The organism is Kitasatospora sp. NPDC002040, assembly GCF_040296785.1.
In the GTDB taxonomy this organism is placed as follows: domain Bacteria; phylum Actinomycetota; class Actinomycetes; order Streptomycetales; family Streptomycetaceae; genus Kitasatospora.
This window is the reverse complement of record NZ_JBEOXV010000022.1, coordinates 1-56521: the sequence shown is the minus strand read 5'-3', so window position 1 is coordinate 56521 and position 56521 is coordinate 1. Positions and strand designations below refer to the sequence as shown.

52 protein-coding genes (1 of these 52 cut by a window edge) are annotated in these 56521 nt (G+C 73.0%); 29 read left to right on the top strand and 23 right to left on the bottom strand.

All coding sequences use genetic code 11. The features are described from left to right. The 4 genes in view from ABT118_RS29710 to ABT118_RS29695 are tightly spaced (at most 14 nt apart) and all read left to right on the top strand, a layout consistent with a single transcriptional unit that may run on beyond the window. On the top strand, positions 1-733 hold the 3' portion of the coding sequence (locus tag ABT118_RS29710; RefSeq protein ID WP_350675560.1) for a fatty acid desaturase family protein. It extends 347 nt beyond the left edge of the window; only the last 733 of its 1080 coding nucleotides appear in the window; its start codon lies beyond the left edge, outside the window; it ends in the stop codon at positions 731-733. Beyond that, positions 730-2589 (top strand): peroxidase family protein, encoded by a 1860-nt coding sequence (locus ABT118_RS29705; protein WP_350675557.1) that lies wholly within the window; start codon positions 730-732, stop codon positions 2587-2589. The genes ABT118_RS29710 and ABT118_RS29705 overlap by 4 nt, the downstream gene beginning before the upstream one ends. Beyond that, positions 2586-3950 carry an alpha/beta hydrolase family protein gene (locus tag ABT118_RS29700; protein WP_350675554.1) on the top strand — a complete coding sequence of 455 codons (1365 nt, stop codon included), beginning with the start codon at positions 2586-2588 and terminating at the stop codon, positions 3948-3950. The genes ABT118_RS29705 and ABT118_RS29700 overlap by 4 nt, the downstream gene beginning before the upstream one ends. Before the next feature lie 14 nt (positions 3951-3964). After that, the gene (locus ABT118_RS29695) at positions 3965-4294 is read left to right on the top strand and encodes a hypothetical protein (protein WP_350675552.1); all 330 of its coding nucleotides are present in this window, start codon (positions 3965-3967) and stop codon (positions 4292-4294) included. A 61-nt stretch (positions 4295-4355) separates the two neighbouring features. Here ABT118_RS29695 and ABT118_RS29690 read toward each other — a convergent pair whose 3' ends face one another. Beyond that, positions 4356-5036, bottom strand: coding sequence for a response regulator (locus ABT118_RS29690; protein WP_350675549.1), 681 nt, complete (start codon positions 5034-5036; stop codon positions 4356-4358). After that, positions 5033-6229, bottom strand: coding sequence for a sensor histidine kinase (locus tag ABT118_RS29685; protein ID WP_350675547.1), 1197 nt, complete (start codon positions 6227-6229; stop codon positions 5033-5035). Before ABT118_RS29685 ends, ABT118_RS29690 begins: the two co-directional genes overlap by 4 nt. A gap of 243 nt (positions 6230-6472) precedes the next feature. Here ABT118_RS29685 and ABT118_RS29680 point away from each other — a divergent pair, with 243 nt between their 5' ends. Then, a complete protein-coding gene (locus ABT118_RS29680) occupies positions 6473-7930 on the top strand; it encodes an alpha/beta hydrolase family protein (RefSeq protein WP_502884717.1) in 1458 nt (485 codons plus the stop codon). Between the two features lie 48 nt (positions 7931-7978). On the opposite strand, the gene ABT118_RS29675 is transcribed toward ABT118_RS29680, so the two are convergent. Further along, entirely contained in the window at positions 7979-8305 is a 327-nt protein-coding gene (locus ABT118_RS29675; RefSeq protein ID WP_350675545.1) for a hypothetical protein, read from the bottom strand. Positions 8306-8459: 154 nt separating this feature from the next. Here ABT118_RS29675 and ABT118_RS29670 point away from each other — a divergent pair, with 154 nt between their 5' ends. Further along, positions 8460-8885, top strand: coding sequence for a hypothetical protein (locus ABT118_RS29670; RefSeq protein WP_350675543.1), 426 nt, complete (start codon positions 8460-8462; stop codon positions 8883-8885). A gap of 164 nt (positions 8886-9049) precedes the next feature. After that, positions 9050-9814: an alpha/beta hydrolase family protein gene (locus ABT118_RS29665; protein WP_350675541.1), complete on the top strand. Its 765-nt coding sequence runs from the start codon at positions 9050-9052 to the stop codon at positions 9812-9814. 83 nt (positions 9815-9897) lie between these two features. On the opposite strand, the gene ABT118_RS29660 is transcribed toward ABT118_RS29665, so the two are convergent. Then, the gene (locus ABT118_RS29660; protein WP_350675539.1) at positions 9898-10281 is read right to left on the bottom strand and encodes a VOC family protein; all 384 of its coding nucleotides are present in this window, start codon (positions 10279-10281) and stop codon (positions 9898-9900) included. A gap of 287 nt (positions 10282-10568) precedes the next feature. Between ABT118_RS29660 and ABT118_RS29655 the strand changes: the two genes are divergently transcribed. Further along, entirely contained in the window at positions 10569-11090 is a 522-nt protein-coding gene (locus ABT118_RS29655) for a hypothetical protein (RefSeq protein ID WP_350675537.1), read from the top strand. Between the two features lie 46 nt (positions 11091-11136). On the opposite strand, the gene ABT118_RS29650 is transcribed toward ABT118_RS29655, so the two are convergent. After that, the gene (locus tag ABT118_RS29650; RefSeq protein WP_350675535.1) at positions 11137-11475 is read right to left on the bottom strand and encodes an RNA polymerase-binding protein RbpA; all 339 of its coding nucleotides are present in this window, start codon (positions 11473-11475) and stop codon (positions 11137-11139) included. A gap of 240 nt (positions 11476-11715) precedes the next feature. Next, positions 11716-12084 carry a hypothetical protein gene (locus ABT118_RS29645; protein WP_350675533.1) on the bottom strand — a complete coding sequence of 123 codons (369 nt, stop codon included), beginning with the start codon at positions 12082-12084 and terminating at the stop codon, positions 11716-11718. A 292-nt stretch (positions 12085-12376) separates the two neighbouring features. On the opposite strand from ABT118_RS29645, the gene ABT118_RS29640 reads away from it, so the two are divergent. Further along, complete coding sequence (locus ABT118_RS29640) at positions 12377-12739, top strand: hypothetical protein (RefSeq protein ID WP_350675531.1); 363 nt, start codon at positions 12377-12379, stop codon at positions 12737-12739. Positions 12740-12844: 105 nt separating this feature from the next. Here ABT118_RS29640 and ABT118_RS29635 read toward each other — a convergent pair whose 3' ends face one another. The 5 genes from ABT118_RS29635 to ABT118_RS29615 form a co-directional block, all read right to left on the bottom strand. Further along, on the bottom strand, positions 12845-13339 hold the full coding sequence (locus ABT118_RS29635) for a peptidylprolyl isomerase (RefSeq protein ID WP_350675529.1): 495 nt from the start codon (positions 13337-13339) through the stop codon (positions 12845-12847). A 144-nt stretch (positions 13340-13483) separates the two neighbouring features. After that, positions 13484-14575, bottom strand: a complete 1092-nt coding sequence (locus ABT118_RS29630) for a vWA domain-containing protein (RefSeq protein ID WP_350675527.1) — start codon at positions 14573-14575, stop codon at positions 13484-13486. 177 nt (positions 14576-14752) lie between these two features. Then, positions 14753-15973, bottom strand: coding sequence for an aminotransferase class V-fold PLP-dependent enzyme (locus tag ABT118_RS29625; protein ID WP_350675525.1), 1221 nt, complete (start codon positions 15971-15973; stop codon positions 14753-14755). A 186-nt stretch (positions 15974-16159) separates the two neighbouring features. Then, positions 16160-18709, bottom strand: coding sequence for a phosphocholine-specific phospholipase C (locus tag ABT118_RS29620; RefSeq protein WP_350675523.1), 2550 nt, complete (start codon positions 18707-18709; stop codon positions 16160-16162). Positions 18710-18933: 224 nt separating this feature from the next. Further along, complete coding sequence (locus ABT118_RS29615) at positions 18934-20739, bottom strand: ricin-type beta-trefoil lectin domain protein (RefSeq protein WP_350675520.1); 1806 nt, start codon at positions 20737-20739, stop codon at positions 18934-18936. A gap of 218 nt (positions 20740-20957) precedes the next feature. Between ABT118_RS29615 and ABT118_RS29610 the strand changes: the two genes are divergently transcribed. From ABT118_RS29610 to ABT118_RS29580, 7 genes are all read left to right on the top strand, one after another. Then, positions 20958-21743 carry a DeoR/GlpR family DNA-binding transcription regulator gene (locus ABT118_RS29610; protein ID WP_350675518.1) on the top strand — a complete coding sequence of 262 codons (786 nt, stop codon included), beginning with the start codon at positions 20958-20960 and terminating at the stop codon, positions 21741-21743. Positions 21744-21925: 182 nt separating this feature from the next. Continuing rightward, a complete protein-coding gene (locus ABT118_RS29605; RefSeq protein ID WP_350675516.1) occupies positions 21926-22813 on the top strand; it encodes an SIS domain-containing protein in 888 nt (295 codons plus the stop codon). Positions 22814-22844: 31 nt separating this feature from the next. Next, on the top strand, positions 22845-23765 hold the full coding sequence (locus tag ABT118_RS29600; RefSeq protein WP_350675514.1) for a 1-phosphofructokinase family hexose kinase: 921 nt from the start codon (positions 22845-22847) through the stop codon (positions 23763-23765). Positions 23766-23791: 26 nt separating this feature from the next. Next, positions 23792-24661, top strand: a complete 870-nt coding sequence (locus ABT118_RS29595; RefSeq protein ID WP_350675512.1) for a class II fructose-bisphosphate aldolase — start codon at positions 23792-23794, stop codon at positions 24659-24661. Between the two features lie 131 nt (positions 24662-24792). Continuing rightward, positions 24793-25779, top strand: a complete 987-nt coding sequence (locus ABT118_RS29590; protein WP_350675510.1) for an ROK family protein — start codon at positions 24793-24795, stop codon at positions 25777-25779. 130 nt (positions 25780-25909) lie between these two features. Then, entirely contained in the window at positions 25910-26878 is a 969-nt protein-coding gene (locus ABT118_RS29585) for an ROK family protein (RefSeq protein WP_350675508.1), read from the top strand. 161 nt (positions 26879-27039) lie between these two features. Beyond that, positions 27040-29484 (top strand): RICIN domain-containing protein, encoded by a 2445-nt coding sequence (locus ABT118_RS29580; RefSeq protein WP_502884715.1) that lies wholly within the window; start codon positions 27040-27042, stop codon positions 29482-29484. A gap of 196 nt (positions 29485-29680) precedes the next feature. Here the strand turns inward: ABT118_RS29580 and ABT118_RS29575 are convergent, their stop codons facing one another. Next, entirely contained in the window at positions 29681-32800 is a 3120-nt protein-coding gene (locus tag ABT118_RS29575) for a TIM-barrel domain-containing protein (protein WP_350675503.1), read from the bottom strand. A 325-nt stretch (positions 32801-33125) separates the two neighbouring features. Here ABT118_RS29575 and ABT118_RS29570 point away from each other — a divergent pair, with 325 nt between their 5' ends. Continuing rightward, on the top strand, positions 33126-34484 hold the full coding sequence (locus ABT118_RS29570) for a hypothetical protein (RefSeq protein ID WP_350675501.1): 1359 nt from the start codon (positions 33126-33128) through the stop codon (positions 34482-34484). A gap of 48 nt (positions 34485-34532) precedes the next feature. Here ABT118_RS29570 and ABT118_RS29565 read toward each other — a convergent pair whose 3' ends face one another. After that, a complete protein-coding gene (locus ABT118_RS29565; protein ID WP_350675499.1) occupies positions 34533-35387 on the bottom strand; it encodes a D-hexose-6-phosphate mutarotase in 855 nt (284 codons plus the stop codon). Between the two features lie 78 nt (positions 35388-35465). On the opposite strand from ABT118_RS29565, the gene ABT118_RS29560 reads away from it, so the two are divergent. The 5 genes from ABT118_RS29560 (at position 35466) to ABT118_RS29540 (ending at position 39881) form a co-directional block, all read left to right on the top strand. Then, positions 35466-36212 (top strand): hypothetical protein, encoded by a 747-nt coding sequence (locus ABT118_RS29560; RefSeq protein ID WP_350675496.1) that lies wholly within the window; start codon positions 35466-35468, stop codon positions 36210-36212. Next, entirely contained in the window at positions 36209-36547 is a 339-nt protein-coding gene (locus ABT118_RS29555) for a transcriptional regulator (protein WP_350675494.1), read from the top strand. The genes ABT118_RS29560 and ABT118_RS29555 overlap by 4 nt, the downstream gene beginning before the upstream one ends. After that, positions 36544-37746, top strand: a complete 1203-nt coding sequence (locus tag ABT118_RS29550) for an alpha/beta hydrolase family protein (protein WP_350675492.1) — start codon at positions 36544-36546, stop codon at positions 37744-37746. Before ABT118_RS29555 ends, ABT118_RS29550 begins: the two co-directional genes overlap by 4 nt. A gap of 89 nt (positions 37747-37835) precedes the next feature. Further along, entirely contained in the window at positions 37836-39044 is a 1209-nt protein-coding gene (locus ABT118_RS29545; protein WP_350675490.1) for a cytochrome P450 family protein, read from the top strand. 66 nt (positions 39045-39110) lie between these two features. Beyond that, positions 39111-39881 carry a crotonase/enoyl-CoA hydratase family protein gene (locus tag ABT118_RS29540; RefSeq protein WP_350675488.1) on the top strand — a complete coding sequence of 257 codons (771 nt, stop codon included), beginning with the start codon at positions 39111-39113 and terminating at the stop codon, positions 39879-39881. Positions 39882-39965: 84 nt separating this feature from the next. Here the strand turns inward: ABT118_RS29540 and ABT118_RS29535 are convergent, their stop codons facing one another. Then, on the bottom strand, positions 39966-40550 hold the full coding sequence (locus ABT118_RS29535; RefSeq protein ID WP_350675486.1) for an RICIN domain-containing protein: 585 nt from the start codon (positions 40548-40550) through the stop codon (positions 39966-39968). A gap of 240 nt (positions 40551-40790) precedes the next feature. Between ABT118_RS29535 and ABT118_RS29530 the strand changes: the two genes are divergently transcribed. Next, positions 40791-41672 (top strand): hypothetical protein, encoded by an 882-nt coding sequence (locus ABT118_RS29530; protein WP_350675484.1) that lies wholly within the window; start codon positions 40791-40793, stop codon positions 41670-41672. 52 nt (positions 41673-41724) lie between these two features. On the opposite strand, the gene ABT118_RS29525 is transcribed toward ABT118_RS29530, so the two are convergent. Together ABT118_RS29525 and ABT118_RS29520 are read right to left on the bottom strand one after the other, a co-directional pair. Beyond that, positions 41725-42783 (bottom strand): CU044_5270 family protein, encoded by a 1059-nt coding sequence (locus tag ABT118_RS29525; protein WP_350675482.1) that lies wholly within the window; start codon positions 42781-42783, stop codon positions 41725-41727. After that, a complete protein-coding gene (locus ABT118_RS29520) occupies positions 42780-43409 on the bottom strand; it encodes an RNA polymerase sigma factor (RefSeq protein WP_350675480.1) in 630 nt (209 codons plus the stop codon). Before ABT118_RS29520 ends, ABT118_RS29525 begins: the two co-directional genes overlap by 4 nt. Before the next feature lie 255 nt (positions 43410-43664). Between ABT118_RS29520 and ABT118_RS29515 the strand changes: the two genes are divergently transcribed. After that, positions 43665-45473: a DUF8189 domain-containing protein gene (locus ABT118_RS29515; protein ID WP_350675477.1), complete on the top strand. Its 1809-nt coding sequence runs from the start codon at positions 43665-43667 to the stop codon at positions 45471-45473. A 12-nt stretch (positions 45474-45485) separates the two neighbouring features. On the opposite strand, the gene ABT118_RS29510 is transcribed toward ABT118_RS29515, so the two are convergent. The 4 genes from ABT118_RS29510 to ABT118_RS29495 all read right to left on the bottom strand — a co-directional run bounded on the left by ABT118_RS29510 (position 45486) and on the right by ABT118_RS29495 (position 49551). Next, positions 45486-47801, bottom strand: a complete 2316-nt coding sequence (locus tag ABT118_RS29510) for a protein kinase domain-containing protein (RefSeq protein ID WP_350675474.1) — start codon at positions 47799-47801, stop codon at positions 45486-45488. Beyond that, positions 47801-48496, bottom strand: coding sequence for a hypothetical protein (locus ABT118_RS29505; RefSeq protein ID WP_350675472.1), 696 nt, complete (start codon positions 48494-48496; stop codon positions 47801-47803). The genes ABT118_RS29510 and ABT118_RS29505 overlap by 1 nt, the downstream gene beginning before the upstream one ends. A gap of 93 nt (positions 48497-48589) precedes the next feature. Beyond that, entirely contained in the window at positions 48590-48916 is a 327-nt protein-coding gene (locus tag ABT118_RS29500) for a nuclear transport factor 2 family protein (RefSeq protein ID WP_350675470.1), read from the bottom strand. A 56-nt stretch (positions 48917-48972) separates the two neighbouring features. Beyond that, positions 48973-49551, bottom strand: a complete 579-nt coding sequence (locus tag ABT118_RS29495) for a TetR/AcrR family transcriptional regulator (RefSeq protein WP_350675468.1) — start codon at positions 49549-49551, stop codon at positions 48973-48975. A 76-nt stretch (positions 49552-49627) separates the two neighbouring features. On the opposite strand from ABT118_RS29495, the gene ABT118_RS29490 reads away from it, so the two are divergent. Then, on the top strand, positions 49628-49972 hold the full coding sequence (locus ABT118_RS29490; protein ID WP_350675466.1) for a rhodanese-like domain-containing protein: 345 nt from the start codon (positions 49628-49630) through the stop codon (positions 49970-49972). A gap of 11 nt (positions 49973-49983) precedes the next feature. On the opposite strand, the gene ABT118_RS29485 is transcribed toward ABT118_RS29490, so the two are convergent. Next, positions 49984-50832 carry a helix-turn-helix transcriptional regulator gene (locus ABT118_RS29485; RefSeq protein WP_350675464.1) on the bottom strand — a complete coding sequence of 283 codons (849 nt, stop codon included), beginning with the start codon at positions 50830-50832 and terminating at the stop codon, positions 49984-49986. 140 nt (positions 50833-50972) lie between these two features. Here ABT118_RS29485 and ABT118_RS29480 point away from each other — a divergent pair, with 140 nt between their 5' ends. Then, positions 50973-51752, top strand: a complete 780-nt coding sequence (locus tag ABT118_RS29480) for an NAD(P)H-dependent oxidoreductase (RefSeq protein ID WP_350675461.1) — start codon at positions 50973-50975, stop codon at positions 51750-51752. A gap of 137 nt (positions 51753-51889) precedes the next feature. Next, complete coding sequence (locus ABT118_RS29475) at positions 51890-52234, top strand: RidA family protein (RefSeq protein ID WP_350675458.1); 345 nt, start codon at positions 51890-51892, stop codon at positions 52232-52234. 63 nt (positions 52235-52297) lie between these two features. Here ABT118_RS29475 and ABT118_RS29470 read toward each other — a convergent pair whose 3' ends face one another. Further along, positions 52298-53023, bottom strand: a complete 726-nt coding sequence (locus ABT118_RS29470) for a Mut7-C RNAse domain-containing protein (RefSeq protein WP_350675456.1) — start codon at positions 53021-53023, stop codon at positions 52298-52300. Between the two features lie 211 nt (positions 53024-53234). Between ABT118_RS29470 and ABT118_RS29465 the strand changes: the two genes are divergently transcribed. Beyond that, the gene (locus ABT118_RS29465; protein ID WP_350675453.1) at positions 53235-54164 is read left to right on the top strand and encodes an ADP-ribosylglycohydrolase family protein; all 930 of its coding nucleotides are present in this window, start codon (positions 53235-53237) and stop codon (positions 54162-54164) included. 65 nt (positions 54165-54229) lie between these two features. On the opposite strand, the gene ABT118_RS29460 is transcribed toward ABT118_RS29465, so the two are convergent. Then, entirely contained in the window at positions 54230-55816 is a 1587-nt protein-coding gene (locus ABT118_RS29460) for an FAD-dependent monooxygenase (RefSeq protein WP_350675451.1), read from the bottom strand. A 55-nt stretch (positions 55817-55871) separates the two neighbouring features. Here ABT118_RS29460 and ABT118_RS29455 point away from each other — a divergent pair. Then, positions 55872-56521, top strand: a 650-nt coding sequence (locus ABT118_RS29455) for a TetR/AcrR family transcriptional regulator C-terminal domain-containing protein (protein ID WP_350675449.1), incomplete at its 3' end; no start/stop codon positions are given.

Here is a 56521-nt window from a genome sequence, read left to right as displayed (position 1 = left end):
CACCAGCTACGGGTGGTGGACCGACGAGCACAACCGCCACCACCGGTACCCGAACGACCCCGAGCGGGACCCCAACGTCGCCGACATCGTGCTGAGCCTGAGCCCGGAGCGCGCGCTCGGGCGCCACGGCGCCCGACGGTTCCTCGCCGCCCACCAGGCCTGGCTGTACTTCCCGCTGACCCTCCTCCAGGGGTTCAACCTGCACCACGTCAGCCTCCGGGCGCTGCGCCGCCCCGAGCTGTTCCGCACCGTCCCGCGCCGGGCCGAGGTGCTCGGTCTCGCCGCCCACGCGCTCGCCTACACCGGCCTGTTGCTGGTGGCGGCGGGGCCGCTCACGGCCGTGCTGTTCGCCCTGGTCCACCACGCGCTCTGGGGCCTCTACCTGGGCGCCGTCTTCGCCCCCAACCACAAGGGGATGCCCGCCCTCACCCCCGAGGACGCCCGCGACCCGGTGCGCCGACAGGTCGTCACCGCCTGCAACATCCGGGGCGGCCGCCTGGTCGGCTTCTGGTACGGCGGGCTCAACCACCAGATCGAGCACCACCTGTTCCCCACCATGCCCCGGCCGGCCCTCCGTCAGGCGGCGCCCCTGGTCGAGGAGTTCTGCCGCCTGCGCGGCATCCCCTACGCCACCGAGACGGTGAGCGAGACCTACCTGCGGGTGCTCCGGCACCTGCACGCGGCGGGCGCGCCCCTGCGCGCCCGGCCCCACCGAGCGGAGGAGCGCGCATGACCACCACGCCCACCAACCCCGGTCCGCCCAACCCCGGTCCGCCGAGCGCGGCAGCCACCCGCCCTGACGCGGGCCCGCCGCCGTCCCCGGCCGTCGGAGCGCCGGGCGGCCGGCGGCGCCGGGCCTGGTACGACCGGTCCGCCGTGGTCGGCCTGGCCGAGCTGACCCTGCTGCGGTCCCAGATGGTCCGTCACAACCTGTTCGACGCCTACAGCGCCGCCGAGCGGGCGTGGCAGCGGACCACCGACCTGGCCCCGCACCGCAGCTACGACGGCTCCGGCTGCGACCCGGAGGACCGGACCATGGGCCGGGCCGGCACCCGCTTCGGCCGCAACATGCCGCCCTCGCACGCCGTCCTCGAGACCGGGGCCCAGCTCCTCACCCCCAGCCCCCGCGAGGTCAGCCGGCACCTGCTGACCCGTCAGGCCTTCCGGCCCAGCGACCGGCTGAACATGCTGGCCGCCGCCTGGTTGCAGTTCCAGGTGCACGGCTGGGTCAGCCACGGCGACGCCGTCACGCAGGACCCGATCGAACTCGGGCTCGCCGACGGCGACCCCTGGCCGTCCTGTCCGATGCGCATCCGCCGCACCCCTCAGGACCCGGCCCCGTCCCTGGAGCCCGGCGCCCCGGCGGGCTTCGCCAACCACGTCAGCCACTGGTGGGACGGCTCACAGATCTACGGCGCCGACGAGGCCCGCTGCCGCGAGCTGCGCTCGGGCGAGAACGGCAAGCTCAGCACGGAGCGGGGCCGGCTCCCCGACGAGACGGCGCCCGGCCTGGCGGGCATCGACCGCACCGGCTTCAGCGACAACTACTGGCTCGGGCTCTCCCTGCTGCACACGCTCTTCGTCAAGGAGCACAACAGCGTCTGCGACCGCCTCAAGGCCTCGTACCCGACCTGGGACGACGAACGGACCTTCCACACCGCCCGGCTGGTCACCACCGCGGTGATGGCCCGGATCCACCTGACCGAGTGGACCCCCGGGATCATCGACTGCCCCGCCCAGCACCTCGCCTCCTCGGTGGTGGCCCGCGGCGGCCTGCCGCGCTGGCTCTCCTCCCGGGCCCGGCACGGCGGCTTCGTGGCCCGCAGCGTCGAACTCACCGGGGCGCTCGGCTCGGCCATCGACCACGAGGGCGTCCCGTTCTCGCTCACCGAGGAGTTCGCCTACTGCTACCGCCTGCACCCGATGCTGCGCGACGACTACCCGCTCCGCTCGCACCGCGACGGCCGCGCCATCGAGACCCTCTCCTTCGACGCGCTCCAGGGCCTGCGCACCCGGGAGGTCACCGACGCGTTCGGGACGACCGACCTGCTGTACTCCTTCGGCACCATGCCCTGCGGCGACAACTCCCTCCACAACCACCCGAGTTCACTGGCCCACCTGACCCGGCTGGACGGCGAGACGGTCGACGTCGGCACCCTCGACATCCTGCGCGGACGCGAGCGCGGCATCCCGCGCTACAACGACTTCCGCGAGCAGGTCCGCAAGCCCCGGCTCACCTCCTTCGAGCAGCTCACCACCGACCCCGCCTCCGCCCGCCTCATCCGCGAGGTCTACGAAGGCGACCTCGACCAGGTCGACGCCATGGTCGGCATGCTCGCCGAACCCCGGAAGGCCGGCTTCGGCTTCAGCGAGACCGCCTACCGGATCTTCGTCCTGATGGCGGTCCGCCGAATGACCAGCGACCGGTTCTTCACCGACGACTACCGGCCCGAGGTCTACACCCCCGAGGGCCTGGAGTGGATCGAACGCACCGGGATGCACCAACTGCTGCTCCGTCACCACCCCGAGCTCGCCGCCGGGCTGGACGGCTCCCGCAACGCGTTCCACACCTGGCGGGCCGGCCGATGACCACCGCACCCTCACCGGAGACCGTGCCCGGCACCGAGGACCTGCACGCCGCCTCCCGCCTGCTCGGCGCCGCAGCGGCCGACGCCCGGCGCGCCGGGCGCCACGCCACCGCCGCCCTGTGCTCGTCGGCGCTGCTGCGCACCGCGCTCCGCGACCCCGCCCGCGCGACTGCCACGGCCCGCGCTCTCCTGCGCACCCTGACCCGGCACGACGGCCTGCGTCACGGGTTCACCGGTGGCCGTCTCGGCACCCTCGCCGAGTACGCCGGACTGCTGCTCAACCGCCCCGGCCTGGCGACCGAACTGGCCGTCACCGGGCTGAGCCTGCGGGTACGCGCGGCGGCCGTGCGCCACCCCGAACTCGCCCAGGGCGAGCTCGCCCGGCTGACCGAGGCCATCGACGCCGACCGCCAGGCCGAGGCCGTCCGGATCTTCCGCGCGCTCTGCTCGGCGAACGGCTCCGCCCACACCCTCTCCTCCGTCGCCCCGGTCTTCGCCGACCTGCTCGCCTGGAACGCCCTGACCGACGAGAACCCCTTCAACGACCGCAGCGCCTGGGCCATCGCCACCGGCGAAGTCCCGGACGCCGAACCGCTGTTGGGCATCCCCATCGCCTTCTGGGCGCTCTGGGACCGAGGTCCCGGCCGGGCCGAGATCCTCGATCCGGAGCCCGAACTGCTGGCCCGGTTGGCCACCACCGGCTCCGTCGCCGCCTGGGTCCGCAACATCGCCGCCCTGGGCAACGTCGGCCGCATCATGGTCCAGGCCGTCACCGGCCCGGACGGCACCCGGCGCTACGTCCTGCAGATGTCCGGCATGGGCGGCGGCGCCCCGCGCAACGACAGCCCGATGGACCTGGTCGGCGGCTTCACCAACGTCGGCCGCACCGACACCCCCTACACCCGGGCGGCCCGCAAAGCCGTCGCCGCCTGCGTCCCCCTCGGTGCACCGCTGGCGATCGTCGGGCACAGCCAGGGCGGAGCGGCCGCGATGAACCTGGCCGCCACCCCCGCATTCGTCCGGGACTACTCCGTCACCCACGTCGTCGCGGTCGGCTCCCCCATCGACTACAAGCGCCCCGCCGACCCGCTGACCCAGGTGATCAGCCTGGTGAACGAGCACGACATCGTGCCCGCGCTCGACGGACGCAGCGCCGTCTCGCCTTACCAACTCCCCGACGGCTGGACCGAGATCACCTGGCTCGACACCAGCCACGCCTTCCCGCTCTGCCACGCCGCCGAGCGCTACGCCGACAACCTCGACCACCTCGTCCCGGACGCCCGCGACCGGATCGACACCATGCTCGCCGCCTACCGGGGACCCGTCGCCTCCACCCACGTCTTCCGCCTCTACGACCGCTGACCGGAGCACCCGCCATGCGCCCCCACCCCACCTCGGCCGCCCACACCGACCGGCTCCGCACCGACGCAGCCAACCTCGGCACCCGGTCGACCGAACTGGCGGAACTCGCCGACTCCCTCAGCGGCACCGGCCCGTCCGACGACCACCTCCGGGCCCGCCTGCGCGAACAGGCCCACCGCTCCCGCCGGGCCGCCGAGGACCTCGAGCAGGCAGCCGCCCTCCTGGGCCCCGCGCCGACCCACCACCGAACGGGGCCGGCCATGGCCGCCCTGCTGTCCGGCGCCCTGCTCGCGACGGCAGTGCTGATCACGGTGGCACGGCGGTCAAGACCCGCCGCACGGTAGCCACTGAGTGACTGCTGGACCCCGCTGTGCCGGTCGCCCGGCGCGGCGTGGGGCGGCGGGGTCAGGCCGGGCGGACCAGGCGGCTCTCGTAGGCGAGGATCACTGCCTGGACCCGGTCGCGGAGTTCGAGCTTGTGCAGGATCCGCCCCAGGTGGGACTTCACGGTGCCCTCGGCAAGGTGCAGGGTGGCCGCGATCTCGGTGTTGGACAGGCCGCGGCCGACCTGGACCAGCACCTCGTGCTCACGGGCGCTGAGCCGCCCCAGCCGTTCCTCGTATCCGGAGTGCCCGGCGTGCCCGGCGCCGCTGCCGTCGGGCAGGTGCGGGCGGACGGTCTCCAGCAGGCGGCGGGTGATCCGCGGCGAGACCACCGCGTCGCCCGCGGCCACGCTGCGGATCGCGGTGAGCAGTTCCTCGGGCCGGGTGTTCTTCAGCAGGAAGCCGGAGGCTCCGGCCTTGAGTCCGGCGAAGGCGTACGCGTCCAGGTCGAAGGTGGTGAGGATCAGCACCTTGCTCCGCGGGGAGATCTCGACCAGCTGCCGGGTCGCCTCGATCCCGTCCGTCCCGGGCATCCGGACGTCCATCAGGACGACGTCGGGGCGCAGCTCCCCCGCCAGGCGTACGGCCTCGCTGCCGTCGGCGGCTTCGCCGACCGGCTCCAGGTCGGGCTCGGCCTCCAGCACCATGCCGAAGGCCATCCGGAGCAGCGCTTCGTCGTCGGCGATCAGGACCCGGATCGTCATGCGGACGCCGCCCCACCGCTGTCGAGGAGCAGGCGGGTCCGGACTCCCCAGCCGCCGCCCGGGAGTGGACCGGCCTGCACCGTGCCCCCGTAGGCGGCCGCGCGTTCGCGCATGCCGGCCAGGCCGTGCCCGGGTGGTGCGGTGGCGGGCCGGGGCGGGCGGGGGCCGCTGTCGGTGACGTCCACGGTGACGGCGCCGGTCGAGCACCCGATCCGGACGGTCGCCCGGGTGCCGGCGGGTGTGTGCTTGAGGGTGTTGGTCAGGGCTTCCTGCACCAGGCGGTAGACGGTGAGCTGTGCGGTGGCGGGGAGGTGGCCGTGACTGCCGCGGATCTCCAGCCGGGTCGGCAGCCCGGCGGCGCCCATCTGCTCGGCGAGGGACTCCAGTTGGGCGATCCCGGGCAGCGGGTGACGCTGGGCGTCGGGTTCGTCGGTCCGCAGGATGCCCAGCGAGCGCCGCATGTCGGTCAGGGCCTGTCGGCCGGTCTCGGCGGTCTGGAGCATCGCGGCGGTGGCCCGGTCGGGCGACCGGTGCTGCGCGTGCACGGCGGCGTCGGTGAGCGCGACCATGACGGACAGGTTGTGGGTGACGATGTCGTGCAACTCCCGGGTGATCCGGGCCCGTTCCTCGGCGACGGCCAGCCGTGCCTGCTGTTCCTGCTGCTGCTCCAGGCGGACGGCCCGTTCCTCCAGGGTCGCGAGGTGGGCCCGGGTGGTCCGCCGGTTCACACCGAGGACGGCGGCGGCGACCACCAGCGCGGTGACCGCGACGAAGGGGGTCGGGAAGGCGCCGTCCGGGGCCCAGCGCAGGCAGGCCAGCAGGGCGCCGGCCTCGACCACGGCACCGGCGAGGAGGGTGCGGCGCCGGCCCGAGCACGCCGCCACCGTGTACAGCGCAACCAACAGCGCGACATCTGCCGGCAGTTGAACGTCCATCAGCCACTGGACGAAGGCCGCGGCCGCCACCGCACCGAACACCGTGAGCGGGGCCCGGCGGCGCCACAGCAGCGGCAGGGCGAGCGCGGCGGTGAGGGCCAGGGCCACCGGGAGCTCGTGCGGCGCCCACGTGGTCACGACGTTGAGCAGCAGGAGCGCGGGCAGCAGCGAGTCCCACACCAGCGGCGGTACCCGTACCGCCTCCCGCACCCACCACACCGGGCGGGCACCGGCCGGTCCTGCGACAGCCTCGGTCATCACACATCCCTGTCGACTCGTCACCGGTGCGGCCCTGCCACGCTAGGCCACCGGCCCGGTCCGGCACATGAGTCCACCGGCCGATGGCGGCGGGCCCGGGTACGACCTCAGGAGGAGGCGCACCACCTCCCCCGGTCGCAGCCCGGCCCCCGGCCCGGGCCGCCCGACTGCCACTCCGGTGGCACCCGCAACGGCGACCCGGGACGGATGTGGCCGCACCGGTCCGCCGCCGACCATGGGCGGGTGACCGAGATCATCACGGGGCTGTCCATGTCGCCCCTCGAAGTACTGGCCCTGCTGGGCGCCGTCGCCCTGGTACTGGCCCGCTGGCTTCCGCCTGCCGCCCGCCCGCCCGTCACGGTCGTTGCGGGAGCGGTCCTCGCGCTGTCCGCGGTCCTGCTGGCCGCGACGGGCCTCCGCTGGCAGCTGCTGCCGGTCCTGTCCGGCGCCGCGCTCGCGCTCCCGTTCGCCGCCCTCCCCCTGCTGCGCCGCCGCACCGGCCGCCCGGCGTGGCGCGCCCGCTGGTGGCTGGCGCTGCCCGGATCGGCGGTCTGCGCCGGCCTGATCGCCACCGGCCCGGCAGCTGCCTGGGCCTTTCCCGTCCCCGTGTTCCCCGAGCCGTCGGGCGGCCTCGCGGTCGGCACCCGGGTGCTGCAGTGGACCGACCCGCTTCGCCCCGAGACCTTCACCGCCGATCCGGACGACCGGCGCACGGTCGTGGTCCAACTCTGGTACCCCGCGCAGCAGATCCCCCCGGACGCACAGCGGGCCCAGTACCTCGGACGCACCGAGCAGGAGGCGCGTACCGTCTCCGCCGCCCTCGCCCGTGGGGTCGGGCTGCCGGACTTCCTGTTCGACGGCGTTCCGCGGGCCCGCAGCCGCTCGGTCTTCGACGCCCCGGTGGCGGACGGCGGGGAACGCTTCCCGGTGGTGCTGTTCTCCCCCGGGTCGGGCGGGGTGCGCACCCAGAACACCGCCTGGGCCGAGGAGTTGGCCAGCCACGGCTACGTGGTGGCGGCCCTCGACCACCCGTACGACTCCGCCGCCGTCGTCCTCGCGGACGGCCGGACCGTCACCACCGCGACCAGCTCCAGCGGCGACCCTGACCAGGACGAGAAGCTGGCGGCCGGCTGGACCGCGATCCGGGCCGCCGACCTCGGCTTCGCCCTCACCCGGCTGGAAGCCCTGGACCGGGGCGAGACCGCCGACCCGCTGACCGGCCGCCTGGACAGCGGCCGGGTCGCGGTCACCGGTCACTCCATGGGCGGTGCCGCCGCACTCCAGGCAGCCCGGCAGGACCACCGGTTCGCCGCCGTCATCGACCTGGACGGCTTCCCCCACGGCCCCGCCTCCCCCGCCCTCGACCGCCCGGCGCTCGCCCTCACCCAGGCCGTCACCCCGGCCACCGACCCGCGCTACCTGCCCCGCCTCACCGAGGCCCTCAACTCCAGTACCGAGACCGGCTATCGGCTCACCGTCCCCGGCGCCGCACACCTCACCTTCATGGACGGCCCCCTCTACCTCCCGCCCGTACCCTCGATCGTCGGCACCCTCGGCCGCAGCGCGAGCCCACGCCTCGTCGCCGCAGCCACCCTCACCTTCCTGGACGCCGTCCTGCGGAACGAACCCGGCAACCTGACCGCCCGCCTGTCGGGCTACGGCAGCCTCGACGTCCTCCACCCCGACGGCAACAACCGTTGAGCGCCCCGGTCCGGGGCCGCCGGTGCGGTCCCGGACCGGGGGCGACCGCTACTCCACCGTCCAGCCGATGTGGCCGATCCCGGTGCTGTAGAAGGCGCAGTGGCCGGTGGACTGGTCGACCCGTCCGGGTGCCACCGTCACCGAGTTGCCGGTCACGTCGAGGGCCCGGCCGCAGACGATGTCGGCGTGGAAGGTGATCGTCCCGCCGGTGTTGTTGGCGCAGGTGACCCCGCCGTACAGCGGGTCGTTGTTGTGGACCCAGGTGGTGCAGTCCAGGCCGCTCAGCCTCGGGGCGGCGGTGGCCGGGCCGACCGGGACGACGATGGCGAGGGTCACGACGGCGGCGAGGGCCAGCGCGGCCTTGGCGATCTTCAAAGGGGCTCCTGCAGAACGGAACTGACGGGACACCGGCTCCCTGCCCCGTCCGGTCGGACGCACACGGACCCATCGGGGTGAACCGAGCTGCTTCGCGGGCCGGGCGCGGACAAACCCGGTGCGCCGAGTGCGGCGAACGGTCCAGGATGCCCGGATGACCGAAGAACAGGAACAGGAACCCGACCCGGCGCCCCTCGGCATCGGCATCGCGGCCAACATCGTCCAGCACACCACTCAGGGCCACGGCGGGTCCGAAGTCCGGCGCGGGACCAAGCACTTCGCCCCGGGCACCAAGGTCTGGGTACTGCCCCAGCGCTGGGACTGGAGCGACCGCCTGTACGTGGTCGGGCGCCACCGCGGCCGCTTCAACCGCTACATCGCGATCGTCATGCGGACCGACCGCCTGGAGAACCTCCGGGTCCGCGGCGTCTACAGCCCGGCCCTGCACCGCGCCCTCGCCGACGCCACGGACCGGCCGTTCTGGGACACCGTCGACGATGCCCGGACGATGATCGACAGGTTCGACCGCCTCGTACCCCGAACCGCTGACAGCCACCTCGGAAAAGGGGTGGAGGGATGACGACCGGGGCTGGTAGCTTGCACTCGACCGTGACCCGCCCGAGGAGGTGAGACCCATGAACGCAGTACCGATGTGGGTGCTCCCCCTTGCCGTCACGGCCGGGCGACTGACGTAGCCGTCGCCGGGAGCGCCCCACCACGAGGCCCTCCCGAAAGGCAACACCTGTGTCCTCTCTCCAGTTCACCACCGAGTCCTCGTCCGACGGCGTGCGCGAGCGCGACTTCACCGTGGGCGACGTCCCCGGCGTCCTCTGGTCGCCGGCCTCCGGCCCCGCCCTCGCGCCCCTGGTCCTGCTGGGCCACGGCGGCGGAAGGCACAAGAAGCACGGCGAGATGGCGGGCCGGGCCCAGCTGCTGGTGAACGGCGGCGGTTTCCACGTCGCCGCCATCGACGCGCCCGGCCACGGCGACCGCCCGCGCACCGCGTTCGACGAGCGGGCGAGCGCCGAGCTGGCCGCGGCCCGGGCGGCGGGCGAGCCGGTCGGCCCGATCGTCCAGCGGCACAACGCGCACGTGGCGCAGCTCGTCCTGCCCGAGTGGCGGGCGGTGCTGGACGCGCTCCAGCAGCTCCCGGAGATCGGCACCGACGGCCCGGTCGGCTACCTGGGCGTCCGGATGGGCACCGCCATCGGCGTACCGCTGGTGGCCGCCGAGCCCCGGATCACGGCGGCGGTCTTCGGGCTGCACTGGCCCGACGACCTGGCCGAGCACGCGAAGCGGATCACCGTCCCGGTCGAGTTCGACCTCCAGTGGGACGACGAGCACATCCCGCGCGAGGCCGGTCTCGCGCTGTTCGACGCCTTCGCCTCGAAGGAGAAGACACTGCACGCGAACGCGGGCAGGCAGGGCGAGTTGCCCAGGTTCGAGGTCGAGAGCGCGGTCCGGTTCTTCGCCCGGCACCTCGGCCGGACGGCCGCACCGCAGGTCTGATCCGAACGGCAGCGGCGTCCGGTCCTGCGACCGGGCGCCGCTGCGCTCCCACTGGCCCGTGGCCCAGCGCCCGTACCCGGGTGTCAGCCGCCAAGGAGCTGGATCAGGTTGCCGCAGGTGTCGTCCAGCACCGCCGTGGTGACCGGACCAGTCCGCACCGGCTCCTGGGTGAAGCGCACCCCGAGCCCGCGCAGCCGGTCGAACTCCGCCGCCACGTCGTCCACGGCGAAGGCGGCGAGCGGGATGCCCTCCTGCGCCAGACCGTCCCGGTAAGCCTTCACCACGGGATGGCGGGCGGGCTCCAGCAGCAGCTCGGTCCCGTCGGCCGCCTCCGGCGACACCAGGGTGAGCCAGCGGTCGTCCCCCAGCGGGACGTCGTGCTTCTTCACGAAGCCGAGCACCTCGGTGTAGAAGCGCAGGGCCTTCTCCTGGTCGTCGACGAAGACGCTGGTCCGATGGATCCTCATGGCCCCATCCTCACGCATCCGCCCCGTCGCCACGGCCGGACTCGCCGGTCCCTCCGGTGGTCCGCGTGCACTCCGGCTGACGGGCCGTCCGCCGGGCCGGCCCGGCCGGTTCCGGCGCCGGCCGCGTGTGCGCCGCTGCGGTGGGTAGGTTGTGGGCGCGGCTTGCGCGAGCCGCTCGGCGGGGGTGGACGGGGATGGCTGCCAGAGCGCTTCTGATCGGTTGGTGGGCCCTGGTGCTGACGGGCCCTCCGCTGGCCGCGTACGGGTCCGCTTGGGCGGTGTGGACCGTGTCGCAGGGACCGGGCGGCTGGAGCGCGCCGGTGATCCTGATCGGCACGGTGCTGGCCATGTGGGTCGGTATCTACTGGATGAGCAGGAACGACGTACCCGTCGCCGCCTGGGCCCTGTTCGTCCTCAACGCGGCGTGGCTGGCCCTGGTCCTGCTCCGGGGCGGCATGCAGGAGCAGCAGACCCTGCACGACCGGGGCGTGACCGCACCGGCCGTGGTCACCCGGTGGATCAGCACGTCCGATCCCATGGGCGGCGTCGACCACCGGGTCACAGCCGTCGAGGTGGAGCTCCCCTCCGGTGCCGGGGTCGCGCGCCTCGAACTGAAGGGCGCGGCGGCACCGGAGGTGGGCACGTCGGTGCAGGTGACCCGCGACCCGGGCGGCCGGGTGCCGATCCGCCTGGGTCCGCGCCCGGCGGAGCCCGGCAGCGCCCTCGCCACGATCGCGCTGACCGTCGTGCTCGGCAGCTCGCTGGTCGGGTCCGTCACGGCCGCCAAGGCCCTCGGGCCGGACCTGTGAGCGCACCGGGCCACCGGAGGCCGGGCGCCGGTGCCGCTGCGAGGCCTCAGATGGTGCCGCGCAGCTTGGCAAGCGCCTCGTTGAGCAGGATCTCGCCGTCCTCCTGGGTCCGGCGCTGCCGGACGTAGCCCAGGTGCGTCTTGTAGGGGGTGTTGCCTGCGGCGACCGGCGTCTGGTCCTGGTCGGGGCCGGCCGGCAGGCCGCACTTGGGGCAGTCCCAGGTCTCCGGCGGCACCGCCTCGAGCGCGAAGCTCGGCTGGGTGTGGTGGCCGTTCCCGCACCAGAACGACACCGTCCGGCGAGGAGCGAGGTCACCCCGCTCGGACTCGCCCATCGGCCCCGACCCGATCCGCGCGCCCCGGATGCCGCTACGTCCCTGTGCCACGATCGCTCTCCTCAGCCATGTTGTCCACGCCTCGGATGTGCATGGGAACGCCCAGCGTACGTCCCTCCCCCGGGGGCTCCGCCACCGCCTCCGCAAAGTCGCCCCGCCCGGGGCCTCCCGCTCGGGCTCGCCCCGGGTGCGACGCCGATCCCGGACGGCGGCGATCCGCTGCCTGCCTACAGACAAGAACCTTGCTGGACAAGGCATCTGACGCAGCGTCAGGTACGGGCACCGCCCGGCTCAGGCCGTCGGTGCGGCCCCGAGTTCGCGGTAGATATCCTCCGGATCCCGCTGGGCCAGGTAACGGAAGTGCCAGTGGACGGCCCCGTCGTCGGAGCTGACGGGGGCGAGGTCCGCCGGAACGAGGAACCGGGGCTCGTCCCACTGCTGCGCCACCACAGCGATCGCGGCACCAGCACCGACGCCGGCCCCGGTCAGGATCCAGCTCGCCCTGCCCCCTGCGATCAAGGCGAGGTACCGGCCCTCGACAACGACGGCGGCGACCGCTTCGCGGAGCGGGGTCCCGTCGGGCAGTTCCATGCTCGCCTCGTGCGGAGCGTCGACGTCGTCGCCCATCGCGACACTGTCGCGGGTCAGCTGCAGCCTCATGGACGGATCCTAGAGGGCTTGCCATCAGGTGCAACTGTGGACGGAGCTGACGCGTGTTCAGATCCGTTGGATTCGAACTGCCAGGGGGATTTCACCGATGTCGACCGCCGTTCTCCGTACCTCACTGACGACCGCAGCCGCCGTGCTGCTCCTGGCCGGCCTGACGGCCTGTGACCAGGGAAGCCCGCAATCCGCCGGAACGCGTGCCCCGAGCGCCTCAAGCGCTTCAAGCGCCCGCCCGTCCGCGACGCCCGGCGCCCAGACCTGCGGGGCACCGGCAGGCGCCCAGTGGGTGTACGTCTCGTCCGCCTCCCAGGCCGGCAACGGCATCACCGCACTCGCCGTCTCGGCCACCAAGGTGACGTGCAGCCAGGACGGGCTGGACCCCCTGGTCGAGGGCACCGGCGCCGAGGCGCGGACCGTGCAGGTCGTCGCCGACGCCGAGGTGCACCTCCTCACGCCGGAGAAGCAGCTCAAGGCCGGCACCGCAGCCGACCTGCCGAAGCTGTTCGCCGCCCACGCCGCGTCGCAGAACAGCTCGGGCGCCTTCGGCTGGCACGGGAACATCTTCACCGTCCGACTGAACCCGGCGGGCCGGGTCAACTTCATCGGCCAGGGCCCCTGGTCCTCCCTCAACGCCACCCCGTCGAACTGACCGGACCCGTACGGGACGGATATGGGGGCCGGAACGACCCGGGCCCGCCCCTGGTGACGTGATGTCACCGGGGGCGGGCCCGACGCCGTACGGCGGGGTGAAGGACTACTTCACGATGCCGCTGCTCTTGATCACGATCTTGGCGCTGGTGCGGCCGCTCTGGCTGCCCAGGCTCTCGATCTTCCGGACCAGGTCCTGGCCCTCGACGACCTCGCCGAAGACGACGTGCTTGCCGTCGAGCCAGCTGGTCACGATCGTGGTGATGAAGAACTGCGAGCCGTTGGTGTTGCGGCCGGCGTTGGCCATGCTCAGCAGGAACGGGCGGTCGTGCTTGAGGTTGAAGTTCTCGTCCGCGAACTTCTCGCCGTAGATGCTCTTGCCGCCGGTGCCGTCACCGCGGGTGAAGTCACCGCCCTGGAGCATGAAGTCCGGGATGACACGGTGGAAGCCGGACTCCGCGTAGCCGAAGCCGTGCACGCCGGTGGCCAGCTCGCGGAAGTTCGTCGCGGTCTTCGGCACGACGTCGTCGAAGAGCTTGAAGACGATGTTGCCCTCGTCCTTGCCGTCGATCTCGATCGTGAAGTAGACGTTCTCGCTCATCTCGCTGTTCCTTCTAATTCATGAGGCGACCTCGGTCACCTTTAGTGGTTGCACCGTCGCCCGAGGGGACGTCGTCCGCAACGATACGACCCGCCCGGCCCGAGCCGCGCCAAGGGGCTCCGCCTACCACTAACCTGCCGCCGGTCACAGCAGCACCAGCAGCTTGGTACCCGGCACCAACTTCCGGTTGACGGAGGTCGACTGGACGAACACGGTGTACGACGGGTTGTCGCCCGGCTTCACCGTGGCCTCGGCCTTCGGCAGGCCGAGCAGCTGGCGCGCCTCCGGGCCGGAGAACACCCTGCCGGTCATCCGGCCGGTGGCCGGGTCCTTCTCGGCCACGGCGAGCTGCTTGTTGCCCTGGATCTTCTCGCGCTTGGACAGCTCGTAGAAGGCGCAGCCGGTCCTGTACGGGTGCCCGGCGCTGGTGACGAACTCGCGGATCGGCAGCTGCTGGTCGACCGGGACCAGGATGTACTTGCCGGTGTCCAGGGCTTCGAGGTTGGCCTTCACGTCGGCGCTGCTCAGGTCCTGGCCCATGGCGAACAGGTTCCTGGTACCGCGCACGCCCTGCTCCCGGCCCCGCAGGAAGCTGGTCGCGGCCGACTTGACGGTGCCGATGGCCTCCTCGACGCCCTGGTTGGAGTCCGCGTCCCAGATCGCGATGTTGCCCGCCGGGAAGCCGTACTCCTGGGCGGTGCGCTTGGCCAGCGAGTTCGGCACCAGGATCGCCGAGGTCCAGTGGTCGGGGAGCCGGTCCAGGCCCGTCCGGATCCGGTCCATCCACGAGCGCAGGACGGCGGTGCCCTTGCCGCCTCCCATCCGGACGTGCATCTGCCCGGTCTCCGAACAGCCGGAGGCGTTCTCCTCGCCGTCGGTGACGAGCACCTGGAGGAAGGAGTGCTCCCCGTACCCCTCCCAGATGTTCTTCAGGTCGTCGATGGACTTCACGGCCGCCTCGATCAGCGCCGTCGCCCCGTTGTCGACCTTGTAGAGGCCCTTCAGGGACGGCAGGTGCTTCACGTCCATGTCCCAGACGAGGTTCTGCACCTCGTGGTCGAAGGCGTAGAGGCTGATCCGGGTCTCGTGGCCGAGCCGGTCGGACTCCTCCTGGAGGCCCTTGACGAATTCGTCCACCACCCGGACCAGCTGCGCCTCGTGCTGGCGCATCGATCCCGACTTGTCGACCACGAGCGAAACGTGGTTGACCTTGTGGCTGATCCTCTTCGCAGACATGATGGTGCCCCCTTTTCCAACGCCCATCTCCGGCGCCTTTCCGGCGCCCCCTCCAGCGTTGTTCCAAGACTATGCGGAGACACTGACAGTGGGCCCTGACCTGCGGCTCTGCCAGGGCCGTCCATTCAAGCAGAAAAGGGCCGGGCAGCCACGGGAACGGCAATGCAATCCGTATTCCTACCGTGCGGCGGCGCGGGCTTTCCGGGCCCATTCGACGAGCACGGGAACACACCGCTCCGCGAAGTGCTCGAAGTCGGCCGCGTTGTTGTAGACGTGGGTGGACAGCCGGAAATATCCGATCCCGTTGAAGCTGGTGAACGCGGCCTCGACGCCGAGTTCGGCCGCGACGCGGTCGCGCAGGGCGTCGGCCTCCAGCCGGGTACCCGCCAGGCCGTCGGGGAGACGGACCAGCCGCAGGGCGTTCACCGGCATGCCGACGTCGACAGCGGCGCTCGCACCCGTCAGCTCCGCGAAGGCCGCGCCGATGATCCGCTCCGCGTAGTCGGCCAGCTCGTGCAGGTAGCCGCGGGCGGCCTTCCAGCCCCAGGTCTGCTCGATGAAGGCCAGCGCGGTCGGTGCCGCCAGGTAGCTGGTGGCATCGATCGTGCCCTGGGTGTCGAAGCGCTCGGGGAAGGCCGCCTCCGCCGCCCACGAGTCGATCAACGGGTAGAGGGAGTCCCGGAGTTCGCTCCGGACCACCAGTGCCGAGGCGCCGCGCGGCGAGCAGCCGAACTTGTGCAGGTTGCCGACCCAGACGTCGAACTCCAGTCCGGCCAGCGGGTCCTCGGCCAGGCCGGGCACATGGGCGCCGTCGATCAGCAGCGGGATGCCCGACTCCCTTGCGGCGGTACCGATCTGCTCGACCGGCAGCCAGCGCGCGGTGGCCGAGGTGATGTGGTCCAGGACGATCAGCGCGGTCCGGTCGGTGACCTCCGACAGCACGGCCGCCGCAGCCTCCTCCGCGCCGGAGTACAGCGGCACCCGCGCCGTCCGGACGGTGCCGCCCCAGCGGCGGGCCAGCCGCTCCGCGCCCATGGTGACGGCGCCGTAGCCGTGGTCGGTGACCAGCACCTCGCCCCCGGGCCGGTACGGGAGGCTGCCGTAGACGACGCTGGCGCCTGCGCTCGCGTTGGGCACCAGGGCGAGATCGCGTACGTCGACCCGCAGGAAGTCGGCCACCACCGCCCGCGCCGCCGCGACCCGGCCCGGCAGGGCCGGGAACCACACCACCGGCGCCCGGTCCATCTCGGCGCGCAGCCGCTGCTGCTCCTCCTGCGCCGCCAGCGGGACGGCGCCGAAGGACCCGTGGTTGAGGTGCTTCAGCGCCGGGTCCAGCGTCCAGGCGCGGGCGGCGGGTCGGCCGTCGGGCAGCAGCAGCGGGCTCGGTGCGGAGCTCATGTCGTCTCGATTCGGCAGTGGTCGATCGCGGAGCGAGGCCGTCCGGCGGTCGGCCGGCAGCCTGCTCCATCCTGCCCCGTCCCACCGCTGCTGCCCGCACCGCGCCCTCCCGTTCCGGGGCCCCGGCCTGACGTGGCGGGGCTCCGGCCCGGGAGCACGGTCACAGAACGGAGCAGAACCCGGGCGTCAGGACCAGCCGAGCGGGGTGAGTTCGGCGGCGCTGCTCCACCCGCCCCGGTTGCCGGCTTCGCTCAGCGCGCGCAGCCGGACGTACCGGGCGGTGGTGGGCCAGCAGCGGACCGTCTTGAGGGCGGCGGTGTCGGCGAAGCTGCCGGTGGCTGCGGGGGCGCCCCAGGTGCTGCCGTCGGTGCTGAGGTAGAGCTCGTAGCTGCCGATCCGGCCGTTGGCGCCGCCGTCCTGCCGGGGCAGGTAGGAGAGGCCGGTGACGGTGCGGTTGCCGCCCAGGTCGAGCTGGATCTCGTGCGGGAGCGGGTCGGTGCTGCCGGACCAGCGGGTGTGCCAGAGGGTGGCCGGGTTGCCGTCGGCCGCGTTGACGGCGGCGCCGTTCTCGCCGGTGATCTCCTGGCTGTCGAAGTACTTGACGGTGCAGGCGAGCGGGCTGGAGCCCATGACGGGGTCGCTGGTGCTCTCGGCGCCGTTCTCCATGTGCCCGGCGAAGCGCCGCAGGAAGCCGTCGCGGGTGTCGGCGGTGGCGGTCAGGTCGTACCAGCCGGCCAGGCCGCCCGCGGTGGAGAAGTAGTCGCTGGCGGTGGCGCCCGGGGCGAGCTGGTAGGTCCACGGGCCGCCGCCGCGGTTGTTGGCGCGGACGGTGACGGTGCAGGCGGCCGTCCCGGTGTTGCGCAGGTCGAGCCAGACCCGCTGGTCGGCCGGGGCGTGACGGAGCGTCACCTCGGGGTTGGCGTTGCCGGCCGTGGTGGCGGTGACCCGGTTCCCGGCGAACCGGCGGACGAAGCCGTTGGGGCCGATCGCGGTCAGGTCGTAGGCACCGGTGGGGGTGCCCGCCTGCCAGGTGTCGCCGAGCGACTTGCCCGCCTCCACGGTGTAGCGCCAGGGGCCGTCGGTGCGGAAGGCGTTGGCGTAGACGTAGAAGTGCGCACCGGCGGTGCCGCTGTTGGTGAAGGTGATCCCGAGGGAGGCCGCGGTCGCCGCCGCGGAGACGGCCAGGTCGTACGGCAGCGGCCTGGCGGTCCGGGTGCCCGCCTCCTGGACCGGCGCCACCTGGGTGCCGGGCGGGGCGGGGTTGGTGCCGCGCGGGCCGCTGGTGGGAACGGGCGCGGGGAGGGAGGGGTAGGCGGCGACGGCCTGGGTGGTGTCCAGCGCGGAGGTCAGGTCGCCGGCCACCGCGCGGCGCCACGCCGAGATGTTGGGCTCGGCGATGCCGGTCCACTTCTCCAGGAACTGCAGCACCGAGGTGTGGTCGAACACCTGGGAGCAGACCTTGCCGCCCCGGCTCCACGGCGAGACCACCAGCAGCGGCACCCGGTTGCCGAGGCCGATCACCTCGCTCCCGTACAGCTCGTCGCCGAGCGCGGCGGTCGACAGGCCGTCGTTCGCGGTGACGGGCGGGGCGGGCGGCGCCACGTGGTCGAAGTAGCCGTCGTTCTCGTCGTAGTTCAGCAGGAACAGGGTCTTGTTCCACACCGCCGTGTTCGAGGCCAGCGCGTCCAGGACCTGCTTCACCAGCTCGGCCCCGGTGTTGGGCCCCCAGTCCGGGTGCTCGGACTGGTTCTCGGGCGCCACGATCCAGGACACGGCGGGCAGTCGGCCGGCCGCGACGTCGGCCCGGAAGGCGGTGGCGAGCTGACCGGGCTTCAGCCGGGCCAGCCCCCGGTCGTAGAGGCTGCGCTCGGCGGCGGTGAGGGTGGCGATGCCCTGGTCGAGCTGCGCGAGCAGCTGGGTCTGGCGCGCGGCGGAGGCGGCCTGGAGCGCGTAGTAGAAGTACTCCAGCTTCGGGAACGGCTTGCCCGCGTCGTCCTTCGCGTAGGCCAGCGCCTTCTTGCCGACCACCAGGAACGAGGCGAAGAAGTCGAGGCTGTTGTCGCCGTAGTTGTCCCACTCCTGGTACGTCTTCCAGCTCCGCCCGGCACTCTCCAGGCGCTCCGCGTACGTGGTCCAGGTGTAGCCGGTGTGACCCGGGTTCTGCCAGGCCGAGTTACCGACCGCGCGGGTGGTGGTGCTGCCGGGCTCGTAGCCGAGCTTGCCGGTCCACATGTACATCCGGTTGGGGTTGGTGGGGCCCAACTCCGAGCAGTGGTAGGCGTCGCAGATCGTGAAGGCGTCGGCGAGCGCGTGGTAGAACGGCAGCGCGGCCCGGTCGAAGTGGGCCATCGTCTGGGTGCCCTTCCGCGCCACCCACTGGTCGCTGCGGCCGCCGTTCCAGGCGGCGTGCCCGGAGGTCCAGTCGTGCGCCGTACCCGACAGGAACTGGTCGTTGACCCGGAACGGCAGGACGTACCCGGCCCCGTTCGGCTGCTTGAAGACCGGGTTCCCGTTCGGCAGCGTGACGGCCGCCGGGTCGTTGAAGCCGCGGACCCCGCGCAGGGTGCCGTAGTAGTGGTCGAACGACCGGTTCTCCTGCATCAGGATGACGACGTGTTCGATGGTCTCCAGGCCGCCGGTGGGGGCTTCCAGCGCCAGCGCGTTGCGCAGGCTCAGCGGCAGTGCGGCGAATCCGGAGGCCAGCACGCCGGCTCGGAGCAGATCTCGACGCTTCATGTACAACTCCTGGTCCCGAGGGTGGACTTCACTTCGGTGGGGGAAGACTGGGAATGTCCAAATGTGCGTGATACGGCGCCAGTCAAAGCATGTTCGCGCAAACCGTGACAGCGTGAGATGCACAAGTCAAGAGTTGGCGCAGCTCGGGTTCCGGGCCCGTGGGCACGAGCCGCCCATGGGGCGCCCGCGAGCCGCCCACGGGCCCGGAACCGGACAGGTCGGTGCTACGGGGCGGGCGGGGTGTCGAACGGGGCGCTCCAGGCCTGGTTGGGCTGGTGCGTGCCGCAGGCGTAGGTGATGACCGCGGAGTTGGCGTCGGCGAAGTTGCCGCCGACGATGTCGGCACAGACGCCGGTCGCCTGGCGGAGCTGGCCCTGCCGGTTGTAGGTCCACTTCTGCTTGCCGTCACCGGAGTTGCAGGTGGCCAGGCTCAGGCCGGTGGAGCTGCCGGAGATGCAGAGGGAGGTGTTCTGGAGCGAGGAGATCAGGCCGCTGCTCTGGCGCTGCCACTGCTGGTTGCTGTTGCCGGTGCAGCCGTAGAGGGCGACCTTGGCACCCGCCGTCGCGCCGGAGTAGGCGTCCAGGCAGAGGGCGGAGGCCTGGAAGGCGCTCTGCGGGGCCTGGATCTGGCCGACCGGGATCGCCGCACCGCAGCTGCCCGGGTCGATGGTGTACATCGCGGTGTCGTGGGCCGCGATGGTGGTGGTGATCGAGGAGGTCACCGCCTGGTCGGTGTGGCTCCACAGGTCGCGCGCGGTGCGGGTGCAGCCGGTGTTGCCGAAGCCGACGTTGGCCAGGTTGAGCGTGTAACCGGTCGCGGTGGCGCCCTTGTTGAGGACCGCGACGGCGCGGCGGCCGCCGGCCAGCGGCTTGACCACGACGTCGATCCCGGCGGTGGCGGAGGCGGCGGTGCGGGAGGCGAGGTAGCCGCCGGCGCCGAGGGGGTCCTGGTCGACGGCGATGATGTCGGCGTTCTTGAGGATGGCGAGCTGCGGGGCGTAGGCGACCGGGTCGGCGGCCATCTTCCGCACGTCCGAGCTGATCATCAGCGGCGAGCCCATCGCCGACCAGAGGGCGAACTGGCTCCGCTGCTCGGCGAGGGTGAGCTGGTTGTTGTCGCCGATCAGCAGCATGTCGGCGTCGTTGTGGTTGCCCGGGCCGTTGTAACGTGCCAGCGCCACCGTGTCGTTGAGGTTCTGGTAGACGCCGCCCTCGTAGTAGTCGCCGCCGTGCGGCCAGTCCCACCCGGAGGCGCCGTCGCCGTGCCAGACCGCGATGTCGGGGCTGACCCGCCACATCTGGCCCAGGGTGCGGACCCAGTCCATCGAGTTGTACTTCTCCGCCGTGGTCGGCCCGTAGCCGGCCGGGGCGGACTCGTTGAAGAGCACCTTGCGGCCGGTGCCCGCGGTCGCGGTGTTCAGGGCGTTCGCCATCGTGGTGAAGATCTGCTGCCGGTTGCTGATGTCCGTCCCGCAGTTGTCGACCTTGAGGGAGTCGATCCCCCAGTAGGCCAGCGAGTTGGCGTCGGCCTGCTCGTGGCCCTTCACGCCGCCGGGCACGCCCTGACAGGTGTTCACGCCCGAGGTGCTGTAGAGCCCGGCCTCCATCCCCTGGGCGTGCACGTAGTTCGCGTAGTCCGTCAGCTCCCAGTCGTAGCCGGGCTGGCTGCTGCTCCCCCAGGTGGCGGCACCGTGCAGGTAGCCGGCGGCGGTGCGCTGCATCCAGCAGTCGTCCACGGTGAGGTTGGTGTAGCCGGCCGCGACCAGGCCGGTGTCCTTCATCGCCTTGGCCTGGTCCTGCATGAACTGCTGGAACGAGTAGCCGGTGCGGGTGCCGTCGAGCCGGGCCTGGGCGGCGCAGGTGAAGCGGGCCCAGTTGTTGAAGCCCATCATCGGCTTGGCCCCGATCGGGGCGCTGGTGTTCGCGGCCACGGTGTCGGCGGTGGCGGCGGGGGAGGTCGCCACCGCCAGGCCGGTGGTGGCCAGGGCAGCCGCGGACGCGAGTCCGAGCAGGCGTCGGTGCAGTCTCATGGGGACTCCGAGCAGGAGGGAGGAATGTTCAAAACTGATTGATATGACGTCAACCACAGCAGTTTTGCGCAAACCGTGGCAGCTGACCCCAGCGAAGTCAAGAGGTTCGGCAGCAGGAATCCCGCCCCGGGGCCGCTCGGAAAGCTGCAGGTGGGGCGGCGATTTGATCACTGCGCGCTACGCTTCAGAGCCGCGACGAGACACGTGAAGGAGTGGCCATGGGGACGCACGAGAGGTGGACGCACCTGCTCGAAATCCTGGGCGACCGGGGTCGGATCGAGGTCGGCGAAGCCTCCGAGCTGTTGAAGGTCTCGGCGGCGACGGTGCGGCGGGACATGGACGAACTGGCCAAGCAGCAGCTGCTGGTGCGCACGCGCGGTGGCGCCGTACTGAGCGGTGTCGCGTACGACCTGCCCCTTCGCTACAAGACCGCGCGCCAGGCGGACGAGAAGCAGCGCATCGCCAAGGCCGCCGCCGCGATGATCCCGCCCGGGGCGGTGGTCGGCCTCAACGGCGGGACCACCACCTCGGAGGTGGCGCGCGAGCTCGCGACCCGCGCGGACCTGGCCCAGCACGGCAGCGGGACCGCGCTGACCATCGTCACCAACGCGATCAACATCGCCAACGAGCTGGCGGTGCGGCCGTACGTGAAGACGGTGGTGACCGGCGGAGTGGCCCGCCCGAACTCCTACGAGCTCACCGGGCCGCTGGCCACCATGGTGCTCCAGGGGGTGTCGCTCGACTACGCGATCCTCGGGGTGAACGCGGTCGACCCGAAGTGGGGCGCCGCCACCCACGACGAGGGCGAGGCCGGCGCGAACCGCGCGATCGCCGAGCGCGCGGACAAGGTGATCATCGTGGCCGACGCCACCAAGATCGGCCGCCGCGCCTTCGCCCAGGTCTGCGCGATCCACGAGATCGCCGTGCTGATCACCGACAAGGACGCCCCGGAGGAGACCGTCGAGCAGCTCGTCGCCCACGGGGTCGAGGTCCACTGCGTCTGACACCAGCCGCAGTCCGCCCCCCGACAGCCCGGCGGGGACCGAGATGACTCCTCGGTCCCCGCCGGGCTGCTGTCTTTCCGCGCCAGGTATCACCGCAACAGGCTGTTGCTTCATGCTCAAAGCTGCTTGTATATCCCTCGTACAGATCACTACCACGCAAATGATCATGAGAGGGAGTGCCCATGACGACCTTCGTCGAGGCAGAGATCGCCAGCCAGCCGGAGTGCTGGGGCCGCGCGGCCGAGCTGGCCGGCGCCGGACACCCCGCCCTGCCGGAGCCGGGCGAGCGGGTCGCGATCGTCGGGTGCGGCACCTCCTACTTCATGGGGCAGGCCTACGCGTCGCTGCGGGAGACCTCCGAGCAGGGGGTGACGGACGCCTTCGCCGCGTCCGAGTTCCCGGGGCCGCGCTCCTACGACCGGGTGATCGGCCTGACCCGCTCGGGCACCACCACCGAGGTGCTGGACCTGCTCGCCGCCGTACGCGGCACCGTCCGCACCGCTGCCATCACCGCCGACCCGGAGACACCCGTGATGACGGCGGCCGACGACGTGGCCGTCCTGGACTTCGCCGACGAGCGGTCCGTCGTCCAGACCCGGTTCGCCACCACCGCGCTGACCTTCCTCCGCGCCCACCTGGGCCTGCACACCGCCTCGGTGGAGCGCGACGGACAGCGGGCGCTGGCGGAGCCGCTGCCCGTCGGGCTGGCCTTCTGCAGCCAGTTCACCTTCCTCGGCCAGGGCTGGACGGTCGGCCTCGCCAACGAGGCCGCGCTGAAGCTGCGCGAGGCCGCGCTCGCCTGGACCGAGGCGTACCCGGCGATGGAGTACCGCCACGGGCCGATCAGCATCGCCGAACCCACCACCGCGACCTGGATGATCGGCCCGGCGCCCGAGGGCCTGGCCGAGCAGGTGGACGCCACCGGTGCCCGCTGGATCGAGGGCGGGCTGGACCCGCTGGCCGAGCTGGTGCGGATCCACCGCCTCACGGTCGCCGTGGCCGCGGTCAAGGGGCTCGACCCCGACCGCCCCCGCAACCTGACCCGCTCCGTGATCCTCACCCAGGCGTGAGCGGCACGGCTCCGGCAGGAAGGCCGCCGTCGTGATCGTGACCGTCACGCCCAACCCCGCCCTCGACCTCACCTACACCCTCACCACCCTGCGGCCGCACTCCAGCCACCGGGTGCAGTCCGTGCACGAGCAGGCCGGCGGCAAGGGCGTCAACGTCGCCCGGGTCCTGCACGCCCTGGGCCGGCCGGCCACCGCCGTCCTGCCGCTGGGCGGGCCCACGGGCGACGCCGTCCGAGCCGACCTGGAGCGCACCGGGATCGTCCACCTGCCGATCCCGCTCACCGACGGGGCCACCCGGCGGACCGTCGCCGTCGTCCACGACGGCGACGCCACCATGCTCAACGAGCCCGGGCCGCAGCTGTCCGCCCTGCACTGGAGCGCCCTGTGCGCCGGGGTGGAGGGCCTGCTGCCCACCGCCCGGGCCCTGGTGCTGGCCGGCAGCCTTCCGCCGGGACTCCCCGCCGGGGCCTACGGCGACCTGGTCCGCCTCGCCCGCGCGCACGGCGTCCCGGTGGTGCTGGACGCCGACGGCCCGCCCCTGACCTCCGCCCTCGACGCCGAGCCGACCGTCATCAAGCCCAATGCCGCCGAACTCCGGGCCGCCACCGGGATCGAGGACCCGCTCACCGCCGCCCGGGCCCTGGTCGCGGCGGGCGCCCGGAGCGTCGTCGCCTCGCTCGGCCCGAAGGGCCTGCTCGCCGTCGATCCGACCGGCAGCTGGCGGGCCTTCCTCCCGGCGGGCACCGACGTCGGCGGCAGCAACCCGACCGGCGCCGGGGACTCGGTGGTGGCCGCCCTGGCGCTCGGGCTGGCCGACCGCACTCCCCTGCCCATCGCGTTGAGCCACGCGGTGGCCCTGTCCGCCGCCACCGTCCGGGCCCGCTTCGCCGGCCGGTTCGACGGCGAGAGCCACCAGCGCTTCCTCCCCCTGGTCCAGGTCGTCCCCGTCTGACCCGCTCCTCCCCCGAAAGGCCCGTCATGCCCCTCTGCCCCACCGGCGAACTCGTCGCCGAGGCCGCCGCCCACCAGGGCGCCGTCGCCGCGTTCAACGTCATCACCCTCGAACACGTCGAGGCCGTCGTCGCCGCCGCCGAAGCCGTCGGCGAGCCGGTGATCCTCCAGGTGAGCGAGAACGCCGTCAAGTTCCACGGCGGCCGGCCGCACCCGATCGCCGCGGCCGCCGTGAGCGCCGCCCGCCGCAGCAGCGCCGACATCGCCCTGCACCTCGACCACGTCAAGAGCGAGGCCCTGCTGCTGGAGGCGGCCGACTGCGGATTCGGCTCCGTCATGTTCGACGCCGCCCACCTGTCCTACCGGGACAACGTCGCCGCCACCCGCAGGGCGGCCCAGTGGGCCCACGCCCACGGCCTCTGGCTCGAGGCCGAGCTCGGCGAGGTCGGCGGCAAGGACGGCAACGGACCGCTCGACGCCCACGCCCCCGGCGCCCGCACCGACCCGGCCGAGGCCCGCCGCTACGTCGAGGAGACCGGGGTGGACGCGCTCGCGGTGGCCATCGGCAGCTCGCACGCCATGACCTCCCGGGACGCCCGGATCGACCACGACCTGCTCAACACGCTGCGCCTGACCCTCGACCTCCCGCTCGTCCTGCACGGCTCCTCCGGCGTCTCCGACCAGGAGATCCAGCGCGCCGTCGCGGGCGGCATCAGCAAGGTCAACATCGGCACCGCCCTCAGCATCGCCATGACCCGCGCCGTCCGGGCCGCGCTCGAAGCCGACCCGGACGCCGTCGACCCCCGCGGCTACCTCGCGGCCGGCCGCCGGGCCGTCACCGACACCGTCACCGCACTGCTGACCACCGTCACCACCGCGGCGGCCCGCACCGTCTGACTCGCCATCACCTGCGTACCGCCCGCCTCCGCCCCGCGCCGGAGGAGGCCGCGACGACCGACGCGCCGGGCCGGTGCAACCACCTCCTCGCCGGCCCGGCCGTCGCCGTCGCCCGACGAGGAAGCACCCGCATGCCGCACCCACCGCACAGCCGCAGCACCCGACCTGCCCGGGCGAGCCGCCCCGTCCACGAGTGCGTGATCGCCCTCGACGTCGGCGGCACCGGCATGAAGGGCGCCCTGCTCGACCGCGATCTGCGGCCACTGGCCACCCGGCGCAGCCCGACACCCCGGCGGCGGGGACCCGATGCCGTCGTGGACGGCATCGTGGAGACCCTGGTCTCGCTGGCGGACGACGCGGCCCTGGGCGGCCTCACCGTCCGCCGGGCGGGGGTCGTGGTGCCGGGGATCGTCGACACCGAGCGGTCCGTGGCCGTCCATGCCGCCAACCTGGGCTGGCACGAGCTGCCGCTGGCCTCGGTCCTGGAGCGGCGTACGGGCCTCCCGGTGACGCTCGGCCACGACGTCCGGGCCGGTGGCCTGGCCGAGGCCCGGCTCGGTGCCGCCCGGGGCGTGCGGGAGGCGCTGTTCGTGCCCGTGGGCACCGGCATCGCGGCCGCCATCGTCCACGACGGCCGGCTGCTGGACGCGGGTGGGTACGCGGGGGAACTGGGCCATCTCGTGGTCGACCCGCTCGGCGCGCAGTGCGCCTGCGGTGCCCGGGGCTGCCTGGAGACCCTGGCGTCCGCCGCGTCGATCGCCGCCGCCTACGCCGGCGCGTCCGGACGTCCGGTGGCCGGGGCCGCCGAGGTCGCCGCCCTGGTCACCGTCGGCGACCGCATCGCCGAGGCGGTCTGGCAGCGTGCCGTCGATGCCCTGGCCACCGCCCTGGCGGCCGCCGTCACCCTGCTCGCGCCCGAGGTCGTCGTGGTCGGCGGCGGGCTCGCGGAGTCCGGCGAGCTGCTGCTGGCCCCCTTGCGGGAGAGCCTCGCCGGGAAGCTCTCCTTCCACCGCTCCCCCCGGCTGGTCGCCGCCGCCCTCGGCGACCGGGCGGGGTGTCTGGGTGCGGGCCTGCACGCCTGGGACGCGGTGCCCACCCCACGGACCGTCCCGGCCTGACCCTCCAACCTGGCTACCCCGAACCGCACTTGAGGATTCCCTGTGCCGATCGCCCCCTGCCCTCCCGCCACCTCGCCCAGGGACCGGACTCCGCGCACCGACTGCCACCGCAGTGACGACAGGGGACACCGTGCGAACCGATGACGCCCCGGTGGTGATCGCGCTGGAGGTCGGCAGCGCCCGCATCAGCGGCGTCGCGATGGCCGCCGACGGCACCCTGCTGCACAGCGGGTACCGGGCCACCGACCCCGGGCGCGGCCCCGAGGCGGTGCTGGAGACGGTCCTGGAGTACGCCGCCGACCTGGCCCGCCGGTACCCTCCGGCCGCAGCGGGCGTCGCGGTGCCCGGCCTGGTCGACGAGGCGGCCGGGGCTTCGCTGCTCACCCCGCACCTGGGCCGGCGGCGGCTCCCGCTGCGCGGCTGGCTGGCCGAGGAGCTCGGCCTGCCGGTCGCGTTCGTCCACGACGCCCGCGCCGGCGGCCTCGCCGAGGCGCGGCTCGGCGCCGGGCGCGGCCCCGGCTCCTTCCTGTACGTCCCGGTCGGCGCCGGTATCGGGGCCGCGATGGTGCGGGACGGGCAGGTCCGGACCGGAATCGAGGGCCTCACCGGCGATCTCGGCCATGCGCCGGCCCGCTCCGGCGACGACCCCTGCCCCTGCGGCAGCCGGGGCTGCCTGGCGACGGTCGCCTCGGCCGACGCCGTCGTCCGCCGCTACCGCCTCCGCAGCGGCGCGGGTCCCGTCGGCCCGGCGGAGGTCCGCAGCCGGGCGGAGCGGGGCGACCCGGCCGCCGTCCAGGTGTGGCACGAGGCCGCCGAGGCGCTGGCCGCCGAACTGCGGCCCGCGGTCTCCTTCCTCGCCCCCGACCGCGTCGTGGTCGGCGGCGCGCTGGCCCGGGCCGGGCGGACGTACCTCGGTGCGCTCCAGGCGGCCCTCTCCGCCGGGACGGCCGGGGCGGCCGCACCGCGGGTCGTCCCCGGCCGCCTGGGCCGGCCCGCCGCGGTCATCGGTGCCGCGCTGCTGGCCCAGCGGCTGCACCTGTCCCGACAGGCAGCCGCCGGGGCGGTCCGGCGGCCGGGCGCGGTGGTGCGGGCCGACTGATCGAACATGTTCGGCGGCGGGTAAAAGCACCACCATTCTTGCAATATTTTGGTCGCTCATGTTGACATCTGCGCGTTAGAGGCGTGGATACTGCATCACTGCGCAGCAGCACGTGCAGTCCGAGTGCCTCCCCCACCCACCTGCCTTCCGTAGGAGCGCCAGTGTCCTCTCCCCCGCGCAGATCACTGACCGCTGTGCTCACCGCAGCCGCTCTGGGGCTCGCTGTCGGCGTGTCCGCCACCCCCGCGTCCGCCGACGACCTCGCCGCCCCGATCACGATCGGCGTCAGCGCGCCGGTGCCGTACACCCACCCGACCGACACCCAGGCGTCCCCGTACATCGACAAGGACGGCACGTTCTACTTCCAGCAGTCCGCCGCCCTGTACGGCGCGAACGACGTCCGGTACTGGGACTTCTTCACCGGTACCAACTTCGACAACGCGACCCGCTCGGCCGCCATCAGCAACGCGGTCAACCCGGCCAACGCCAACGACAAGAACAACGACACCACCTGGCGCTGCAACAACAGCCCCACCGGCCTGGAGTCGACGTACGCGCCCAGCGGCTCCGGCTACGCCCAGCGCAACTACTGCGACCTGGCCGGTGTCTGGGTCGACCCCGACACCGGTGACTGGTACGGGCTGGTGCACAACGAGTTCACCCCGCAGCCCTTCGGCGACGGCCTGCACTTCGACGCCATCGACTACGCGGTCTCCAAGGACCAGGGCAAGACCTGGACCATCAAGAACCACGTCATCACGTCGCCGTACAGCACCACCCGGGGCGACACCACCGCGTTCCCGAACCAGACCTACTCCTACGGCGACGGCGACCAGCGCCTGTTCGTGGACACCGCCTCCGGGTACTTCTACGTCTACTACGGCTCCCGGATCGTCGACAAGAGCGGTGGCTGGAAGGCGTTCTACGAGCACGTCGCCCGCGCCCCGATCGCGCAGAAGATGGCGCCCGCCTCCTGGCAGAAGTGGTACGACGGCGCCTGGTCGCAGCCCGGCACCGGCGGCCAGGAGAGCAACATGGTCCCGGTCGACTCCAGCAGCACCACGGGCTACACGCCCGTCGCCAAGGAGTACAGCCCAGCCAGCACCGGGACCTCGGCCCAGCAGATCGCGGCCGGCAAGATGCCCGCCACCTCACCGCTGTTCGTCATGGACATCACCTGGAACGCCTACCTCGGCCTGTACATCGGCGAGCCGCAGGGCGTCGACCAGAGCGGCAACGCCCCGCAGCAGTACTACATCACCGACGACCTCTCCACCCAGAAGTGGCGCCTGGCCGGTGACACCGGCAGCTACCACACCGCCTCCTGGTACCGCTGGTTCCTCGACGGCGCGAACAAGACCAACTCGCAGATCGTCGGCAAGACCTTCCGCACCTACTGCTCCTTCGGCTGCTCCAACAACGCCTCGGGCGAGTACGTCAACATCACCCTCGGCAGCTCCGCCCCCGCCGCCCCCGTCGACGTGACCCGGACCTACCGGATCGGCACCGGCAACGGCCGGGTCCTGGCCCAGGTCTCCGGCGGCTCCGCCACCACCTCCACCGCCGCCTCCACCGGCACCGCCCTGGAGAACTGGACCTTCGCCGCCAACGGCGACGGCTCCTACCGGATCGCCAACTCCTCCACCGGCCAGCTGCTCGGCGTCGACGCCACCGGCACCGCGGGCCGCGCCTGGGGCGCCAAGCCCACCGTCACCGCCGCCGGTTCCGGTGTCGGCCAGCAGTGGTTCGTCATCCCCTCGGCCGGGACCTACCACCTGGTCAACCGCTACAGCGGACTGAACCTGGCCCTGTCCGACGTCACCGGCCGGCTGACCGAGACCACCCCCACCCGCTCCTGGACCGACACCACCGGCAACGCCGTCGGCGCCGCCCGCACCGCAGCCCAGCAGACCCTCTCCCTCACCCCCGTCGGGGCGGCCGCCGAGACGGTCAACCTCAACTCCCCCGGCGACCAGAGCACTTCCTCCAACACCGCCGTCTCGCTCCAGATCACCGGCACCGACTCGGCGGGCAAGCCGCTGACCTACACGGCGACCGGCCTGCCGGCCGGACTGTCGATCAGCTCGGCCGGCCTGATCACCGGTACGCCCACCGGCAGCGGCGCCACCACGGTGACCGTCACCGCCACCTCCGGCACCGCCACCGGTTCGGTCTCCTTCGGCTGGGCCGTCAGCCCGGTCCTGAACGGCACCCACACGCTCACCATCGCCGGAAAGGCCCTGGACAACCCGGGCCACTCCACCACCCAGGGCACCCAGTTGGTCACCTGGACCGCCAACCAGGGCGCGAACCAGAACTGGGTCTTCACCCGGCAGACCGACGGCAGCTACCAGATCGCCAACGGCGAGTCCGGCCTCTGCATGGACGTCAACGGCGGCTCCACCGCCGCCGGCACCGCGATCATCCAGTGGGCCTGCACCAACGGCACCAACCAGCGCTGGAACGTCGCCGCCGTCACCGGCGGCTACACGGTCACCTCGCAGCTCAGCGGCCTGCTGCTGACCACCGCCTCCAGCAGCAACGGAGCACTGGTCACCCAGCAGCCCGACACCGGCTCGGCCCTGCAGCACTGGGCCATCGGCTGACCCACCGCACCCGGTAACGCAGCGGGGCCCGGCAGGGAAGTCCAACTTCCCCGCCGGGCCCCGCAGTCATACCCCCGGCGGTCAACTCACTGCGGACACCGGGCTGTTCGGCCAACGGCCGGGCTCATCCGGACCCCCGAACGCCGAACGGCCGCACCCCCGGAAGCGGGTGCGGCCGTTCGCGTGTGCGCGGGTGCTACGGGGCGGGGTTCCAGCGTTGGACGCTGGTCCCGTCACAGGTGGCGAGGGCGAGCTTGGTGCCGGAGGCGGTGGCCGCTCCGACCGTGGACAGGCAGCGGGTCCCGTTGGTCACGGTGTTGCCGCTGCCGGGGCGCCACTGCTGGCCGGCGGCGCCGGAGCAGGTCTGGACGGCGACGGTGGCCGCACTGCCGTCGAGGCAGACGCCGCTCAGGCCGGTGAGGGTGCCGTTCGGCTGGAAGGTCCAGCGCTGGTTCGGGCCGCCGTGGCAGCCGTAGATCGAGGGCTGGGTGCCCGGGGCGGTGGCGCTGCCGGGCAGGTCCACGCAGGTGGAGGACGCGCCGTTGACCAGTTCGACGTTGCTGGGCAGCGCCGTCGCCTTGCCGGTGGCGGTGATCTCCGCCGCGCTGGTCCACGGGCCCCGCCCGCCCGCCTCCGTCAGTGCCCGCAGCCGCAGGTACCGGCCGGTGACCGGGGCGAAGGTGGCGGTCTTGGCAGTCGCCGTGTCGGCGAAGGTGCCGGTGGCCACCGCCGTGCCCCAACTGGTGCTGCTGTCGGAGACGTAGACCTCGTAGTTCCCGATCCGGCCGTTGACGCCGCCGTCCTGCCGGGGCAGGTAGGTCAGGCTGTCCACGTCGTAGCGCGCACCGAGGTCGATCTTGATCTCGTGCGGGAGCGGGTCGGCGGTGCCGGACCACTTGGTGTGCCAGATGCTGCCGGTGTTGCCGTCGAAGGCGTTGGCAGCGGCGCCGTTCTCGCCCGAGGTCTCCTGGCTGTCGGCCCCGACCAGGGTCCAGGCCGCCTGCGAGATCGGGGCGGAGGTGGACGGGATGGCCGAACCGGCGCCCACGGTCAGGCCGTTGGCGGTCACCGAGAAGGCCCCGGACTTGCTGCCGGTCTTCACCCAGAGCACGCCGGAGCGGTCCGCCGCGTCGAAGTACCACCCGGTGGCGGCGGCGTCGTACGCGCTCTTCGAGGCGTACGCGGTCAGCGTGCTGCCGTCCACCGAGACGCTGCTCGGCGCGGCGGCCGCGTGCAGGCTGAACTGGTACCCCCGGGAGGCCGGCTTGCCGGTGTAACTACCGGTGCTGGCACCCACGTTGACGGTGACGTTGCCGGTACCGGAGGCGGGCGCGGCGACGGTGACCGCCTGGGTGGCGGACGCACCGGTCTGGTAGGCCCGGGTGATGCCGTCGTCCTCGTACAGCGTGAACGAGGAGTTGCCGCGCGGGTAGACGTCGTACGTGAGGGTGTCGACCGGCTTCTCGCCGGTGTAGTTCATCTTCGGCCACATCGGGACGATGCCGCCGCCCTTGACGAACAGCGGCAGGGTGTCCAGCGGCGCGGAGTAGCCGTTGAGCCAGCCGGGCCCGTTGTACGCCTTACCGGTCCAGTAGTCGGTCCAGGTGCCGGCGGGCAGGTAGATCCCGTCCCGGCTGGCCGTGTCGGTGACCACCGGGGCGACCAGGAAGGAGTCGCCGGCCATGAACTGACCGCTGGTCAGGTTGCCCCGGGCGACCGGGTCGTCCGGGTACTCCAGCACCATGGCCCGGGTGGAGGGCACGCCGGTCTGCGCGGCGGTGTGGCTCGCGGTGTACAGGTACGGCATCAGCTGCATCTTGAGCTGGAGGTACTTGCGGTTGATCGAGAGGTACGGCTCCGCGAACCGCCACGGCTGCTTGTCCGAGTACCCGGCGGCCGGATTGGTCGGGCCCCAGCCGGACATGGTCATGAACGCCGGGGTGAACGCCTTCCACTGGAGGTCGCGCACGTACGTCTTCGGGCTGCCGCCGAAGATGCCGTCGATGTCGCCGGAGGCGTAGTTGAGGCCGGACAGCCCCGCGCCGGTGATGGCGGGGACGTGCCAGCGCATGGCGTCCCAGGTGCCGGAGGTGTCGCCGGTCCAGACCACCGCGTTGCGCTGGGTCCCGGCCCAGCCGTCGACGGTCCAGACGTAGCGCCGGGCGTCGGAGTTGTTCTCGATGCCGTTGACGGCCTGCTTGACGCCGTCGAAGGCGTACTTGTAACCGCCGCCGATCCAGGCCACGTCGGTCTTGACGCCCCGGCTGCCGGCCGTGCCGACCTCGTTGTCGATGCCCGACAGGCCGGTGGAGGTCCACAGGCCGGTCTGGAAGCCCTTGGCCTTCAGGCCGTCGACGGTGCTCTTCAAGTTGGTGTACCCGCAGCCGTAGCCGTCGTTGGGCAGGAACCAGCCGGACGGCATGTCGGCGTTGCGCGCGTCGGTGGCGTAGCCCACCACGTCCGGCGTGGTCTGGTGCCGGGCCCGGGTGTGGTCGCCCTGGTAGTCGGGGTTGGTCGCGTTGAAGCAGTCCGCGTTGCCGAGTTCGAAGCCCCACATCGGGGCCAGGAACGGCTTGCCGGAGAGGTCGGTGTAGTTGTTGAGCACGCCCTTCAGCGAGTCGCCGACCACGTACCAGGCGTCGAACCGCTTCTCGTCATGGGTGAACGAGCCGGGCGCGCCGAAGCTGTAGCTGCCGGGCGCCCAGGTGTTGCGCATGACGCCGTAGCCGTTGGTGGACATGTAGAACGGCGCCGGGCTGGCGTTGTCGTTCTCCCGCCACTTGTTGTTGACCGAGATCGGCACCGTCTTGCCGCGCAGCGCCCACTCGCCGAGGCGCAGGCCGGTTCCGTAGAACTGCTCGTCGGCGCCCTGGGTCAGGAACTGGGTGGTCTGGGTGCCGGTCCAGCTGGTGGGCTGGGACTCCTGCCAGATCAGCGTGGTGTTGTCCGCCTTGTAGAGGGCGAACTGCATCGGGGACTTGTTGACCCGGATCGTCATCGAGGCGGTGTTGATCCGGAAGTACGTCCCGGCATCGGACCAACTGGTCACCACCGGGCCGAAGTCGGTCTTCACGGCCAGGTCGGAGCCGGCCGGGTCGTCGGTGAAGCTGCCGGTCGGCGCGAGCCAGATCCGGAAGATGTCGGCCCGGGCGATCACCACCCGGGCCTTCGCACCGCTCGACGAGCTGACCGTGTAGGTGCTTCCGGACTGGGTGATCCCGGTGGCGGTGCCTGCGGTCGCGGCCGCCGCCGAGGACACCGGGCCGGCCACCGAGAGCACCGCTCCCAGCATCGCGGCGACCAGTCCGGCGGCCAACGGCCTCTGCCTGCCCCATCGTTCCAACCAGCGTGCTGTGTTACGGCGCATGCGACGTCCTTCACGGGGGATGGGAGCAGCCCGGTCACCGGAGGGCATGGGGCACCTGCCGGTTGGCTGCGCAAGGCATGACATCACTCACCAAAAGTGCAGTCAAGAGTCCGAACATGCTTCGATGAACACAGTTTCAATCATTAATGCGCAAACTTCTGCGGGCCATCTCGCAGCCCGCGCCTGACTTCCTGTTATCCGGCGCCGCCGCCCAGGTCTCCCAGGGGAAGGACGGACAGTCCGTCACCCTCCCGACCGCTCCTGGAGTTCCCCGATGACACAGCACCCCGCGCCCGTCCGGCTCGCAGCGGCGACCGCGTCCGCCCTCGTGGTCGGCTCCGTCCTGCTGGCCGGGCCCGCCGCGGCCGAGCCGGCTCCGCAGCGGGTCGACCGCCACGCCGTGGTCCTGGTCAACTTCCGCAACCTCGCCCTGACCGACCCGGCCAAGACCCGGGCCGACGCCGTGCGGAACTTCTTCGGCACCGGCAGCACCTCGCTCGCCTCCTACTACGCGAGGAACTCCGGCAACCGGATGAGCGTGGTCCCCGCCAAGGGCGACGGCGTCTTCGGCCCGTTCACCATCGACCTGGACGACTCGGCCGCCTGCGACACGAAGAAGATGAACGACCTGGCCCGCAAGGCCGTCCCGGAGGTGACGTTCGATCACATCTCGGTCGTCTTCCACTCCGACTTCTGCTCCAACTGGTGGGGTCTCGGCTCGATGCCCGGCCCCAACTCCTGGTTCCACGAAGGCGCGGTCGACGACGGCGCCGCGATCATCCACGAGATCGGGCACAACCTCGGCTTCAACCACCAGGAGCGCGAACTCTGCCCGGCCGGCAGCTTCACCGGCTGCACCGCCGACGAGTACAGCCACCGCACCCCCATGGGCGGCGGCGGCGAGAAGAAGGGGCTCAGCGCACCCGAGCTGCTCTCGCTCAAGTGGCTCACCGCCCAGCAGACCGCCACCCCCACCGCCTCGGCCACCGTGCACCTCACCCCGCTGCACGCACCCGGCACGGCGGGCACCCGCGCCGTCGACCTGCCCCTGGGCACCGGCGGCGACCGCATCGTGGTGGAGTACCGCACCCCCGACCCGGCCACCCCGGACGCGGACGTCACCCAGGGCGTCGACGTCTACCGCGTCACCAAGGGGAACTACAACGACGCCGTCCTGATCAGCAACGCCAAGCGCGACGACAAGGCCGCCGCCGCCTCCCTCGCCACCGGCGGGACCCCGCTGGCCGACTCCGCCGCGCACCTGGCCGTGAGCGTCACCAAGGCGGCCGCCGACGGGGCCGACGTCCGGATCCAGTTCGGCACCGACACACCTGCCACCGCCGCTCCCGCCACCACCGGGCCCGCCACCCCCGCACCGGCGGCCAAGCCCACGAAGTCCACCGCCGCACCGGCGCCGCTCTCCGCCGAGCACCCCGACAACCAGGCCGGCGACCTTCCCGCCGCCACCCCCGTCCCCACGGCCGCCGCCCCCGGCGGCGGCGCGGACCTGGCCCGGACCGGCGGCGGCAGCTCCGCGCTCCCGCTCTCCCTCGGCGCGGTCGCCGTGCTGCTGGCCGGCGCCGTCCTGTTCCTGGTCAACCGCCGGGGCACCGGGCGCCGGGCCCGCCGCTGACCCTGGCCGAACGTCCGCCCGCGCCGGTCAACCACCCGGCGCGGGCGGCTACTTGACCCGTACGGTGACCCCGAGTCCGGCCGGGTGGCCCGGGCTGCTGACCAGCGGCCGGTTGAGCCTGACCGTCTCGACGCAGGCGAAGGTGCGGTGGCCGCCGGCGGCCGTGTCACTGCATCCCTCCGCGCCCGGGTTCCAGAGCACCACGTCGCTCTGGCCGCGGTGCCGGACCTCGATCGTGCGGCCGAGCACCGGGTCGTCGACCAGGCTCACCGCATCGGCCCGGGTGTAGACCCGGTCCAGGGGTGTCGCGAACACCAGGTCGCCGTCCTGCCGCCCCTCGGTCCCGAGCAGGTCGTCGGTGTACACCTCCCCGAGGCCGGCCACGGTGACGGTGTCGATGTCGCCGACCTGGAAGTAACTGTGCAGCGCCGCAGTGCTGGTGAAGTCGCCCCGGGCCTCCAGGTCGATCGCGCACTCCCGGCCGAGCCGGAGCCGGACCAGCGCCGTGAACGCGTGCGGCCAGTACTCCCTCGACCGCTCACCGTCCCGCAGCGTCATGGTCAGCACCACCCCCGAGGCGTCCTCGGTGACCTCCGCGAGCTCCCACGGCAGCAGTCGGGCGAAGCCGTGCGAGGGCTCCGCCGCCGGGCCGAACCACGGCCAGCAGATCGGCACGCCGCCCCGGATCGCCCGCCCCGGCTCGAACCGGGCCTGTTCGCTCAGCCACAGCACCGGTTCGGCCCCGGCGGGCTGCCAGGCGATCAGCTGCGCGCCCTGCACGCTCACGGCGGCCCGTACCTGCGGGTGCTCGACCACCAGCACCGGCATCCCGTTCAGGCTGCGCTCACTGACCGAGGCGCTGACCGCCCTGGCCACCGGGAGCCCGGAGAACCTGTCACTCATGCCCGCGATCCTCGCACGTCCGGCCGTCCGACCCGTCGCTCTCTTGTCACAACTGGTTTGTAATGCAAAGCTGATGGCATGACAGATGCAGCAGTGCCTCCGCCGGGCACTCCCCACGAAGTCCTGGCCGGCCTCGGTGAGTTGACCCGCCGGGTCCGGGCCGCCCAGCGCGGCGCCTGGTTCCCGCTCCTGCTGCTCGGCGTGCTCACGCTGGGCGGAATCCTGGTCAGCCGCCTCACCCACGAGGTCCGTACCGTCCCCTGCCCGGTGTCCGACCCGATGGTGGGGGACGGCTGCACCCTGGTCAGCCAGGGCTCGCCGTTCTACTGGCCGATCGGGATCGCCCTCGCCTACACCGCGACCGCGTACTTCTACCTGCGCCGCTCCCGCGAGCGCGGTGTCGGCACCCCGGTCCGGCCGTACATCGTCACCGGGATCGCCCTGGTCGCGCTGGTGGCCGCCACCGCCGCCTGGAGCCTCCGCCACGGGATGCCGCAGCCCCGCGAGGCGTTCGACCTCTGGGGCCTGCACCTCGACCCCGCCGCCGGGACGACCCGGTTCGTCGAGCGGCTGATCGGGAGCGCGGCCGCCGTCGGTGTGCCGCTGCTGGTGCTGTCCTGGGTGGAGCGCAGCCCCGCGCTGCTGCTGCTCACCGGGGTGTACCTGGCCGTCGAGCTGGTGCCGCTCAGCACCGGCTGGTCGGGCATCGCGCCCAGCTCGCCCTGGTCCGGCGTGCCCCTCTACGGCGTACCCGGCCTGCTGCTCCTGCTCGGTGCGCTGGGCTTCGGCCTGGCCGAGCGCTCCCGCCGGCGCGACCCGTCATGACCGAGCAGCCCGACCCGCACCCCGTCACCGGGCTGGACGACGTGGTCCACCAGCGCGTCCGCCTCGGCATCCTCACCGTCGCCCACCAGGCGCGCCGGGTCGAGTTCGGCTTCCTGCGGACGGCGCTGGCGCTCACCGCCGGCAATCTCAGCCAGCACCTGACCGTGCTGGAGAAGGCCGGACTGGTCGAGGTGGAGAAGGGCTACGAGGGCCGGCGCGCCCGCACCTGGCTCTCCCTCACCCCGGCCGGCGACCGCGCCCTCCGGGACGAGGTCACCCAGCTCAAACGCCTCATCCAGCAGATCGAACAAGCCAGTTCCCAGGAGGACGCATGACCGTCGCACCGACCGCCCGCCCGGACCTGACTCGCCGTCACCTGCTCGCGGCCGCACTGGCCGCAGGGGCCGGAGCGGCCTTACCCGTCGCGGCCGCCGCCCGGGCCTCGGCGGCACCGGCCGCCCCCGACCCGGCCCGGCTCACCCTGCCCGCGCCCACCGGGCCGCACCCGGTGGGCGTGGTGCCGCTGCACCTGGTCGACCCGGCCCGTCCGGACCCGGTGGCCGGCCCCGGGCACCACCGCGAGCTGATGGCCTCGGTCTGGTACCCCGCGCGCCGGACCGAGGGGCTGCCGCGCGCGCCCTGGCTGACCGAGGGCGCGATCCACGCGTACCTGTCGGACATCGGCTTCCCCCTCGACCCCGCCCTGGTCCCGCTCACCAGCGGCCGCCTGGGCGCGCCCGTGCTCCGCCGGGGCCACCGCCTGCCGGTGCTGCTGTACTCGCACGGCGCGCACAGCCACCGCGGCGACCACACCGTCATGGTCCAGGAACTCGCCTCCCACGGCTACGCGGTGGTCACCGTCGACCACACCTTCGACGCGTTCACCGAGTTCCCCGACGGCCGGGTGCTCGCCCCGGCCGACGACGTTCCGATGGACCCGCGGAGCTACGCCGCGGACCTCCGCTTCCTGCTCGACCGGGTCGAGCAGCTCGCCGCCGGGTCCAACCCCGACGCCGACGGCAGGCCGCTGCCCCCGGGTCTGCTCGGCGCCCTCGACCCGCACCGCATCGGCGCGTTCGGCTGGTCGAAGGGCGGCACCGCCACCGCGCTGGCGATGCTCACCGACCCGCGCATCCGGGCCGGGATCGCGCTCGACGGCCCGATGCAGCCGACCGTCACCACCGACCTGGACCGGCCGTTCCTGCTGATGACCGCCGAGTTCACCCGCGCCACCAAGCCGGACGTCGCCCGGTTCTGGACCCACCTGCGCGGCCCCCGGCTCGACCTCGCCGCCGCCGGGGCGAGCCACCTCTCGTACGGCGACCAGGCGACCCTGATCCCGCAGGCGGGCCGGCTGCTCGGCCTGACGGACCAGCAGATCCGGGACCAGGTCGGCACCCTCGCCCCCGCCCGGGCCGTCCGCATCCAACAGGCCTACCCGCTCGCCTTCTTCGACCGGCACCTGCGGCACCGGCGCGCACCGCTGCTCGACGGCCCGAGCCCGGCCTTCCCGGAGGTCGCGTTCCTCCGCTGAGCCCGGTCCGGAAGGCGTGGCCTGCGCATCCTCGGCCGGTGTCGCTCGTTGCCATGGTGTCCATGCCGGCATGCGAGCCCGGAGCTACCGTGTCTTCCCCTGCCCTACCCTCCCCGCCCCCTGCCCTGCTGGCCGCACGGGTGCGGGACCCCTACCCGTACTTCGCCTGGCTGCGCCGGAATGCACCCCTCCACGCCGACCGCAGGCCCGGCCGGCCCACGGTCTGGCAGGTCTCCCGGTACGCGGATGTCCGGGCGCTGCTGACCGACAACCGGCTGAGCAAGGACCCGGGCCGGGTGTCCGGCTACGTCGCGGGGCCCGCCGGATTGAACCGGCACCTGGTCCACGCCGATCCTCCTGACCACACCCGCCTGCGGACCCTGGTGAACACCGCGTTCATCCCCCGGCGGATCGCCCAGCTGGAACCCTTCATCGCCGAGACCGCCGGCCGACTGCTGGACCGGCTCGACCACCACACCCACGTGGACGTGATCGCGGACTTCGCGGCGCCGCTGACCTTCCGCATGATCTGCGCGGTCCTCGGCATCCCCCCGGAACTGGACCACCCGGAGACCCGGGACACCCTGATGGCCACCATCGCCCCCACCCCCGGCCGTGACCCGGCCCGGGTGGACGAGGCCCTGCACGCGCTGCTGGACACCCTGATCAGCGGCAAACGCACCGGCTCCGCCCCCGGCGGCACCGACCTGCTGGGTGCCCTCGTACGCGCCGGCGACCGGAGCGGGGCGATGAGCGAGGAGGAGCTGCGCTCCACCGCCTACCTCCTCCTGCTGGTGGGACACGACACCACCATGAACCTGATCGGAAACGGCACCCTCGCCCTGCTCCACCACCCCGACCAGGCCGCCCTGCTCACCGCACCGGACCCCGCCCCGCACCTGGCCGCCACCGCCGTCGAGGAACTCCTGCGCTACGACTCACCGGTGCGCGACGCCACCTTCCGCTGCGCCGCAGAAACGATCACTCTCCACGGACGGACGATCGAGCGGGGCGACATCGTCAGCCTGCTGATCGGCTCCGCCAACCGGGACGAGGCCGCCTTCGCCGACGCGGACCGCCTCGACCTGACCCGCACACCCAACGACCACCTCGCCTTCGGCTACGGGCCCCATTTCTGCATCGGCGCCGCCCTGGCCCGGCTCGAGGGCACCCTCGCCCTCCCCCTGCTGCTCAGGCGTCTGGGTCCGGTCGCCCTGGCCAAGCCGGCCGACGAACTGCCCTGGCGCCCGGCCCGGGTGATGCGGGGGCTGGCCGCGCTGCCCGTCGTCCGCCTCTGACCGACCGCCCGGGCCGTCCGCAGCGCCCGCCCGCGAGGCCCGCCCACCCCACCAGGAGGACCCCTGATGGACAGTCACCACCCCGTCCAGGTCACCGAGCCGCGCCCCGGTGTCCTGCTCATCACCCTCGACCGGCCGCACGTCCGCAACGCCGTCGACCAGTCTCTGGCCGACGCCGTGAGCGCCGCCCTGACACGGCTGGAGACCGACCCCCGCCTGAACGTCGGTGTCCTCACCGGTGCCGGCGGCCACTTCTGCTCCGGCATGGACCTCAAGGCCTTCCCCACCGAAGGCGTGCCCGTCGTCGCCGACCGCGGGCTGGCCGGCCTGACCCGGGCCCGGCTGCGCAAGCCGCTCATCGCCTGCGTCGAGGGCGCGGCCGTGGCCGGCGGTTTCGAACTGGCCCTCGCCTGCGACCTGATCGTCGCCTCCGACACCGCGTTCTTCGCCCTGCCCGAGGTCGCCCGCGGACTGATCGCCGCCGAAGGCGGAGCCGTCCGCCTGCCCGGCCGCATCCCCTACCACGTGGCCATGGAGATGCTCCTGACCGCGGCGCCGCTGTCCGCGCCGGACGCGGCCCGGTACGGACTGGTCAACCGGCTCACCCCCGAAGGCCAGGCCCTCGACGCCGCCCTCGCCCTCGCCGACCGGGTCCAGGTCCCCTCCCGCGAGGCCGTCCACGTCACCAAGCAGATCGTCCAGGACACCCGCGGCCTCGACGACCACACCGCCTACACCGTCCAGGACCCCCTGAGCGCCCCGGTCTTCACGACCGCCAACGCCTCCGAAGGCGCCCACGCCTTCACCGAGAAACGGGCACCGGCCTGGCGCGGGTAGGAACGCCGTGGACCGCCGACCCGGGCAGCACCCCGCCCCACCCGTCCGAGCACGGGTGGGGCGGGGCCGGGGGTCGACGGCGGGTCAGCCGAAGATCCAGCGCTGGTTGGCCCAGCCGTTGCGGTCCCACAGCTGCACCTTGGTGCCGTCGCGGGGGATGGTGTTGGCGTCCGCGTCCAGGACGCGGGCGTTCTTCTTGGTCTGCAGGGTGGTGCCGTTCCAGAGCCAGATCTGGTTGTCCCAGCCGTTGCAGTCCCACAACTGCACCTTGGTGCCGTTGCCGTTGATGGTGTTGAGGTCCGCGTCCAGGCAGCGGTAGTTCTTCTCGGTCTGGATCGTGTAGTAGCCGACCGGCTGGCCCGCCACCGGCGTCCAGATCCAGGTCTGGTTGGACCAGCCGTTGCAGCCCCAGAGCTGGACCTTGGTGCCGTTGCCGCCGATGGTGTTGAGGTCCGCGTCCAGGCACTGGCCGCCGTTGCCGTTGCTGAGGTGGGTGGTGCGGTAGCTGGTGGTGGTCAGGGACGGCCCGGCCGCGCTGCCCACCGCGGGCGGCGTGGCGCCGGCCGCCTGGAGGGACTGGGCGCCCTGGGCGGTGGCGCCGGCCACGAGGGCCAGTGAGAGGGCGCTCACACCGGTCGCGATACCGAGACCGATCCGGAGTCTGGTCATCTGTGCCTCACTTCGTCTGTCGCGCTGTCGTTCACCTGCGGTCACCTCGGGCGCGTCCGCCGGTCGGTGTCCCTCCACGCTAGGAGTGGGCCACCCGGGCCCGCATGAGGCAGCGGTCCTGTACCGGTCCCGGGACATGACGGTCCGTCACCGAACCGAAAACCGCCCGGCGCGCCCGCGCGGCACGTAATGTCGTGTCCCTGACTACACGTCAGTTCGACCGGTCGCTGAGGGGGGACCATGACGTACACGCTGCCCGGACCGCTCGTTCCGGCAGAGACACTGACAGGCGCGACCTGGCCACAGGCCGATGAGGACAACGTCTTCGCCTACGCACGCGGTCTCCAGACCTTCGTCACGGATGTCAGCGGAACACAGCGGGCCGCCGACCAGGCCGTCCTCGACCTGGGCCAGGGCTATCACGGCGGCTCGTACGACGCGATGGTGCAGTTCTGCTCCCGGACCACCGAGTACGTCAGCGCCGCGGTGGACGTGGCGGCCGCCCAGATGGCGGTGGCGCTCGACGGAGCCGCACAGACCGTGTACGCGGCCAAGGCGACCATGGCCCAGGTACTGCTGGACCTGACCAAGTTCATACTGGTCGGAACGATCACGCTGAGGCCCGATGTCGACGGTGCGGTTCTGTACTCGGCCCGGACCGAGATCGATACGCTCTTCGCCAAGGCCGAGCAGGGACTCCTGAAGCTGGACGGCGCGGCCCAGGCCCTGGAGACCGCCGCCGCACCCTCGGCGGGAGACTCCCCGACCGGCACCGGCCCGGCGGGCGCCACCGGCGGCGTCGGCAGCAGCTTCGGGGCCGACCCCGGCTACCTGACCGACTGCGCCAACAGGTTCCGCCGCTTCGCCGACGACGTCGCCAACTCCCGGGCCGCCTTCAACGATTCGGTCGCCGGCCTGCCCACCGGGCCGGGCGGAGTACCGCTGGCCCCGGCCATCGACGCCGCCGAGGGCCGGGCCAACTTCTCCGTCAACCTGATCGCGGCGACCGTCACGGCGCTCTACCAGCAGACCGCCGACCGCCTGGAGCAGGTGGTGGCCAACCTCTCCGAGACCGAACAGCACCACACCAAGTCGTTCGGGCGCCTGGCCGGCCAGCTGTAGCAGCAGCTGCGCCCCGGGGGTGACGTCGGCCCCGGGGCGCAGCTGCGTACGGTCAGGTCCGGGCGACCGCCCCCGGGCGCAGCCCGACCGCGTCGACGACGGCGCGCCTGGTCACGGCGTTGTTGGCCGTCACCGTACCGGCCTTCACGCCTTTGCCCTCGGTGACCTGGACGCTGCGCTCGCCGAGGAACGCGTAGCTGGACCCGTCGAAGATCAGCTCGCTGCGGGTGCCGGTGGTCGGGTCGGTCCGGGCGATCGCGATGCCGGGGCGGCCGGCCGCGTCGGCCGCGCTGTCCACCAGCACCACCCCGGGGATCTTCGCGGCGGCCCGGTAGAGCGCGGCGGCCAGCTTCCCCGGGACGGCCTGCTCCCGGATCAGGTCCCCGATGGTGACGAAGGCCTCCTGGTCGGGGCCCGTACCCTGCCCCGCCGTACCGGCGTAGATCTGCTGCAGCAGTTCCTGCGGGTCGGTCGGCAGGCCCTTCAGGAACACCAACGACGGTGCACTCCAGGCCCCTTCGCCGCCCTTGAGCTCCTGGCCCTCGGCCGGGGTCTTGCCGTCCTCCACCAGTCGGCCGTCCCGGCCGTCGGCGGCGAGCCACACCAGCCGGGTGTGCGGCTTGTCGACCCAGGTCTTCGAGCTGCTCTTCTCCAGGTCGACCGTGCTGGACAGGTTGGAGACGGTGCTCTCGATGTAGAGGTACTGGCCCGGCTTCGGGTCCAGGTCCGGCGCGGCCGCGGCGGCCAGCGAGATCCGCTCGACGGTGGACGCGAGCTGGGCGGTCTGCCCGCCGGCCACCTGGACCACGGGTGCCGGGATCCGGTCGCCGAACGTGCCGGTCTGCTCGGCGCCGGTGAGCGCGGCGACGGCGACGGTCGCGGCCAGCGCGAGGGCGGCCGCCCCGGCCGGGACGGCGATCAGCAGCCGCCGCCTGCGGGCGGGGGCCGATCGCGGGGCGGTCTCGGGGGTGGTCCGGGTGATCTCGGACATCAGGTACTCCTCCATGAGGTGCTGCCGGGCGGAGGAGAGGGCGGGTGCCCCGGCGGGCGGGAGCAGCTGTGCCGACTCCGCCTCGATGGGGGGCTGGTGACTGCTGACGGGGCCGGTCATCCGATCCACTCCTGATCCGCTCGGGCCGCAACGGCGCGGCTACCCAGTTGTTGTCCGACCGCCCGCAGGGGTTCCCGGGGGATTCTCCGACGGCGCGTCAGTTCCTTCTCGGCCAGGGCGCGCAGGCGCGTGCGCGCCCGCGAGAGCCGCGAGCGCACGGTGCCCACCGGGACGCCCAGGGCCTCGGCCGCCTCCGGGTAGCTCAGCCCGGCCCAGACGCAGAGGGCGAACACCTCCCGCTCCCCGCGCCGCAGTTGCTCCAGCGCGGCCTTGGCGGCCCGCAGCTGCTCCTGGTCCGCGAGCCGGCCCACCAGTTCGTCGGCGAAGTCCGCGACCGGCTCGGCCGCCGGCATCCGGGCCAGCGCCTCGGCGTGCCGGCGTGCCGCCCTGGCCCGGTTGCGCAGCACGTTGACCGTGATCCCCATCAGCCACGGCCGGGGCGTGGCCGCCTCGTCCCGGAGCTTGGCCCTGATCCGCCAGGCCTCCAGGAACACCACCGCCATCACGTCCTCGGCCGCTCCGGGGTCGCCCGTCACCCGGACCGCGTGCCGGTACACCACCTGGGCGTGCTGCTGGAACAGCTCGCGGAAGGCGCCGGGGTCACCGGCCCTGATCCGTTCGTGCATCGAATAGTCCACACCCGGTGCTTGTCCGGCCCGCCCCGGCAGTTCCCGTGACGGGCATCACATCCGCAGCCGTCGACAGGCGGGGCCCAGCGGCGCCTCGCCACCCTAGCCGTGGCCGCTCGGGACGGATGCGGACTCCCGCCCGTCCTACGTGTACGTAAACAGTCAGTTTCTCGCCACTTTTGATCAGTGACAGCCCTGTTCTGGCCGGGAATAGACAGAGGGGGGCCAATCTCCTTGTACGGAGGTCACAGCGTGAATGCCTTGCACATGCAGGTGGTGGCGCACGAGGACGACGAGATTCTGTTCATGAACCCGGATCTGGCGGCCTCGGTGACCACCGGGGTCCCGACGGTCACGGTGTTCCTCAGCGCCGGCGACATCACGGGCGATCCTTGCCCGAACATCTGTCACGACGTCCCGGGCCAGCCGATCCGGGCCCGCAGCAGACAGCTCGGCGTGATGAACGCCTACGCCCTGATGGCGGGAGTCGGCGACGGCAGCCTGGGCACCGACGAGACGTCCCACTGGACCGGCGAGGTGTGGACGCTCGGGGGCCATCAGGTCGAGCGGTACATCCTCAACGAGGGCCCGGTCCACCTGGTCTTCGTCAACCTGCACGACGGCGCGCTCGCCGCCATCCACGACAACGCCCTGGCCGACACCACAGTGGTGCCGCTGGACAGTCCGCTGCCCGGCCCCTCGGTCTACACCGCCGCCGACGTCGTCGACCTGCTCCGGCTGGTGATGGCCGACTACCAGCCGACCGTGCTCCGGACCCAGGACCGGTTCCCGGACCAGCGCTACGCGCAGGACCACCCCGACCACGTGGCCGCCGCCCGGTTCGCGGCGGAGGCCGCGGCCGCGTACGGCGGCGAGCTGATCCAGGTGGACTACCGGGACTACAACATCGCCGACTGCCCGGGGAACCTCGACCCGGCGGCCACCACCGCCAAGGGCGGGGTGTACGCGGAGTACGCGACCCACGACCACTCGGTCGGCAACTACGATCCGGCCTGGTTCTCCCGGCAGTACTACCGCTGGTCCCGCGGCACCGGCTGGGCCGGGCTGAACCAGGACGGGCGGCCGCAGGTGTTCCTGGTCCGCAAGGGCGCCCCGTACACGTACTGGCGCGGGACGGGCGGGACCTGGTTCGGCCCGCAGCAACTGGCCTCCCCGGGCGGTCCGCTGGCGCCCGCCTTCTCGGTCGGGATGAACCAGAACGGACGGATGGAGCTGTTCGGGCGGCGGCTCAACGACCACCACATCGTCTCGCTGGCCCAGAACACGGCGAACGGCGGCTGGGGGGCGGTGTGGACCGATCACGGCAACCCCAACACGGGGACCGGGTTCGAGGCCCAGGTCGGGACGCCGGTGGTGGCGAGCAACCTGGACGGCCGGCTGCAGTTCTTCCTCAAGAACGCCGGCGGCGGCGTCAGCACCAGGTGGCAGACCGCGCCGAACGGGCCCTGGACCGGGGCCTGGGGCGACATGGGCGGCAGCGACCTGCAGGACCCGGTGACGGTGGTCCGCAACGGCCAGGGCCGGCTCGAGGTGTTCGCCAGCACCAGGACCAGCGTCCTCGCCTGGTGGCAGACCAGCCCCAGCGGCAGCTTCGCCGGCCCGGGAGCGCTGCCGAACACCCAGCCGGCCAGCCCGCCCAAGGCGGCCCTGCACCAGGACGGCCGGATCCAGCTCGCCTACCGGAAGATCGGCACCGGCTCGATGATGACCACCAGTCAGCTCCAGGTCGGCGGGTCCTGGAGCCAGACGCCGGTGGACATCGGCGGCGACAGCGGCGTCGGCGAGCCGGCCGCCGTGACGGCCGCCGGCAAGGTGGTGCTGTTCGAGCGCAACGGCGGCACCGGCGTCAGCCGGGTCATGCAGACCGCGCCCAACGGCTCGTTCGGGGCCTGGGCCGACCTCGGCCACTCGGTCCTGGACTACCCGGCGGCGGTGGTCGACGGCGCCGGCCTGCTCCACGTGTTCGCCATCGGTGCCGACGCCCAGGTCTACTTCCGCACCGGGACGGGCACCGGCGGCGCCTGGCAGGGGCCGCTCTGAGCCCGGCCCGGGTCAGCCCCCTGCGGGCAGCGGATGCGCCAGGTCGCCGCCGCAGCGCTCGGCATGCTCCGGCCGGACGGCCCGGGCGCAGCGCGCGCAGAACAGCCGATGGCACGATCCGCAGACGGACATCCGCCCGACCCGGCCCGGCGCCTGGCACTGCGCGCAGTACCGGGCGCTCCGGTCCGTCGTACCGGTCCCGGGCCGGCTCAGGTCCACCAGCGCCAGCACCGCGGCCGAGGCGTGCGCCCGGCCGGGGCCGCGCACCCACCGCTCGGCGGCGACCAGGTCGAGCCCGACCAGCGGGTCCGCCGGCCGGCCTGCCGCCGACCACAGCTCGGCCCGGTGCTCCAGGCGCGCGGTCAGGCTCCGCTCCGCCGGGTCCAGGCCGAGGGCGACGACCTCGAACGCGGCCCGGTCCCGGTGGTGGAGCGGCAGCCGGACGGTCGGCCGGGTCAGCGCGACGGCGGCGCACCGGCGGGCGTGGTCGACCTCGCCGTGCCGGAACGCGGCCTCGACCAGGTAGCGCAGCTGCTGGATCGAGGACGTGCTGCTGATCGTGCTGAAGTGCTCGCGCAGCGCGGGCCATTCGGGCCCGGCCCGGAGCCGGCCGCGCCGGCCCGCCGCGACCTGGCAGATCAGGGCGAGGACGTCGACGCGCAGGTCGCGGAGCCGCTCCAGCGTCGCGTCGAGCGCGTCGTAGTCGGCCGCCTCCAGCAGGTCCACGGCCGACATGATCAGCCAGCGCAGCGCCACCGCCTGGTCCCCGGTCCGGGCGCCCACCAGCGCCACCCTCGCCGCGGTGCCGTGGTCGCCGTTCACCACGTACTGGAGCCGCATCGCGGCCAGGGCCGACGAGGCCGACGGGTCGGCCGCGTACGCCCGCCGGACGTAGGGCAGCGCCCGGTCCGACGCGTCGAGGGTGAGCCAGGCCTGGGCCAGGATCGCGGTGTCCGCCTCCGACCCGAACTCGCCGATCGACTCCCAGGCCTCGGCCACCTGCCGGAGCCGGGCCAGGTCCTCCACCGCTCCGGTCTCCTCCACCAGTTCGACCAGCGCGGTGGCCAGGTGCCGGACGAAGTCCAGCGCGGCCTGCCGGGGCAGCAGGTCGGTGCCCGGCTCCGAACGGACCGGCCTGCCATTGAGTTCCACCGTGATGGCACCCTCGCCGGCCAGTGGGAGCGCCGGTGCGCCGGGCAGTCGGCGGAACGCCTGCCACACCGACGCCGGGTCCGCCGGATCGCCGAGGACCCCGGAGCTCAGCTCCACCAGGCGCACCAGTGCGGCCGTGCTGTGCAGCTCGTAGAGGCGCGTGCACTCCGGCAGCCGGGCGGCCCAGCCGAACGAGGCGCTCACGAAGTGGGCGGGCGGTCCCGAGGACTCCCGGGCGGCCCAGGGCCGCGCGAACGGCGGCATCGAGACGAGCGGGTAGCGGACGGTAGCCGTGGCGGCGGGAGCGCCCAGGTGGGACCACCGGTGGTCGCCGAACCCAACCTGCCGTTCGTACCCGGCGACGATCTGCGCGGCGGTCGGTCGGTCGCCCGGATCGACCGCGACGGCCCGGTCGACCAGCTCCGCCAGCCACCGCCAACCGGTCGGCAGCGGGCCGGTGCGGTCGAAGCAGTCCCGCATGGTCAGGCCCCAGGCCCAGACGTCCATCGCCGGTGCCGCCGGGGCGCCCGCGAGCTGCTCCGGCGCGGCGTACTCCGGCGTCATCCGCCAGCTCGTCGCCCCGCCCGCCGGGGACACCAGCTCCAGGTCCGAGAGCCAGGTGTGCCACCTGGCCTCCCCCGCTCCCAGGCCGTCGTCGCCGTGGTGGAACAGCAGGTTGTCGGGCTTGACGTCGCCGTGGACCAGGCCCTCCAGGTGCAGTCGTTCGAGCGCCGCGATCAGCGCGAGGCCGTGGAACGCGGCTTCGGCGGGCTCCGGCTGACCGGCCGTCAGCAGATCGCGCAGGCTCCCGCCCTGGCAGTAGGGCATGCAGAGGTAGGTGATCGGCCCGCCGGCGGTGGGACTCAGCGTCTCCTCCAGCGGCACGATGCCGGCGAAGCCGAAGCGCAGCATCAGCAACGCCTCCCCCTCCCGGGCCGCCAGCGCGGCCGGGCCGGGCCGGTACCCCTTGAGCACCAGCAGCCCGCCGTCCTGGCGGCGCCCCACCAGGACGGTGGCGTGCGGGCCCTCGATCTGCCGGACGATCGCGTAGTGGCCCACGGCGCCCTGGGCCCCGGCCCCGGCCAGCTCTGCCGCGGCCCGCAGGGCGTCGGCGAAGTACGGCCGGGCGAACGGGTCGGTGAACCGGTCGCCGTCACGGCACCTCAGCAGGCGCATCAGGCTGCCCCGCCGCCGAGTTGGAGCACCGCGTAGGCCCGGCACACCTCGGACCAGCCGTGCCGGTGCAGGGTCAGGGTCCGCTCCAGCAGCGCGCCCAGCTCCTGCCCCAACTCCCCGTCCAGGGCGCGGTAGAGGTGGTCCAGGACGGCGGTGCCCGAGGTGCGCCAGGGGCCGCTCTCCTCGTCGGTCCCCAACTCCCCGGTCGGGAAGTACCCGAGCACGGCCTCCGCGAACGCCCGCTCGGCGGCCGCGACCGGCACCCGTTCGAGCACCTCGGCCGTCGCCCTGACCCGGACCCGGACCGGCTCGTAGACCAGCCGCAGGTGCCGCAACTGCCCGGCCACCGAACGTACTTGCCCGGCGAAGCCGGGTGAGCCCTGCTCCCACGCGGCCGGTGCCTGCGCCCGGACGGCCTCGAACATCACCAGGTAGTCGCGGTGCACCGCCTCCAGGTCGGCCAGCAGCTGCTCCAGCGCCCTGCGCCGGAGGCTACCGGCCGGGGTCGCGAGCACGCCCGGCAGCGCCGCCGCGGCCTCGGCCGCCGACCGCGCGCCCGCCTCGGCGCCCAGGTGGAGGTGCACGCCGCCGTGGACGGTGCCGGCCTGGATGCTCGGCCCCACCACCACGACATCCGAGAGCGAGTTCCGCACCTCCGGCCGCGGTCCGGCGGCCTCCCCGAGCCCAGATCCCATCCCCCACCGCCACCTTCGTCACGCGCACCGTCGGCCCCGTGACCGGAGACGATAGCAACTCCGCTCCCGCTGGCCGGAGTTCGGCCCCTTCGGTCAGCCGAGGAAGTCGACCCGGTCGATCAGGCCGTCGCGGACCCGGTAGGCGACCAGCACCCGGATCGGCTCGTCCCCGATGCCATGGGCGATCTCGTGGTCCACCACCCAGTCGCCCTCGGTGAGCCGCCCGGTGATCTCGGCCCGGCAGCGGCCCCGGGCGAACATGTCGGCGTACGCCTCCCGCACGGCGTCCCGCCCGAGCAGTTGGTCACCGCCGCGGCGGTTGATCAGGACGTCGGGGGCGTACGTCGCCGCGAAGGCTTCGAGGTCATGGCTGTTGTAGGCGGCGAGCTGGCGCTCGACCACGGTCTCCGGAGTGCTCATCGGTTGATCATGCCCAGGCCGCGCTCCCCCGTCCAGCGCGAACCGGGCCGGTGCACCTAACCACCGGCCGCACGGGCCAGGCGGAGCAGGCCGGCCCGCATCCGCTCCTCGCCGAGCTCCGGCAGCAGCGCGGCCACGTGCTCGGCCGCCAGTGCGGCGAGCAGGGCGTGGGCGGTGTGGTCGGGGTCGGGCGTACCGGCCAGCTGGATCGCGACGTGGCGGTGCCAGAACCGGTAGGCCCCGATCCGGTACCGGGCACCGGGGGTGGCGGTCTCGGACATCCGGACCAGGGCCAGGTGCTCCAGCAGGTAGTCGAGGTAGGCGTCGACGAACGCGGCCAGCCGCGCGTCGGCCGGGGCCCCGGGGCCGAGCGGGGGCGGCCCGTGCAGGATCGCCTCCTGCAGCACGCGCTCGCGGGCGTCCAGCAGCGCGGCGGCCAGCCCGGACTTGTCGCCGAAGCGGCGGAACAGGGTGCCCTTGCCGACCCCGGCGGCCGCCGCCACCTGGTCCATCGACACCGCCTCGACCCCGCGTTCGGCGAACAGCCGGGCGGCCGCCTCCAGCACCGCGGCCCGGTTGCGGGTCGCGTCCGCGCGCTCCTTGGGCGGCGGTGTGCGCAGGAGTTCCAACGGCATTGCAGAACCGGACTGCAGTCCGTTACTGTCGTGAGTCATAACAGGACTGTAGTCCGATTCTCTTGGAGGCAGTGCAATGACCGCACTCATCACCCGCGACGAACTGGCAGCGGCGATCGAGGCCGAGGCCGTCACCGTCCTCGACGCACTCGGCGGCGAGTACTACGCCCAGCAGCACCTGCCCGGCGCCCTGGCGCTGGTCCCGGCCGAGGTGGAGGCCCGGGCGGCCGCCCTGCTGCCGGACCTCGACGCCGCGATCGTCACCTACTGCTCCAACCCGGCCTGCCCCAACAGCGGCCAGGTCGCCGACCGGCTCACCGCCCTCGGCTACACCGACGTCCGCAAGTACCGCGAGGGCATCCAGGACTGGACCGAGGCCGGCCTGCCGACCGAATCCGGCCTTCCCGTCGAATCCGCCTGACCGCACGCTCCCTACTCGTGGGCCTGGGCCTTCACCGCGGGCTGCACGCCGCTGCCGCCCGCGCCCAGGCCCGCGAGCAGGCGCAGCCCGTCCTCGGCCGGGCTGCCGGGCGCCGCGGACAGCACGATCAGCTCCATCCCGGAGTCGTCCGACAGGGCGAAGTTCTCCTGGTGCAGCTCCAGCGGCCCGACCAGCGGGTGCCGGTAGAGCTTCCGCCCATGGGTGCGGGCGCGCACGTCCGCGCGGGCCCAGAGGCGGCGGAAGCGCTCGCTTCCCATCGCCAACTCCCCGATGACGGAAGCCAGTCGGGCGTCGTCGGGGTACTTTCCCGCCGCCAGCCGCAGGTGCCCGACCACGTCCAGGGTGCAGCTCTCCCGGTCCGCGTAGAGGCCGCGCTCGGTCTCCTCCAGGAAGAGGTGCCGGGCGATGTTCAGGCCCGCCGCCGGTCGGCCGTAGAGCAGGTCGGCCAGGTGGTTCCCGGCCAGCACGTCCAGGCGGTGGTTCATGATCAGCGCCGGGGCGTCGGTCACCAGGCCGAGCACGCGCAGCAGTTCGGGCCTGACCTTCCCGCTCGGCGCCTTCGCCCGGTGGCGGCGCTGCCGGGCCAGCCGTCCCACATGGCACCGTTCGGTCTCGTCCAGGCCGAGCACGCGGGCCAGCGCGTCGAGCACCTGCTCGGAGGGCTGGGTCGCCCGGCCCTGCTCCAGCCGCACGTAGTAGTCGACGCTCACGCCCGAGAGGTGCGCGACCTCCTCGCGGCGCAGCCCTTCGACCCGGCGGCGGGTGTCGGTGGGGATGCCGACCGTCGCCGGGTCGACCCGGGAGCGCCGGGTCCGCAGGAAGCCTGCAAGATCGTCCATCCCCCGAGTATGACCCCGCGCGGCGCTTCTGAGGGTGGCCCTGCCGTTACCAGGAAGTCCCGTCCTACGGAAGCGGCGCCCCTGAACAACTGCCGCCGCGGCTCCCAGAATCGGAGCATCCGAACCGAAGGAGAGTTCCCGTGAAGACGCTGATCGTCCACGCCCACCCGGAGCCGCAGTCCCTCAACAGCTCGCTCAAGGACCTCGCGGTCACCACCCTGGAGGCCGCCGGGCACGAGGTACGGGTGAGCGACCTGTACGCGATGGGCTGGAAGGCGACCGTGGATGCCTCGGACTACGGCGCTGCGGCGTCGAGCCCGCTGCGGATCGCCCGGGACTCGGGCCGGGCCCTCGACGCCGGGACGCTCGCCCCGGAGGTCCGCGCCGAGCAGGAGAAGCTGCTCTGGGCCGACACGGTCATCCTCCAGTTCCCGCTGTGGTGGTACAGCATGCCCGCGATCCTCAAGGGCTGGGTGGACCGGGTGTTCAGCTTCGGCTTCGCCTACGGCGTCGGCGAGCACAGCGACACCAAGTACGGCGAGCGCTTCGGCGAGGGCACCCTGGCGGGTCGGCGGGCCTTGCTGTCGGTGACCGTCGGCGGCCCGGAGGCGCAGTACTCCGCCCGCGGGATCAACGGCCCGATCGACGACCTGCTGTTCCCGATCCAGCACGGCATCCTCTACTACCCGGGCCTCGACGTGCTGCCGCCGTTCGTGCTGTACAGCACCGACCGGCTCACCGAGGAGGCCTACCCGGACGTCGCCAAGGCCTGGCAGGAGCGCCTGCTCACCCTGGACTCGACCGAACCGATCGCCTTCCGGCGGCAGAACTTCGGCGACTACGAGATCCCCTCGCTCCAGCTGAAGGACGGTCTGGAGCCCGCCGGCCGCACCGGTTTCGGCCTGCACGTCCGCGGCTGACCCCCGACCTGCGCCGACCTGTACCGCCCGCTCCGCCCGCTCCGACGGCCCGTTGGACAGCCCGTGGACAGCTCGGACGGCGGACGGTCGGCGCAGGTACCATCGGCGCCGCCAAACGATCTACAGGAGGCCCACCCATGATCCAGAGAATCGACACCGGTGCGCGGATGAGCGAAGCCGTGGTCCACAACGGCACCGTCTACCTGGCCGGCCAGGTGGCCGGCGACCTCACCGAGGGCGTCGAGGGGCAGACCCGGCAGATCCTGGCGAGCATCGACCGCCTGCTCGGCGAGGCCGGCAGCGACAAGACCAAGGTGCTGCGGGCGGAGATCTTCCTCGCCGAGATCAAGGACTTCGCCGAGATGAACCTGGCCTGGGACAGCTGGGTCCCCGCCGGTGCCGCGCCGGCCCGCGCGACCGTCCAGGCCTCGCTCTACCGTCCCGAGGTGCTGGTCGAGATCGTGGTCACCGCCGCCGTCTGACCCCGTCGGCCCGCCCCGCACCGCGCTGGGGCGGGCCCTCGCAGTGCGGTCCCATTGGGTAATTCACGCCCCGCCGAACTCGGCCACCGCCGCCGCCACGATCTCGCTCAGTTGGGAGTGGTGCGCGCCGCGCCAGTACACCTGCCCGCAGTCCCCGCACTTCGCGAAGACGTCGTACGCCCGCTCGGTCCCGTCCTCGATCTGCGCCAGGATCTCGGTCTTGTCCGCCTCGTGCAGCACCCCGTTGCAGGCCGTGCACCTGGTCCACGGCGCCAGCGGGGGTGCGAACCGCGAGAGCACGTCCCGGAGTTGGTCGGCCGGGCGGTGGCTGTACACGTACGCCCCCGCCCACAGCTCCCGCCGGTGCAGCAGGCCCCGGTCGCGGGAGAGCAGCACCCGCTGCTCGGCGGCCGAGCGCTTCGCCAGCGCCGGGTCGCCGATGTCCACGCTCTCGTACGCGGCGTCGATCCCGAGCAGCCGCAGCCGACGCGCCAGCGTCCCGAGGTGCACATCGAGCAGGAACCGGGCCGGGCCGGCGAGTTGCTGCGGCCGGACTACCGCCCCGACCGAGATCTGCTCCCCGTCAACCGGCACATGACCAGCTGTCAGCACCCTGTCATCAGTCAGCAGACTCCCGACCTCGGTGAGCGGCACCCCGAGCGACTCCACCACGTGCCCGAGCGTCGAACTGCCGTCGGTCAGCACGGCCGTCCGGCCCTCCCGCCGCCGCGCGCCGACGAAGAGGTGCAGCTCGGGCGCGAAGTCGATCCAGATCTCAGGCTTGTCCACACCAGCAGCATGCCAGCCACCTCCTCCCCCACCGGCGCGGCCCCCTCCACTGGCGAGGTGCGGTTCCGTGCTCGTGCGAGGGCCGCTGCGGCGGCGTGCGGGTGGTGATCGAGTTGACGGTGCGTCGGTTCCGCTGCGAGAACCGGGCCTGCCCGCTGACACACGGAACAGCGCCGCGCGGCTGACGGGACGGCACGGATAACCTGCGCGAATGAAGCGGATACAGCGGGCCGCCGGCGCGGTCGTCGGTTCAGCGGTGGGTGACGCCCTGGGCGGCCCGTTCGAGTTCGGCCCCCCGGGAGCGTTCTCCGCAAGGTTTCCCGCGCCTGGTGCCGGTGGCGAGATGAGCGGAGGCGGTGGCTGGGACCCCGGCGAGGCCACTGACGACACGCAGATGGCCGTCCTGGTCGCGGAGTCCCTGCTGGAGCGGGGCGGACTGGACCTGCCGGACATCTTCGCCCGCTTCCAGCGGTGGGCAGCTTCGGAGCCCAAGGACATCGGCCTGCAGACCGAAGACGTCCTGACCAACGGCATGCCCTGGGACCTCGCCGCCGCGATCCATTTCCAGGTCAACCGGCGCGCAGCCGGAAACGGCTCCCTGATGCGGGCATCGACCTCGGCGGTCCACTTCGCGGCCGCCGGCCAGGAAGCCACCATGGACGCGGCCCGCCGCATCGCCGCCCTCACCCACGGGGACCGCGCGGCCTGGGAAGGTACCGCGATCTTCCACGAACTCATCCGCCTCACCCTGGAGGACACCGACCCCCTCACCGCGCTCCCGGACGTACTGGCCCTTGTCCACCCCGACCACCGCGACCGCTACGCCACAGTCCTCGCACCCGACTGGCACCCCGACCAGGCCACCGAGTTCAACGGTGCCGTCTGGCCCTGCCTCGGCTCCGCCGTCTGGGCCCTGCGCACCACCACCGGCTTCGAAGACGCGATACGCGCAGCGATCGACCTCGGCGGCGACACGGACACCGTCGCCGCAGTGACCGGAGGCCTCGCGGGGGCGTACTACGGGCTGGACGCAATCCCCGCCCACTGGACCCAGCCGCTCCATGTCCCCCTCCCAGGATTCGACGGAAGAGTGCTGCACCTGCAAGACCTGCTCCACCTCGCGCACCGACTCAGAGACTGAACCGGCTCTTGCTCGTCCATCGACCGATCGACCGTTCAGCCCGCCCCCGCCGCTCCGGCGTCCGGTCAGACGCTCGGGACCGCGACCGGCCTGGCCAGCACCCGGGCCAGGACGTCGGCGAGGTACCGCGCCGGGTCCGGGACCGGCGCCGGGACCCGCATCGCGACGATCGCGTCCGGTCGCACGAGCAGGGCGCCGTCGTCGGACAGCCAAGGTGCACGGACCCGGTGTGCCGGTAGGCCGACGTGCGCCGCGGCGGCCAGCCACCGATCGCCCGCGGCGCCCGCCAGCAGGGTCCACCGGGACGCGACCAGGTCGAGCGTGGAGACACCGTCGACCCAGGCGTGGGGCACCCGTGAACCCGGCGACCCGTCCAGCACCACCACCAGGTCCACCGTGGACGGGAGTTCCGGCCCCGGATCGACGACGGCGGCCGAGTCGTACCGCTGGCCGAGGTGCACGACCGGCGCCGCCCACACCCCCGCCGCCGCCCTGGCGGCGTCCGCCTCGGGTCCACGCCCCCAGTGCAGCGCCGGATCGGCGAACCGACGCACTGCCTGGTCCAGCGTCACCGCGGCGACCGGCTCGCGCTCCTGTGCGTAGGTGTCGAGCAGGCCGGCGCCTGCCTCGCCGTGGTGGACGGCCGCCAGTTTCCACGCCAGGTTGTGGGCGTCGGCGACGCCGGTGTTGAGGCCGAACGCGCCCAAGGGTGCCACGGTGTGCGCGGCGTCGCCGACCAGGAACACGCGGCCGACGGCGAAGCGGTCGGCCAGGGCGCTCCGGGGCCGCCACGGGAGCACGCTGCGCACCTCGACGTCGAGGTCGGGATCGCCGACCGCCGCCCGGACCACCGCCGCGCAGCGCTCGGGCGTGAAGTCATCGGGCTGCTCACCTCCGTCCACGTCGCAGGCGATGTGGAAGACCCAGTTCGTCTCGCCGTCCACGGTCACCAGCAGGCCGGGCGCCTCCGGCGTGGTGATGGTGCAGGTGCCGAAGGACATCCCCCGCAGATGGGGTCGGAGATCGGCACGGAACAGGATGTTGATCTTCGACTTGCCCAAGTCGCCCGCCCCGGAGGTGCCCACGCCGAGCGCGGTCCGCACGGGGCTGTGCGTGCCGTCCGCGGCCACCACGCGCGCGCAGCGCAACGAGTAGCGGCCGTCGGGCCCCTCCAGGTCGACCTCGACCCCGTCGGCGTCCTGCGCGATGCCGACCAGGCGGGTCGACCAGCGCACATCCGCTCCGCGGCGCGCCAGGTCGGCCGCCACCACGGCGTCGAGGCGGTCCTGCGCGCAGACGCCGCGCAGCCTGAACGGCGTCGGGTCCGGTTCAGCGGCGGACGGGGTCGCCATGGCCACGGTCACGACGTCACCCGCACCCATGTCGACGACGGTCCGCGCCACGGCCTTGCCTGCGGCGCCCCGGAGGTCGACTGCGGCGGCGTCCACGGCGGCGTCGAGCCCGAGTTCACGCAGGATCTCGACGGTGCGCGACCCGACGCCGGTGGCGCGCGGGTGGACCGACGGCCCGGACCGGCGTTCGACGAGCACTGCGGGGACGCCGTGGTGGGCCAGCAGCGCGGCGGTGAGCAGCCCGACGCTGCCGCCTCCGACCACGAGGACCGCCACTTCTGGATACGCTGTTTCCGTCATGGCTACACCGTATCCAGAAGCTAGAATGCCGGTCAACGAGGAAGGGAAGCACCCGATGACCGAACCCACTCCCTGGTCGGTGTGGACCAGACCCCGCCCCGAGCCGGCCCGGCGCGCCCCGGGAGTGGACCAGTACGTGGCCGCCGCGCTGGCTGTCGCCGACGCGGAGGGCCTGGCCGCGGTCTCGATGCGCCGGATCGCGAGCGATCTCGGCTCCGGGACGGCCACCCTCTACCGCTACATCACCAACCGCGACGAGTTGGTGGACCTGATGGTCGACGCGGCCCAGGGCGAGGACCCGCTCCCCGAGCCCACCCGGGACTGGCGCACCGACCTGGCCGCGGTCGCGCACGCCCAGCGCGCGACCCTGCTGCGCCACCCATGGCTGGCGGCCGAACTGGCGGGCAGGCCCTCGCTCGGCCCCAACACCTTGCGGCGGGCCGAATCCGCCCTGCTCGCCGCCGTCGCGCTCACGCCCGACATCACGCCGGCCTCACGGGCGCTCGGAGCCGTGCATGCGTACGTGCTGGGCTCGGTGGCCACCCAGCAGGCCGCCCGGCGCGCCGAGCAACGCACCGGCCTGAGCGAGGAGCAGTGGCAGCGCAGCCTCGGCCCCTACATCAGCGCCGTCCTCGCGGCGGGCGAGCACCCGATGCCGAACTCCCGGGCGACCGCCACCAGTTCGTGGATCGGCTGGAGCGTGCC

Coding starts and splice junctions, on each gene's coding strand:
- ABT118_RS29705 (WP_350675557.1), top strand. CDS start 730: ATGACCACCACGCCCACCAACCCCGGTCCGCCCAACCCCGGTCCGCCG.
- ABT118_RS29700 (WP_350675554.1), top strand. CDS start 2,586: ATGACCACCGCACCCTCACCGGAGACCGTGCCCGGCACCGAGGACCTG.
- ABT118_RS29695 (WP_350675552.1), top strand. CDS start 3,965: ATGCGCCCCCACCCCACCTCGGCCGCCCACACCGACCGGCTCCGCACC.
- ABT118_RS29690 (WP_350675549.1), bottom strand. CDS start 5,036: ATGACGATCCGGGTCCTGATCGCCGACGACGAAGCGCTGCTCCGGATG.
- ABT118_RS29685 (WP_350675547.1), bottom strand. CDS start 6,229: ATGACCGAGGCTGTCGCAGGACCGGCCGGTGCCCGCCCGGTGTGGTGG.
- ABT118_RS29670 (WP_350675543.1), top strand. CDS start 8,460: ATGACCGAAGAACAGGAACAGGAACCCGACCCGGCGCCCCTCGGCATC.
- ABT118_RS29660 (WP_350675539.1), bottom strand. CDS start 10,281: ATGAGGATCCATCGGACCAGCGTCTTCGTCGACGACCAGGAGAAGGCC.
- ABT118_RS29645 (WP_350675533.1), bottom strand. CDS start 12,084: ATGAGGCTGCAGCTGACCCGCGACAGTGTCGCGATGGGCGACGACGTC.
- ABT118_RS29635 (WP_350675529.1), bottom strand. CDS start 13,339: ATGAGCGAGAACGTCTACTTCACGATCGAGATCGACGGCAAGGACGAG.
- ABT118_RS29630 (WP_350675527.1), bottom strand. CDS start 14,575: ATGTCTGCGAAGAGGATCAGCCACAAGGTCAACCACGTTTCGCTCGTG.
- ABT118_RS29625 (WP_350675525.1), bottom strand. CDS start 15,973: ATGAGCTCCGCACCGAGCCCGCTGCTGCTGCCCGACGGCCGACCCGCC.
- ABT118_RS29620 (WP_350675523.1), bottom strand. CDS start 18,709: ATGAAGCGTCGAGATCTGCTCCGAGCCGGCGTGCTGGCCTCCGGATTC.
- ABT118_RS29615 (WP_350675520.1), bottom strand. CDS start 20,739: ATGAGACTGCACCGACGCCTGCTCGGACTCGCGTCCGCGGCTGCCCTG.
- ABT118_RS29610 (WP_350675518.1), top strand. CDS start 20,958: ATGGGGACGCACGAGAGGTGGACGCACCTGCTCGAAATCCTGGGCGAC.
- ABT118_RS29605 (WP_350675516.1), top strand. CDS start 21,926: ATGACGACCTTCGTCGAGGCAGAGATCGCCAGCCAGCCGGAGTGCTGG.
- ABT118_RS29595 (WP_350675512.1), top strand. CDS start 23,792: ATGCCCCTCTGCCCCACCGGCGAACTCGTCGCCGAGGCCGCCGCCCAC.
- ABT118_RS29590 (WP_350675510.1), top strand. CDS start 24,793: ATGCCGCACCCACCGCACAGCCGCAGCACCCGACCTGCCCGGGCGAGC.
- ABT118_RS29570 (WP_350675501.1), top strand. CDS start 33,126: ATGACACAGCACCCCGCGCCCGTCCGGCTCGCAGCGGCGACCGCGTCC.
- ABT118_RS29565 (WP_350675499.1), bottom strand. CDS start 35,387: ATGAGTGACAGGTTCTCCGGGCTCCCGGTGGCCAGGGCGGTCAGCGCC.
- ABT118_RS29560 (WP_350675496.1), top strand. CDS start 35,466: ATGACAGATGCAGCAGTGCCTCCGCCGGGCACTCCCCACGAAGTCCTG.
- ABT118_RS29555 (WP_350675494.1), top strand. CDS start 36,209: ATGACCGAGCAGCCCGACCCGCACCCCGTCACCGGGCTGGACGACGTG.
- ABT118_RS29550 (WP_350675492.1), top strand. CDS start 36,544: ATGACCGTCGCACCGACCGCCCGCCCGGACCTGACTCGCCGTCACCTG.
- ABT118_RS29540 (WP_350675488.1), top strand. CDS start 39,111: ATGGACAGTCACCACCCCGTCCAGGTCACCGAGCCGCGCCCCGGTGTC.
- ABT118_RS29535 (WP_350675486.1), bottom strand. CDS start 40,550: ATGACCAGACTCCGGATCGGTCTCGGTATCGCGACCGGTGTGAGCGCC.
- ABT118_RS29530 (WP_350675484.1), top strand. CDS start 40,791: ATGACGTACACGCTGCCCGGACCGCTCGTTCCGGCAGAGACACTGACA.
- ABT118_RS29525 (WP_350675482.1), bottom strand. CDS start 42,783: ATGACCGGCCCCGTCAGCAGTCACCAGCCCCCCATCGAGGCGGAGTCG.
- ABT118_RS29520 (WP_350675480.1), bottom strand. CDS start 43,409: ATGCACGAACGGATCAGGGCCGGTGACCCCGGCGCCTTCCGCGAGCTG.
- ABT118_RS29510 (WP_350675474.1), bottom strand. CDS start 47,801: ATGCGCCTGCTGAGGTGCCGTGACGGCGACCGGTTCACCGACCCGTTC.
- ABT118_RS29505 (WP_350675472.1), bottom strand. CDS start 48,496: ATGGGATCTGGGCTCGGGGAGGCCGCCGGACCGCGGCCGGAGGTGCGG.
- ABT118_RS29500 (WP_350675470.1), bottom strand. CDS start 48,916: ATGAGCACTCCGGAGACCGTGGTCGAGCGCCAGCTCGCCGCCTACAAC.
- ABT118_RS29495 (WP_350675468.1), bottom strand. CDS start 49,551: ATGCCGTTGGAACTCCTGCGCACACCGCCGCCCAAGGAGCGCGCGGAC.
- ABT118_RS29490 (WP_350675466.1), top strand. CDS start 49,628: ATGACCGCACTCATCACCCGCGACGAACTGGCAGCGGCGATCGAGGCC.
- ABT118_RS29485 (WP_350675464.1), bottom strand. CDS start 50,832: ATGGACGATCTTGCAGGCTTCCTGCGGACCCGGCGCTCCCGGGTCGAC.
- ABT118_RS29475 (WP_350675458.1), top strand. CDS start 51,890: ATGATCCAGAGAATCGACACCGGTGCGCGGATGAGCGAAGCCGTGGTC.
- ABT118_RS29465 (WP_350675453.1), top strand. CDS start 53,235: ATGAAGCGGATACAGCGGGCCGCCGGCGCGGTCGTCGGTTCAGCGGTG.
- ABT118_RS29460 (WP_350675451.1), bottom strand. CDS start 55,816: ATGACGGAAACAGCGTATCCAGAAGTGGCGGTCCTCGTGGTCGGAGGC.